This window comes from Burkholderia torrens (assembly GCF_984668525.1).
In genome coordinates, this window is sequence record NZ_OZ480211.1 from 3053470 (window position 1) to 3110025 (window position 56556).

The window sequence follows — 56556 nt, forward strand, 5'->3', positions numbered from 1 at the left end:
GGCCTTCGCGAAGCGCGTGACCGTCGCGACGCTGACCTCCGCGTCGCGCGCCAGCGCGCCGATGCTCGCATGCGCGGCGCGCGCGAGATCGGCCAGGATGAACGCGGCGACCTTGCGCTCGGCTTCGCGCAGCTCGGGCGCGCATTCTGCGATCCGCGCGACGATGTCGAGGACCGGCGGGGCGGCCTGGGCCGGATGAGGCTCGGCCGCGAGCGGAGCGGACGGGGAGGCGGGCGTATTCATCTGCGGATAAGGGTGGGGAGGTTGATGTTACTAAATAACATCACCGCGCAGATGCTACTTTCTGTACCATCTGCGTGTCAACTTCAGTGCAATGCATAGTGATGATGGAGCGGGATGACATGAAAGTTACAAACTATCAGGAAGCGACGATCGACCCGTTCGGCAAGGGTCTGGGCAATCTGCCGAGCGCGAGCGTGCCGCTCGGCGACGCAGGCCGGCTCGAATGGAACCTGCTCGCGGAAGACGTCAGCCTGCCGGCCGCCGTGCTTTACGAAGACCGCGTCGAGCACAACCTGAACTGGATGCAGGCATTCGTGCAGAAATACGGCGTCAAGTTCGCGCCGCACGGCAAGACGACGATGGCGCCGCAATTGTTCCGCCGCCAGCTCGACGCCGGCGCGTGGGGCATCACGCTCGCGACCGCGCACCAGACGCAGGCCGCGTATCACGGCGGCGTGCGGCGCGTGTTGCTCGCGAACCAGCTGGTCGGCCGCCAGAACATGACGATCATCGCCGGGCTGCTGTCGGATCCCGATTTCGAATTCTTCTGTCTGGTCGATTCGGCGGAAACCGTCGACCAGCTCGGCCGCTTCTTCGGCGCCGCGAAGAAATCGCTGAACGTGCTGATCGAACTCGGCGTGCCGGGCGGCCGCGCGGGCGTACGCGACGCCGCGCAGCGCGAGGCCGTACTGGCCGCGCTCGCGCGCTACCCGGACACGCTGAAGCTGGCCGGCATTGAACTCTATGAAGGCGTGCTGAAAGAGGAAGGCGAGATCCGCACGTTCCTGCAGGAAGCCGTCGCGCTCACGCGCGAACTCGCGGAAGCGGGCCGCTTCGCGCGCACGCCGGCGATCCTGTCCGGCGCCGGTTCGGCGTGGTACGACGTGGTCGCGGAAGAATTCAGGAAGGCATCCGACGCCGGCTTCGCGGAAGTCGTGCTGCGGCCGGGCTGCTACCTGACGCACGACGTCGGCATCTACAAGAAGGCGCAGACCGACGTGTTCGCGCGCAACCCGATCGCGCGTTCGATGGGCGAAGGGCTGCTGCCGGCGCTGCAGCTGTGGGCGTACGTGCAGTCGGTGCCGGAAGCCGATCGTGCGATCGTCGCGCTCGGCAAGCGCGACGCGGCATTCGACGCGGGCTTGCCCGAGCCGGCGCGCCACTTCCGCCCGGGCCGCGACACCGCGCCGCGCGACGTCGCCGCGACCGAAGGCTGGGCCGTGACCGGGATGATGGACCAGCACGCGTACCTGCAGATCCCGCCGGGCGCGGACGTGAAGGTCGGCGACATGGTCGCGTTCGACATCTCGCACCCGTGCCTGACGTTCGACAAGTGGCGCCAGGTGCTCGTGCTCGATCCGCAGTTCCGCGTGACGGAAGTCGTCGAAACGTTCTTCTGACGCCCCGCGCGCGCCGCCCCGCCGCTCGCGCGGGGCGGCCGTCACGCGCGCTTCAATCTGCCGGAGTACACTGCGCTTTCGTCCTCGGGGCCCCTCGCGGCCGTTGCGTACGGCGCGAGCGGGCCTTCAACGCTGCTTCACTGGAGAAAGCCATGGCCGCGAAGAAGATCCTGTTCCTGACCGGCGATTTCGCCGAAGACTACGAAACGATGGTGCCGTTCCAGGCGCTGCAGGCCGTCGGCCACCACGTCGATGCAGTCTGCCCGGGCAAGCGCGCGGGCGACAAGATCAAGACCGCCATCCACGATTTCGAAGGCGACCAGACCTACACCGAGAAGCCCGGCCACCAGTTCACGCTGAATGCCGCGTTCGACGACGTCGACGCCGCGCGCTACGACGCGCTCGCGATCGCGGGCGGCCGTGCCCCCGAATACCTGCGACTCGATCCGAAGGTGATCTCGCTCGTGCGCGAGTTCGCCGAAGCCGGCAAGCCGATCGCCGCGATCTGCCATGCGGCGCAGTTGCTCGCGGCCGCCGATGTGATCCGCGGCAAGCGCATTTCGGCCTACCCGGCCTGCGCACCCGAAGTGAAGCTCGCGGGCGGCGAATATGCAGATATCCCGGTCGACGCAGCCGTGACCGACGCGCCGTTCGTCACCGCGCCCGCGTGGCCCGCGCATCCAGCCTGGCTCGCGCAGTTCCTCGCGCTGCTGGGCACGCGCATCGAGCTGTAAGTCTGAATCGAATCGTGACGGGGTGAGACAAGGCGGCCGGCGGCACACACGTGCCGCCCCGCTCCCCGCTTCAGCGCGCGACCGGCGCCGAACCGACGTCCGCGATCCGCGTTTCCAGCATCGCGAGCGCACCCGACAGCGCATTCAGCACGTCGTCCGGCAACTGCGCCATCGTCTGTTCGATGAACGCCTTGCGGCGCGGCAGGCACGCGTCGAAGGCCGCACGGCCTTCGTCCGTCAGCGTCACGTTGGTCACGCGATTGTCGCGTGCATCGGATTCGCGCTGGATCCAGCCGAGCGCATCGAGCGACTTCAACTGGCGCGTGAGCGCGCCCGGATCGATGCGCAGCACTTCGACGAGCTTCTTCTGCGACGAATGCCCGCCCATCGTGTGCAGCGCGACCATGATGCGCCAGCGCGGCATCGGCTGCCCGACGTGCGCTTCGAACGCGGTCATGAACGCGCGATACGTGCGTCCGAATTGCTGCAAGATCGCGACGCGGTCCTGTTCTTCCATGCGCTGAGTTCGTTTCCGGTAAATCGTTGAATCGTTGAATCGCCCGATCGGTCAGTCGGCCGCGACGTGCGGCTCGATCTTGCGCCGCAGCGCGATCGGCGGCACGCGACGACACTGCCACACCGACACCACGGCGACGACGGCCGCCATCGCGACGCCCAGGTGAATCGCGCCGACGAGCGATTCGCGGGCCGCTTCCAGCAGCAGCGCGCCATTATGCCCGGCACGCGTCAGCTCCGCGACGAGACCGCCCTGCGCCGCGCGATCGATCAGGATCTGCGGATCGGCGAGCTGCGCATGCCACTGCATCGCATGATCGGCCGCCAGCGCGTTGCGCACGCCGCCCGAGTACATCTGGTTGACGAGCGTGCCCGTCAGCGCGGTACCGAGCATCCCGCCGACCATCCGCAGCGACTGCAGCAGCGCCGTCGCGATGCCGAGATGCTCGCGGCCGGCGGCCTGCTGCGCGAACACGGTGAGGTTCGGCAGCACGAAGCCGAGCCCGATGCCGCCCGCGACCATCAGCGCCATCAGCATCCAGGCCGGCGTCGTATGGGTCGACACGACGATGCCCGCGCACGCGATCGCGAACAGCACGAAGCCGACGTGCAGCATCGCGTTCGGGTTGCGGATGCGCGTGACGACGCGGCCGTTCATGATGCTGCCGATCGTGATGAACACGACGAGCGGCGTGATCACGAGCCCGGCTTCCTTCGGCGACATCCCGAAGCCGCCCTGGAACAGCAGCGGCGCGTAGAACAGCAGCGAGAACATCGAGAAACCGGCGAGGATCGCGAGCACGAACAGCGCCGACAGCGCGCGGTTGCCGAACATGTCGAACGGCAGAATCGGCTGCGCGCAACGCTTCTCCCAGTGCCACAGGCCGACGCCGGCCGCGACCGCGACCACGAGCAGCAGCGACGCCCAGCTCGCGACGCCGTACTTCGGCAGCCATTCGACGAACAGCTGCAGCGCGCCGAGCGACAGCGCGATCAGCAGCGCGCCCGGCCAGTCGAGCCGCATCTTGCGGTCGTGCGCGACGTGGCGCAGGTGCGGCAGGTAGCGCCACACGAAGAACAGCGACAGCAGGCCGACCGGCAAATTCACGTAGAACACCGAGCGCCAGCCGAACGACTGGGTCAGCACGCCGCCGAGCGACGGGCCCACCGCGTTCGCGATGCCGAACGCGGAGCTCATCAGCACCTGCCAGCGCAGACGCACGACGGAATCGGGGAACAGGTCGGGAATGCACGCGAATGCGGTGCCGACCAGCATCCCGCCGCCGATCCCCTGCAGCCCTCGCGCGAGCACGAGGGTCAGCATGTCGTTGGCCATCCCGCACAGCACGGATGCGGCGGTGAACACGACGATCGACGCGATGACGAACGGCTTGCGGCCGTAATAGTCGCCGAGGCGGCCGAAGATCGGCACCGTGATCACGGAACTGAGCAAGTACGAGGTCGCGACCCACGCGTACAGGTCGAAACCGCGAAGCTCGGCGACGATGGTCGGCAACGCCGTGCCGACGACGGTCTGGTCGAGCGCGACGAGCATGGTAACGAACGAGATCCCGATCATCGCCAGCAGCGATTCACGGAACGGCAGGACTTGCCCGCTCGAATGGTGGGCGGCAGTGTGAACGGCCATTTTTTGTTGATGCAACTTTTGACGAGTCAAACAATCTCAAAATTCTAGCATGCCGGAGTAATCTAGGCTGGCGACGGTTGAGGGCCTGTTCAGGCCAAGGAGAAAGATGGAACCGATTTCAATCACCCCCGCGACGACGCTTTCGCAGGAGGATCGGGACGCGCTGTGGCGCGCGAAGCAGGTGCTGGAAAGCCCGTCGCTGACGATGAAGCTGACCGGCATGCTCGGCGCGCCGGTCGAGAAAATGATCGCGCGGCTGCCGGATTTCGCGACCGGCAAGATCAACGACGCGACGCAGCTCGCGCTGCGCAAGTGCCTGAACATCGCGCTGCGCACGCTCGGCAAGCCGCCGGCGCCCGACGCCGAGCCCGACAAGCCGAGCAACCTGCTGCACAAGCTCGCGGTCGCGACGACCGGCGCGGCCGGCGGCGCGTTCGGCTTTCTCGCGCTGCCGGTCGAGCTGCCGGTGACGACCACGCTGATCTTTCGCTCGGTGTGCGACATCGCGCGCAGCGAGGGCGAGGACCTGACGTCGGTCGATACGCAGTTGCAATGCCTGGCCGTGCTCGGCATGGGTGGCCACCCGGACAAGCAGGAAGAGGACGCCGATCTCGGCTATTTCGTGCTGCGCGGCGCGCTTGCGCAGGCGATCTCGAAGGCGTCGTCGGACATCACGACGAAGGGCATCGCCGCGCACAGCTCGGCGGCCGTGTTCAAGCTCGTGCAGACCGTAGCGTCGCGCTTCTCGGTGCAGGTGACCGAGCAGATGGCCGCGAAGTCGATCCCGGCGATCGGCGCCGTGCTCGGCGCGACCGTCAACACGCTGTTCATCGACCACTTCCAGCAGATGGCGCACGGCCACTTCACCGTGCGCCGGCTCGAGCGCAAGTACGGTTCGGCTGCGGTCAAGGCCGCCTATCAGGCGATCGACGCCTCGCCGACGCGCTGAACCGCGCGTTCGACCGCGACGCGGCGCAGAAACGCGGCCGCACGGTCGAGCGCGTCGCGCGCTTCCGGCACCATCGGCGCGTACAGCTGCCACACGTGCGGCATGTCCGGCCACACCTCGATCTCCACCGCCACGCCGACCGCCTTCGCCTTCTCAGCGACGCGGCGCGAATCGTCGAGCAGCACTTCGGTGCTGCCGACCTGGATATACAGCGGCGGCAGGCCCGTGAAATCCGCATAGAGCGGCGACGCGTACGGATGCGTCGCCGGCGTGTCGCCGAGGTACAGTTTCGCGGCCTTCGGCAGCGCCGCACCGGCGAACATGGGATCGGCGCCGTCGTTGGTGCGCAGCGTCTCGCCGGTGGCCGCGAGATCGGTCCACGGCGAGAACAGGATCGCACCGGCCGGCAACGGCTCGCCGCGGTCGCGCAGTGCGACGAGCGTCGCGAGTGCAAGGCCGCCGCCCGCCGAATCGCCGCCGAGCACGATCGACTCGGGCGGCGTGCCCAGTGCCAGCAGTTGCCGGTAGGCGGCGAGCGCATCGTCGAGCGCGGCCGGGAAGCGGTTTTCGGGCGCGAGCCGGTAGTCGAGCGAGAACGAGCGCACACCTGCGCGCTTCGTCAGGCCGAACACGAGCGGCCGGTGGGTCCTCGTCGAACAGAAGTAGTAACCGCCGCCGTGGATGTACAGCAGCGTGCGGCCGGGCCCGCGACCCGCGCTCGAATCGGTGCGCTCGAGCCATTCGCCGCGCAGCGGCGCGTCGCCCGCGCCATGGCACTGGCGCAGCCGGTAACCCGACGGCGCACGGCGCGGCACAACCATCCGCAGGTCGGTAAAGCGCCGCGCACGCGCGGGGTCGAGCACCTCGCGCGTGGTCTCGGGACGAAACTGCCAGCGCAGCAGCCAGCAGGCGAACTTGCTTTGCCAACTCATCGGACGCACTCCGTATTCGCAGTGTGACGATGGTACGTGCGAACGTTCCCGCACCGCTCGACAGGTGCCTCTATATCAAACGCCGGCGCTCAGTTCGCCGGCATCACCTGGCCGCGGATCTCGCCGGCCGGGTGCTCCTTCGTGTGGATGTTGAAGTACCACTTGCCGCCCATCAGGTCGGTGACCTGCGCATCGGTGAGTTCCTTCGACCCCTTGATCGGGCTCGCCAGCTCGTCCTTCGGAATCGGCACCTGCACGCCCGCGTTCTGGCCGACCGGCGCGGGCCCGTGAAAGTGCGCGGCGGTGGCCGGCCCCGTGAGGTGCTCGTAAGTTGCCGTCCACTGCAGCGTATGGGTGGCCGTGTCGTACGTGGCGCTGACGGTACCCGAACCCTTGGTCGCCGTCGGCGGCACTTCGCTCGACGGCTGGAGATTGGCGGACAGGCGCACCGATTCGGCGGCAGCGCTGCCGGCGGCCAGCACGCCCGCGAGTAACGCGACCTGGAGCAAACGCAGCTTGAGCATGGACTCTCCTTGTACGACGTTGTACGCCGCCCGAACGGGGGCGCCAGACAGGATGGTAGTCGATCGCCGCCGTTGCGGGAGTCCGCCGAACGGCCATGCAGCGAATCGTCGCAGCGTCGCGTCAGTCTGCGTCAACCTGGAACGGACTATTGCAACCCGACGGCTGAATCCGCGCGCGGCCTTTCGCTACACTTCGTTTCACAGTTGCTTGTTTCCTTCGTCCGAAGGAGTCTGCGAGTATTCACGCGGCCACCCGGCCGCGTTTTTTTTGCGTGCGCCGCCGGCACGCGCCGCACGTCAGGTCATGCGCGATAGCCGGGATCGATGCGATCGACGATACGCTGCAGCGCGTCGAACGCGTCCTGCCCCGCGCCATGCTTCGGATCGAAATTCAGCGAATCGCGCACGCATCCTTCGAGCACCGGCGGCGCGATCGGCAGCGGTCCGCCGATCGCATGCGTCGCGACCTGCACCTCGCATGCACGGTTGAGCAGCCACATCAGCGAGAACGTCTGCGCGAGCGTCGCGCCGATCGTCACCGGGCCGTGGTTGCGCAGCAGCAGCACGGGCCGCCCGCCCGCGCTCTCGACGATGCGCCTGCCCTCCTCGCGATGCACGGTGATGCCCTCGAAGTCGTGATACGCGATCTTCCCGTACAGCTGCGCCGAATAGAAGTTGGAAAACGACAGCCCGTCACGCGAACAGCACACGGCCATCGTGGGCGTCGTGTGCACGTGCATCACGCAATGCGCGTCGGGCAGCGCCGCATGGATCGCGCTGTGAAACGTGAAGCCGGCCGGATTGATCGGCCAGTCGGAATGCCCGATCACGTTGCCGTCGATGTCGATCTTCACGAGGTTCGACGCGCACACCTCGCGGTAATGGAGCCCGAACGGGTTGATCAGGAAATGCCCGTCCTCGCCCGGCACGCGCAGCGAAATGTGGTTGTAGATCAGCTCGGTCCAGCCGAGGGTGTCGAAGATGCGGTAGGCGGCCGCGAGCTGCACGCGCGCCTGCCATTCGGCTTCGGAGAAGCGGGTGGGGCTCGCGAACGGCTGGTTCGGTACACGTTGCATGGGGAACTCCGGTTGCGGGTGGGCGCGATACGCGTGGCGCGGGCCGCCGGACCGTATCGACACGCCGCCATGATGGTTGCGGATACAACCATATCAGCTTCCCCGACCCGCGTTAACGCGGGTTTAGCCGGAGCGCTTCCGTCCCCTTAGGGCCTGTTCACGCTAATAACGGGCTTGCGCTGGCCCCCAGAAGGGCCGAGCGCAAGGAATGCGACGCAGCGAATACTCGACGTATTCGCAAGGAGCATGACGCGGCGATCGGCCCTTCTGGGGGCCAGCCCCACGAATGAATTTTCCAAAAAACAGGGGAACGTGCCTTGCCGGCCGCACTGCGGCGTCGATCGTCGCTTGTTTGGCGCGGCCAAACGGCGCTCCTCCCTCCTTGCATTGCGCCCGGCAAGGCACGTTCGCAAGCCCGTTATTAGCGTGAACAGGCCCTAAAGCTGGTCGTCGACCGGCAGCAGCATGAAGATCCCCGTCATCAGGTTACGCAGCAGCCCTGCGTGCGGATCGACGTGATAGGTCGTCGGCTTGCCGTCGTCGATGCCCGTCCACTCGAGTCCGGGCGATCCGCCGCCCGTCGGCGTCACGAGGCTCACGCGATAGCTTTCGTCCGGCTGCGTCGCGCGCGCGAAGATCTTCGCGGCCTGCTCCGCGAGCGCCGGGCTGTGGATCACCAGTGCCAGTTCGGTATTCAGGTGCACGGAACGCGGGTCGAGGTTCATCGATCCGATCACGAGGATCTTCCGGTCGATCACGTACGCCTTCGCGTGCAGGCTCGCACGCGAGCGCGACCCGAACAGGCGCGGGCGCGGGCTGCCCGGCTGCGCCTTGAACTCGTACAGCTCGACGCCGCGCTGCAGCAGCGGCACGCGGTACGGCCCGTAGCCGGCCTGCACGGCGACCGCGTCGGTCGCGGCAAGCGAATTCGTCAGGATCGCGACGCGCACGCCGCGCGCGGTCGTGTCGCCGAGAATCTTCACGCCCGCGTCGTGCGGCACGAAGTACGGCGAGAACGCGAGGAATTCCTGCTGCGCGCCGCGCGTCAGCTCGGCGAGCCGCTGCATCGGCGGGCTCACGTATGCGTCGGTCGGCTGCGCGACCTTGTCGGGCGCGTCGACCTTGAACTCGGCCGGCGCCCACACGAGCTCGAGCGCGTCGCGCGCGATCTGCTGCGCGAGCGGCGTCGCATTCAGCGGCTTCGCGTTGTACGGTTCGGCGTTCTGGCGCCAATGAGTGCGCAGCTCGTCGCGCATCGCGTCGAGATCCTTCGGATCGAACGTCTGATGATTCAGCACACGCAACGGATAGCTGCTCGCGCTCGACCAGTACGTGTCGAAGCTCGCCGAGACGTCGTTCGTCACGGGGCCGGCGGCGAGCACGTCGAGATCGCGGAACTGCAGCGTCGGGCTCGCGCTGAAGTATTCGTCGCCGAGATTGCGGCCGCCGACGATCGCGATCTGGTTGTCCGCGATCATCGCCTTGTTGTGCATCCGGCGCGTGAAGCTGTCGATGCGCGTGAAGAAGTTGGTCGTGCGCTCGACCATGCCCTGCGACGCGCCGAACGGGTTGAACACGCGGATCTCGATGTTCGGGTGCGTGTTCAGCGCGGCCATCACGCGGTCGATGTCGCGGAAGTTCAGGTCGTCGACCAGCATCCGCACGCGCACGCCGCGATCGGCCGCGTAGAGCGCCGCGGCGAGCAGCAGCTTGCCCGTCGTGTCCTCGGTCGCGATGTAGTACTGCATGTCGAGCGTCTTCGTCGCGGCGCGGGCGAGCGCGATGCGCATCTGCAGCGCTTCAGTGCCTTCCGGCAGCAGCCGGAAGCCCGACTGGCCCGGATGCGCGGCCTCGGGTGCGGCCAGCGCGTCGCGCAGCGGCGTCGCGGTATCGGGCGGCAACGCGTGGGACACCGGGCGATCGAGCGTCGTGGCGGGCGGATGCGTCGCGCACGCGGCGACGAGCGACAGCAGTGCGCAGACGGCCAGCACGCGGACCGGGCGGCATGCGGCACGCCACGACGGCGCGGCCGGCGCGCGCCGGATGAAAGACGTGAGCACGGGAGCTTCCTCGACTGGCGGAACGACGGTCCGCATTCGCCGCGGCGCGCGGCTGGCGCGCGGTTCCGGCCGATTCTAGTGGGCGGCCGGCGAACCGGTCAATCGCGCAGGCGGCACCTGGCGCCCCGCGTGCGGCCCGCTTTCGGCGCGCGATGCCCCGGCACGCCCGATTCGCCCGCCGGACGGGCCTCGAATGGAAGTGGTCCAGCCAATCTCACGGCGTGTCGCCGCTGCGCTCGAAATGACTGCGCACGTAGTCGATATGCGTCTGCATCGCGGTGCGCGCCTCTTCGGGCCGCTGCGCGCAGATCGCGTCGCACACGACGCGATGCTGCAGCAACAGCAGCTCGGACGCCTGCTCGTCGACTGTCGTCATCCCGGCCACGTTGATCGAGATGTGCTCGCGCAGCATCCCGATCACGCTCGTATGCAGGTGCAGGAACATCGTGTTGTGGGACGCGAGCGCGATCGCCTCGTGCAGCTTCGCGTCGGTCGCGGCCTCGACGGCAGCGTCGTCGTTCGCGTGCGCGGTTTCGAGTTCGCGCAGCAGCGCGCGGATCCGGCGCCGGTCGTTCGCGTCGGCCCGCAGCGCGGCGAAATACGCGGTCGCGCCTTCGAGCACGCGGCGGAATTCGAGGATGTCGTCGCGCAGCGCCGGATGATCGGCGACCAGTTGCCCCCACGGCGACGCGATGCCCGCGCGCAGCTGGTCCGTCACGTAGACGCCCGCGCCACGCCGGCTCTGCAGCAGCCCGCGCGCGACGAGCCGCTGGGTCGCCTCGCGCACGGTATTGCGCGCGACGCCGTACTGCTGCGCGAGCACGCGCTCGGCCGGCAGCCGCGCGCCGGCCGGCCAGGTGCCGTCGAGCAGTGCCGTCTCGATCTTGCGCATCACCACTTCGGTCCGGCCCCGTGCCGTCATCGCTGCCATCGTCGCGTCTCCCTGCGCAATGCCTGTCGCGCCGATTGGCCCAACCAATTTGAGCTGCGGCGCCGTCGCGGGAATTATGCAGCGAAATCGTCGACCCGCATGCCGGGCCGTCGCCCCTGGAGCGAGCAATGAGCGAAAGACAGTACCCCGCCGCCGTCCCCGCGCACGTCTATCTGTTCGCGACCTGCCTGGTCGACCTGTTCGTCCCCGAAGCGGGGCTCGACGCGGTCCGCCTGCTGGAACGCGAAGGGTTGACCGTCCACTATCCGCGCGGCCAGAGCTGCTGCGGGCAGCCGGCCTACAGCAGCGGCAATCCCGACGAAGCGCGCCGCGTCGCGGCCGCGCAGCTCGACCTGTTCGCCGAGCCGTGGCCCGTGATCGTGCCGTCCGGCTCGTGCGCGGGCATGATCCGGCACCATTGGCCGGCGCTGTTCGCCGACGATCGCGTCAACGGCCCGAAGGCGCGCGCGATTGCCGACCGGACCTACGAACTCGCGGAATTCCTCGTTCATGTGCTCCACGTACGGCTCGACGCGGCCACGGCTGGCGCCGGCCCCGACGAGCGCGTCGTGCTGCACACGTCGTGCGCGGCACGCCGCGAGATGGGCACGCGCGTGCATGGTGTCGCGCTCGTCGACGCACTGCCGGGCGTCACGCGCATCGAACACGCACGCGAATCCGAATGCTGCGGCTTCGGCGGCACGTTCTCGCTGAAACATCCGGACATCTCCGGCGCGATGGTGCGCGACAAGGTCGCGTCGGCCTGCGCGACCGGCTGCGACCGGCTCGTGTCCGCGGACTGCGGCTGCCTGCTGAACATTGGCCACGCGGCGGCCAAGGCCGGCGCGCCGCTGCCGGTCGAGCATCTGGCGAGCTTCCTGTGGCGCCGCACGGCCGGCGCCGCATCGTTGCGCGGAGACAAGCAATGAGCGCGCGCGCCGCCATCCTCGCGCGTCTGCGCAGGGCCGCCCCGGGCGTCGCCGCGACGGCCGCCCCCGCGCTCGACGCGCGCATCGACACGCATTACGCCATGCGCCGCGCGTCGGACGAACGCGACCCGCAGGCGCTCGCGCAGGCCATGCAGGCCGCACTGACCGCGTCGCACGCGGACGTGTGGTGCGCAAGCGCCGACGCATGGCCCGCGCAGCTTGCCGCGCGCCTTGCCGACGCCGGCGTGCGCCGCCTGCTGCTCGACCCGGCCCGCGCCGAAGCCGCGGCGCTCGCCCGTGCACTGCCCGATACGGTCGCGCTCGTGCCGTTCGACCGGCCGATCGACGCATGGAAGGCCGAACTGTTCGACACGATCGACGCGGGCTTCACCGTCGCGCGCTCGGGCATCGCCGCGACCGGCACCGTCGTCCTCGCACCCGATGCCGGCACGCCGCGCACGGTGTCGCTGGTGCCGCCGCTGCACGTCGCGCTCGTCCACGCGAACACGCTGCATGCGGACCTGCACGCGGCCGTGCACGCGGAGCGCTGGCACGCCGGCATGCCGACCAACCTCGTGCTGGTGTCGGGGCCGTCGAAGACCTCCGACATCCAGCAGACGCTCGCCTATGGCGCACACGGCCCGCGCCGCCTGTGGGTCGTGATCGTCACCGATTCGGCCGCCCCGTCGGCCGCACCCGCCAGCGAGGAGCAGCCGCGATGAGCGAACAGACACTGCAATTCGTCGCCCCCGGCGACTTCAAGGCCCGCGCACGCGCCGCACTCGACGATCCCGCGTTGCGCCAGAGCTTTCGCGGCGCGATGGACTTCCTGCAGGGCAAGCGCGCGACGCAGTTTCCCGACGACACCGAACTGCAGCAGCTGCGCGATCTCGGCGAAGCCGTCCGCCAACATGCGCTCGCGCAACTGCCCGCGCTGCTCGAACGGCTGGAGACGAAGCTCGCCGAAGCCGGCGTGCACGTGCACTGGGCCGAGACGGCCGCCGACGCGAACGCGATCGTGCTCGGCATCGCGCGGGCGAAGAAGGCGCGCCGCGTGATCAAGGGCAAGTCGATGGCGAGCGAGGAAATCGAGCTGAACCATTACCTCGCGGAGCACGGCGTCGACTGCATCGAATCCGACATGGGCGAGTTCATCGTGCAGCTCGCGGGCGAGAAGCCGTCGCACATCGTGATGCCGGCGATCCACAAGACGCGCAGCGACATTGCCGAGTTGTTCGAGGCACACATCCCCGGCACGCGCTACACGGAAGATGTCGACGAACTGATCCAGACCGGCCGGCGCGCGCTGCGCCGCGCGTTCGCCGAAGCGGACATCGGCCTGTCCGGCGTCAATTTCGCGGCGGCCGACACGGGCACGCTGTGGCTCGTCGAGAACGAAGGCAACGGCCGTCTGTCGACGACGGTGCCCGATACGCACATCGCGATCATGGGGATCGAGAAGGTCGTCGAGAAGCTCGAGCACATCGTGCCGCTGTCGAGCCTGCTCACGCGCTCGGCCACCGGCCAGGCGATCACGACCTACTTAAACCTGATCTCGGGCCCGCGCCGCGCCGGCGAACGCGACGGCCCGCGCGAGCTGCATCTCGTGCTGCTCGACAACGGCCGCACGCAGGCCTATGCGGACGAACAGCTGCGCGCGACGCTGCAGTGCATCCGCTGCGGCGCGTGCATGAACCACTGCCCCGTCTACACGCGCATCGGCGGCCACGCGTACGGCACGACCTACCCGGGCCCGATCGGCAAGATCATCTCGCCGCACCTGCTCGGCCTCGACGCGACGGCCGACCTGCCGACCGCATCGACGCTGTGCGGCGCATGCGGCGAGGTCTGCCCGGTGCGGATCCCGATCCCGCAACTGCTCGTGCGGCTGCGCACCGAGGCGAACCGCAAGCCCGACGAACCCGTCGCGCACCCGCTGCGCGGCCAGGGCGCGAACTACAACCGCGCGGAAGACCTCGTGTGGCGCTTCTGGTCGGGCGCGTTCGCGCATCCGCGCGCGTACCGTGCGTTCCGCTGGACCGCGACGCGCCTGCATGCGCTGACGCCCGCGAAACAGATGGGCTGGACGCAGCACCGCACGCCGCTCGAGCCGGCACCGCGCAGCCTGTCCGACCTGCTGCGCGCACGCGGCCAGCCCGAATAGCGCATCCGCTTTCACAGCCGTACCCCTAACAATCCATGGAGGAGACACCCATGCAGGTTTGGCATCAGATCTACACACCGCTCGGCAGCCTCGGGCTGTCGACATTCGTCGCCGCGATTCCGATCATCTTCTTTTTCATCGCGCTCGCCGCGCTGCGGATGAAAGGCCATGTCGCGGCCGCGATCACGCTGCTGCTGTCGCTCGGCGTCGCGATCCTCGCGTACGGGATGCCCGTGCCGCAGGCACTTGCCGCGGCCGGCTTCGGCTTTGCCTACGGCCTGTGGCCGATCGCGTGGATCATCGTCGCGGCCGTGTTCCTGTACAAGATCGTCGTGAAGACCGGCCAGTTCGAGATCATCCGCGCGTCCGTGCTGTCGATCACCGACGACCAGCGCCTGCAGATGCTGCTGATCGGTTTCTCGTTCGGCGCGTTCCTCGAAGGCGCCGCCGGCTTCGGCGCGCCCGTCGCGATCACGGCCGCGCTGCTCGTCGGCCTCGGCTTCAAGCCGCTGCATGCGGCCGGACTGTGTCTGATTGCAAACACCGCGCCGGTCGCGTTCGGCGCAATGGGCATTCCGATCATCGTCGCCGGCCAGGTGACGGGCATCGACGCGTTCCACATCGGCGCGATGGCCGGCCGCCAGTTGCCGCTGCTGTCGCTCGCGGTGCCGTTCTGGCTCGTGTTCATGATGGACGGGCTGCGCGGCGTGCGGCAGACCTGGCCTGCCGCGCTCGTCGCGGGCGGCAGCTTCGCGGTCACGCAGTACTTCACGTCGAACCACATCGGGCCCGAGCTGCCGGACATCACGTCGTCGCTCGTCAGCCTCGTCGCGCTCGCGGCGTTCCTGAAGGTGTGGCAGCCGCGCACCGCGAAACAGCCGGCCGGCGGCCTCGTCGCGTCCGGCGGCGGTGCGGCGCTGGCCGGGTTCGGTACGGGCGGCAGCGGCTTCGGCGCGAGCCGGCAGGCATCGCCGTACACGCTCGCGCAGACGGTGCGCGCGTGGTCGCCGTTCCTGATCCTGACGGCCGTGGTCACCGTCTGGAGCATCGCGCCGTTCAAGGCGCTGTTCGCCTCGCACGGCGCGCTCGCGTCGACCGTGCTGAAGTTCCATGTGGCCGGGCTCGACCAGCTCGTCGTGAAGACCGCGCCGATCGCCGCGACGCCGAAGGCGCTCGAAGCGGTGCTGAAGATCGATCTGCTCTCGGCGGTCGGCAGCGCGATCCTCGTGACCGCGCTGATCTCTATGGCGCTGTTGCGGATGAAGCCGCGCGACGCGCTCGTCACGTTCGGCGAAACACTGAAGGAACTGACGCGCCCGATCCTGTCGATCGGCCTCGTGCTCGCGTTCGCGTTCGTCGCGAACTACTCGGGGATGTCGTCGACACTCGCGCTGATGCTGGCCGCGACGGGCGCCGCCTTCCCGTTCTTCTCGCCGTTCCTCGGCTGGCTCGGCGTGTTCCTGACGGGCTCGGATACGTCGTCGAACGCGCTGTTCTGCTCGCTGCAGCAGGCCACCGCGCATCAGCTCGGCCTGCCCGAAACGCTCGCGGTCGCCGCGAACACGACGGGCGGCGTGACCGCGAAGATGATCTCGCCGCAGTCGATCGCGGTCGCATGCGCGGCGACGGGCCTCGTCGGCAAGGAGTCCGAGCTGTTCCGCTTCACGGTGCGCCACAGCCTGCTGTTCGCGGTGATCGTCGGGTTGATCACGCTCGTGCAGGCGTATGTGCTGCCGGGAATGGTGCCGTAAGCGGCGCGCAGGCAGGCCTCAAAAACAAAACCCCACGCCCGGACGAGCGTGGGGTTTTTCCTGTCGCATAGCGATCGCCGGCGCGGGGCCGGCGATGCGTGATGCGCGTGGCGCGATCAGCTGCCCTTCGCGATGCGATCCTGGATATGCTGCGCACGGCTCGACGACGACGGGTGCGAGCTCATCATCGAGCTCTTGCCGCCGTCCAGCTGCGCGAGCTTCTGGAACGCGGTGACGAGGCCCTTCTGGTTCATGCTCTTCTGCTTCATCAGGTCGAACGAGTAGTCGTCCGCCGCGCTTTCCTGCGTCTGTGAGAACTGCGCGTTGATGAACTTCTCGGTGATGTCGCCGAGCTGCGAGCTCGACAGGGCCGCCACGCCCGGCGATGCCGCGCCGGCCGCGGTACGCGCCGCGCTCACCGCGTACGCCGTCTGCATCGCCTTCTTCGAGTGACCCAGTGCAACGTGGCCCATTTCATGACCGATCACGCCGCGCAGTTCGTCGTCGTTCATCATGTCCATCAGGCCGCTGTACACGCGCACGCAGCCGTTGCCCATCGCCCACGCGTTGACGTCCTTGGTCATGTAGACCTTGTAGTTGATCTTCTGGCCGTTCAGCGTCATGTCGCCGAAGCCCTTCATCACCTTCGTCAGGCGCTTCGCGTACGCGCTGTTCGCCGGCGCGATCTTCGACTCGGCGTCGCTGGACTTGCACGATTCGTTCGACAGTGCGGCGATGTCGCTGTCCGACAGCGTCGCCGCCTTGTACAGGTTGGTCCCCGCCGACGCCAGGCTGTTCGCGTCAAGGCTCTGTACCCCGCCGCATGCGCTCAACAGGAACGCCACGCCACACGCTGCCACCGCTTTCTTGAGTTGCATCCCGGAATCCCTCGATAGTTGTATTTGGGAGCGGCGATTTTGCATAATCCGGCAGAAAATTACCAGATGTTTACATCGGATGACACACTCATTACTCGATGAATCGAAACGAAGCGGTGTTTTTCTGCCAAATTGACGACGAAAAATGCAGCAATCGCCGCGCTCGGGCGGCGATCGGGCAGGAAAACGGGCGGGCTACCGCTCAGGCGGTCTGGTCGCGGCGCCGCGTCAGCCGCCGTGCGACCAGCATCGGCAACCGCACAGCGAAGCCGGTGAACAGGCGCAGGTGCATCCACGCGAGGAGCGCGTTGTCACGGCCATAGTGGAAGTGCGAGACGCCGCCCTCGTGCCGGCCGAAATAGCGTACCGGCGCGTCGATGCGGATCGGGCGCACGCCGGCCCAGCACAGCCGCACGGCCGCTTCGGGATCGAAGTCGAAACCGCGCATCCACGGCTGGCGCCGCATGATCGCCGCGAGCGGCGCGACCGGATACACGCGAAACCCGTAAAGTGAATCGCCGATACCGGCCCACAGCGTCTCGAGGTCGGCCCAGGCGTTCGACAGCCGGCGGCCCTGCACGCGCAGCTGCGGCGCGCTCGCGTCGAACTTCGGCACGCCGAGCACCATCGCGTCGGGCTCGGCCTGCGAGGCGGCCATGAAGGCGGGAATCAAGTCGGCCGGATGCTGGCCGTCGGAATCCATCGTCAGCACGTGCGTGAAGCCGCTCGCGGCCGCCGCGTCAAGACCCGCGAGCACCGCGGCGCCCTTGCCGCGATTCTCCGGCAGCACGATCACGCGCAAGCCGGGATCGCGCTCGGCCATCGCCTGCAGCCGTTCGGCGCTGCCGTCGGTGCTGCCGTCGACGACGACCCACACCGGGTTCCACTGCGCGCGCGCAGCGCGCACGGTCGTGTCGACCTTGACGCCCGGGTTGTAGCTCGGGATCAGCACGAGATGGGTGGACGAGGCGTGCAGCTTGGACATGGAAACAGCCGATTGCGAAGACTGGGATCGTGACAAAAGTTTATGACTTGCCGGCGAACGGCGGCAGGCTTCGTCGACCAGGACATCGTCGACGCCGTGTGCCGGTTGACGGATCGTGAGGTTCTCGCGTTTCATGACAGCCACTCCATTGCATGCCCGGCGCTGGCCTCGATCTCGACCAGCAGGTCGTCGCGGCACACGTCCGCGTGAACGAACAGCGGCCGCACGTGAGGGCCGGCCGCGTCGCGCAGCACCCGCCCGATCGCGGCCAGCGCCGCGGCATCGCCTGCGTCGCGCACATAGACGCGATAGCCCAGGTCGGCGAGCGAGAACGGGCCATGCCCTTGCCGCGCGGCCTGCTCGAGCACGGCAGCGAGGTTCGCGACCGTCTCGTGCGTCTGCGCGACGACGTCGTCGTGATGCACGGTGCGGTGCCCGACGATGCTCGCGGTACCCGATACGAACAGCACCGGCGCCGCGTCGCCATCGGCCCATGCGGCGGCGCGCGCGAACGTCGGCGCACGCGGGCCGTACTGCGCCGGGTAGTGGTACGCGCTGACCTGGCGCGGATTCTCGACCGGATCGGCCGGCGTGCGGCTCGCGAGGAAATGGATCGCGAGCGGCGCGGCCGGCGGCGCATCGCCGGCGACCGGCACGACCGAACCGAGCGCGCACGCGGCCGGCACGCCGCCCGTCAACGCGCGACGGCACGCGTCGAACGCATGCTGGCGGCCGATATTGAACTGACGATAGCGCTCGACGCCGAACTGAACCGCGTTGATCGCCGGCACCGTATTCCAGATACGCAGCGGATGCGGCATGCCGAGCGCATCGAGCAGGTCGAACAGCATGCGGTAGGCATCGAACGTCGCGCGCTCGAGCGGCGTACCGCCGTCGTGCGTGGCGTGCGTGGCGTGCGACTCGTTCAGGACGATGCTGCCGAACACGAGGCCCGCCGTTTCGCTGTAGCGGTAGTGCAGCGCGCCGTGCCGTTCGCTGCGCAGGTCGTGCGCATCGCATTGCCAGATCTCGCAGACGGCATCGTCCGGTGCGGCATCGGCGCCGAGCAGCGTCATCTGCACCGGTGCGACCGGCAGGTGGGGCACGCGATCGGCGAGCAACCGTTGCGCCGCATCGGCATGCGAGCCGGCCGCGCCGATGCACACCGCACCCAGCGCGCCCGGCACGACGTGCTCGAGGCGTGCATCCTCCAGCAACGCGACGAGCCGCGCATGGCTCATCTGGACGAGCCGCAGTGCGCGGTCGCCGCCGCGCGCGAACGGCGCGGTGGCGGACGGCAGCGAACACGGGCGCCGTTCGGCGTCGACTGGATGCACGGACACTTCGATTTCCTCACTATGCGGCGCAGGCCGCGCGGCAACGCGGCCCTGTGCCGCGTTGCGTTACTCGACGGACGCGGTGCGCGTCGTCACGCGAGCCCGCCGTTGACGGACAGCACCTGCCCCGTCACATAGGCCGCGGCGTCGGACACGAGATACGCGACCATCGCCGCGACTTCGTCGGGCCGGCCCGCGCGTTGCGCGGGCACGAGCTGCTTGATGCGTTCGGCGGGGAACGCCTGTTCGGCCATCGGCGATTCGATGATGCCGGGCGCCACCGCGTTCACGGTAATGCCGCGCGACGCGAGCTCCAGCGACAGCGACTTCGTCGCGCCGATCAGCCCCGCCTTCGCGGCCGCGTAGTTGACCTGCCCGCGGTTGCCGGTCACGCCGGCCACCGACGCGATGTTGACGATCCGACCGCGCCGCGTGCGGATCATCGGCAACAGCAGCGGCTGCGTGACGTTGAAAAAGCCGTTGAGCGTCACGTCGATCACGCTGTGCCACTGCCCGCGCGACATGCCGGCCATCGGCGCGTCGTCGTGAATGCCCGCGTTGTTGACGAGGATCTGCACCGGCGACTCGTCGATGAACGGCTGCAGCGCGGCGAGCGTCGCATCGGCGTCGGTCACGTCGAACGCGATCGCGTGCGCGGTGCCGCCGGCCGCCACGATCTGCTGCGCGACCGCATCCGCCTGCGCGAGATGGCGGTTCGCATGCACCCACACTTCATGGCCGGCCTGCGCGAGCGCCGCGCAGATCGCCTGCCCGAGTGCGCCGCTGCCGCCCGTCACGAGCGCCCGCATCGAATTGCTCCGTTCATCGCGTTTCACCTCGATCGACGCGGCGTCGATTTGTCCTTCGATCGCCGCCGCGTGCCGTCATTCACTGCGCGCCGCCGTCACTTCGTGCGATGCGCGGCGACGTACGCGGCCAGCGCGCCGAGCGTCGCAAAGATCTTCTGGTTGTCAGGATTGTCCGAGCGCAGTTCGAAGCCGTATTTCTTCGAGATCAGCAGCGCGATTTCCAGGATGTCGATGGAGTCGAGCCCGAAACCTTCGCCATACAGCGGGGTGTCGGCCGTCACTGTATCGAGCGGGACGTCTTCGAGATTCAGTTCGCCGATGATCAGCGTGGCGAGCTCTTGTTCCAGTGCGTTCATCATGCGTGCGGGCAGGCGGCCCATGGCAGCGGGAGGCGCCCGGAAACGGCAACCGTCGTGCACGCCCGGCGCGTGCAAATCTCCGTCCCTCCGGCGTCTGCCGGCTTCCCCGCCTGCGTTATCTGGGGATTGTTTGTAAAAGTTACGCGGATTCTAGACGAAGGGTATCGGGCCGTATACCGCGAATGGTTACAGACTGGCGAGCCGGCGCCGCGGCCCGTTTCGGCACACGAATGCACGAGACGCTTGAGCCGCTTTGGATGGAAATGGACCGACCCCGCGAAACCGTTCGCCCGGTGCCATACAATCGGTTACAAAACCCGGTCGCACCGGCTCCGAACACGCCGTGCCGCGGCCCTAAAATGAGCGTGCCCGACCACCGGCCCGGACCCGCGTCCCGGCCGCCATTCATATGATGTTTGACGGCCCGACACGACGTGTCCGGCCACGATCCGCCCGATGTCTCCAGTCATGCCGCGTCCTCCGTTCCGCTCCGTTCCGGTTCGCCCGCCCGTCCGCCGCCGTGCCGCGGCCGCCGGCCCGTGCCCGCGCCGTGCGCATGGGGGCCGCCGATGAGCAGGCTGCGGTCCGTCCTGCGCGGCACCGCGGCAGTCGGCGCCGTGGCGGCCTACCAGGTGGGCGCGCACTACGCGACCGCGACGCCGGGCGCGCACGGCTTCGGCCTCGCGATGGCGCTCGTGCCACCGCTGCTGCTCGCGCTCGGCGCGGCGCTGCGTTCGCCGCGGCGCGCATGGCTCGCGCCGGCTTGGCTGCTGGCGGCCGCCGCGCTGTGGGCTGCGCGCGCGCCGCTCGCGCAGCACTTCGAATGGGGCCTGTATCTGGAACACGCGAGCTTCAACCTCGCGATGGCGCTCCTGTTCGGCCGCACGCTCGCCGCCGGCCAGGTGCCGCTGTGCACGCGCTTCGCGGCAATGATCCACGGCACAGTCACGCCGGCCGTCGCACGTTATACGCGGCAGATCACGCTCGCGTGGACGCTGTTCTTCGTCGCGACCGCCGCCGTGTCGACGCTGCTGTTCGCGACCGCGCCGATCGTCACGTGGTCGACGTTCGCGAACTACCTGTCGCTGCCGCTCGTCGCCGTGATGTTCGCCGCCGAGCATGCGTGCCGGCGTTTCGCACTGCCGCACGAACCGCGGCCGCGGATGGCCGACGCGGTGCGCGCCTATCGCGCGACGACACACGCGTCGCAGGCGTCACGATGAATTCATGACCGGTGTGCCGCCGCGCACGCGGCCGCACCGGCCTTCGCTCCCGTTTTGACCGATTTATGCCGACTCACCCGCTGGTATTTCATTCCTCGCCGGACCAGACGATCGCCTGGCGCGACGGCACGCCCGTCACCGTACGCGCGTTCGTCGCCGACGTCGCGCGCGTGGCCGCCGCGCTGCCCGCCGGCGGCCACGTGTTCAACGTGTGCCGCGACCGCTACCGTTTCGCGGTCAGCCTGTGCGCGGCGCTCGTCGCCGGCAAGATCAGCCTGCTGCCGTCGACGCACACGCCGGAAATGGTCCGCCAGCTCGCCTCGTTCGCGCCCGACGCGTTCTGCCTGCACGACGCATCCGACTGCGCGATCGACCTGCCGCGCTTCGCGTATCCCGACGCCGCGCCCGGCGAGCTGGAAAGCGATGCGCCGTTCGCCATCCCGCAGATCGATGCGGCGCGGATCATGGCGTACGTGTTCACGTCCGGCTCGACCGGCGCGCCGGTGCCGCACCGCAAGACCTGGGGTTTCCTGGTCGGCTGCGTGCGCGCGGCGGCCGACCGCCTCGGGCTGCTCGACGGCAGCGCGGCCGCGCTGATCGGCACGGTGCCCGCGCAGCACATGTACGGCTTCGAATCGACGGTGCTGCTCGCGCTGATCGGCGGGCTCGCGTTCAGCAACCGCCAGCCGTTCTACCCGGTCGACATCCGCGACGAACTCGACGCGATCCCGCAACCGCGCGTGCTCGTCACGTCGCCGATCCACCTGCGCGCGCTGCTGTCCGCCGGCCACGCGCTGCCGCCGGCGGCGCTCGTGCTGTCGGCCACCGCGCCGCTGTCGGAAAAGCTCGCATGCGAAGCCGAGGCCGCGCTCGACGCGCCGCTCGTCGAGATCTACGGCAGCACCGAGACCGGCCAGATCGCGACCCGCCGCACGTCGCGGGGCGCGGCATGGGAGCTGTTCCCGGACATCCGCCTCGACGCGCGCGACGAACCGGACGGCGACGACGGCGGACCGACCGTCTGGGTGTCGGGCGGACATGTGGAAGCGCCCGTGCCGATGGGCGATGCGCTCGAACTGCTCGGCGACGGCCGGTTCCTGCTGCACGGCCGCAAGGCCGACCTCGTCAACATCGCCGGCAAACGCACGTCGCTCGCGTACCTGAACCATCAGCTCAACGCGATTGCCCAGGTGGTCGACGGCGTGTTCTTCATGCCCGACGAAGCCGCACCGGCGCACGGCGACACGCACCTCGAGCCGGTCACGCGCCTCGTCGCGCTCGTCGTCGCGCCGACGCTCACGGCCGCCGATCTGCAGCGTGCGCTGCGCGAGCGGATCGATCCCGCGTTCATGCCGCGCCCGCTCGTGTTCGTCGACGCGCTGCCGCGCAACGAAACGGGCAAGCTGCCGCGCGACGTGCTGGCCGCGCTCGTCGCGCAGCATGCGCGCGCCACGGCCGCGCCGGTGCCCGAACGCGACACGGCCGCCGCGCCCGCACTCGCGTTCACGGTTCCCGCCGACCATCCGGCGCTGCCCGGCCACTTCCCCGGCCATCCGGTCGTGCCGGGCGTCGTGCTGCTCGATCACGCGATCCACGCGATCGGCACGGCGCTGAACCGCCCGCTGCACGCGTGGCGGCTCGGTTCCGCGAAATTCCTGAGCCCGGTCGCTCCAGGCGAACCGCTCGATCTCGCGTACGACACCGCGGCCAGCGGCGCGATCCGCTTCACGCTGCGCGCCGGGTCGCGCGAGGTCGCGACCGGCGTGCTGTCCGCGCCGCCGGCCGCGCAGGATGGCACGCAGCCATGAAGCGCACCGCGTGGGCCGAACGCCAGGAGCGCAGCAACGCCGGTTTGCTGCGCACGATGACGTGGATCTCGCTGCGCTTCGGCCGGTCGCGCGCGCGCATCGTGCTGCACCTGATCGCGACGTACTTCGTGCTGTTCTCGCCGGTCGCGTGCGCCGCATCGCGCGACTACCTGCGCCGCGTGCTCGGCCGCCCCGCGCGCTGGCGCGACGTGTACCGGCACGTGTTCACGTTCGCGGCGACCATTCACGACCGCGTCTACCTGATGAACGGGCGCTTCGACCTGTTCGACATCCGGCTGCACGGCGAGACGCTCGTCGACGATGCGCTCGCGGGCGGCCGAGGCGCGTTCCTGATGGGCGCGCACCTCGGCAGCTTCGAGGTCGTGCGCGCGATCGGCCGCACGCGTCCGGACCTGCGCGTCGTCGTCACGATGTACGAGAAGAACGCGCGCAAGATCAACGCGACGCTCGCCGCGGTGAACCCGGCCGCCAAGCCGGAAGTGATTCCGCTCGGGCAGGTCGACTCGATGCTGAAGGTGCGCGAACGCCTCGACGCGAACTGCATGGTCGGCATGCTCGCCGACCGCACGCTGCTCGACGACGCGGCCGCGTCGCTACGGCGGCTGCCGCTGCTCGGCGCGCCGGCCGCGTTCCCGCTCGGGCCGCTGTACATGGCCGCGATGCTGAAGCGCCCGGTGATCTTCATGACGGGCCTCTATCGCGACGGCAACCGCTACGACGTGCACTTCGAGACACTCGCCGACTTCTCCGACGTACGGCGCGACACGCGCACGGCGGCCGTCGACGCGGCACTCGCGCGCTACGTCGCGCTGCTCGACAAGTACTGCCGCGCGGCGCCGTACAACTGGTTCAACTATTTCGATTTCTGGCAAGGCGGCGATGCCGCGGCCGCGCGCCGCGACACGGCGCACGCCGGTGCCGACCTGGCCGCCACGAGGGATTCCGACGCATGACCGCCGCTCGCCGCCTTCCGCTTCCATTCGCGTTGCACCGCGCCGCCCGCCTGCTCGCCGCCACCGCCGCCGCGATCGCGCTGGCCGTGCCCGCGCACGCGGCCGACACGGCACCGGCGTGGAACCTCGACCGGCTGATGTCGACGCTCGCGCAGCACAAGTCCGGACGCGCGACGTTCACCGAGACGAAATACCTGTCGATCGCCACGCAGCCGGTCGAATCGTCCGGCGAGCTCGTGTTCGTCGCGCCCGATCATCTCGAAAAGCACACGCTGAGCCCGAAGCCCGAACACCTCGTCGTCGACGGCGACATGCTCACGGTCGAGCGCAACAGCCGCAAGTTCACGCTCGCGCTCGCGCGCTATCCGGAACTCGGCGCGTTCATCGACAGCATCCGCGCGACGCTCGCCGGCAACCGCTTCGCGCTCGAACAGGTGTACAAGGTCGCGCTGTCCGGGCGCGGCGACGACTGGACGCTGACGCTCACGCCGCTCGACTCGCGGATGCTGAAGGTCGTCAGCACGATCACGCTCGACGGCACGCGCGACCTATTGCGCAGCGTCGCGATCCGGCAGGCCGACGGCGATCATTCGGTGATGCGCCTGCAACCCGTCGCGGCGAGCCCGAACTGATGGACGAACGCACGCGCCCCTCCCCCGTCGCCCGCCGCCTGCACGCATGGCGGGAGCGCGCGGTGCTCGTGTGGCTGCTCGCGCTCGTCGCGTGCGGCATCGCGATCGGGCGCGCGCACTTCACGGCCGACCTGTCCGCGTTCCTGCCGGGTTCGCCGAGCGCCGGGCAGCGCGTGCTCGTCGACCAGTTGCGCGACGGCATCGTGTCGCGGCTGATCCTCGTCGCGATCGACGGCGGCGATGCAGCCACGCGCGCAGCACTGTCGCAGCGCGTCGCCGGCGCACTTCGCACCGATCCGCAATTCGCGGCCGTGCACAACGGCGAAGCCGCGAACGACGCGCGCGACCGGCAGTTCGTGTTCGATCACCGCTACCTGCTGAGCCCGGCCGTCACGCCGCAGCGCTTCAGCGCTGACGGCCTGCACCAGGCGCTCGGCGACAGCCTCGACCTGCTGAGTTCGTCGGCCGGCCTCGTCGCCAAGGCGATGCTGCCGCACGACCCGACCGGCGAAGTCACCGCGCTCGTCGACCAGCTCGACAGTGCGGCCCAGCCGGCAAGCCGCGACGGCGTATGGGCATCGCGCGACGGCACGCGCGCGGTACTCGTCGTGCAGACGGCCGCCGCCGGCTCCGATACCGACGCCCAGGCACGCGCGATCGACACGGTGCGGCGCGCGTTCGCCGCCGCGAGGCAGGCCACGCCGAATGCAGCCGCGACGACGCTCGCGATGACGGGCCCCGGCGTGTTCTCGGTCGACACACGCGACACGATCCGGCACGACGTCGAGCGCCTGTCGACGGCGAGCGTCGTGCTGATCGTCGCGCTGCTGCTCACGCTGTACCGTTCGCCGCGCACGCTCGCGCTCGGGCTGCTGCCGGTGCTGACGGGCGTCGCGGCCGGGATCGCGGCGGTCAGCATCGCGTTCGGCACGGTCCACGGGCTCACGCTCGGCTTCGGCACGACGCTGATCGGCGAAGCCGTCGACTATTCGATCTACCTGTTCGTGCAATCGGCGCAGGCCGGCACGCGCGGCACCACGCGCCCGGGCGATGCGACGCGCGCCTGGGTCGCCGCGTACTGGCCGACGATCCGGCTCGGCGTGCTGACGTCCGTGTGCGGTTTCGCGTCGATGCTGTTCTCCGGATTCCCGGGCCTCGTGCAGCTCGGGCTGTATTCGATCGTCGGGCTGACGGCCGCCGCGCTCGTCACGCGCTTCGTGCTGCCGCACCTGCGCGGCGAGCATGTCGCGATCCGCGACGTGTCGCGCATCGGCGCGGTGCTTGCACGCGCGGCCGATGCCGCGCCGCGGCTGCGCTGGCCGCTTGCCGTGCTCGTGGTCGCCGCGATCGTGACGCTCGTCTTGCATCGCGACGGGCTGTGGAGCCGCGAGCTCGCCGCGCTCAGCCCCGTGCCGGCACAGGCGCAGGCACTCGACGCGCGGCTGCGCGCCGACGTCGGCGCGCCCGACGTGCGCTACCTCGTCGTGATCGCCGCGCCGACCGAACAAGCCGCGCTCGAAGGCGCGGAGAAAGTGGCCGCGCAGTTGCAGCCGCTCGTCGACCAGGGTGCGCTCGCCGGTTTCGAAAGCCCCGCGCGCTACCTGCCGAGCGACGCCGCGCAGCGCGCGCGCATCGCGAGCCTGCCGGATGCGAACGTGCTCGCCGCCCGGATGCGCGACGCCGTCGCGAATCAGCCGATCGCGGTGAAGCCCGACCTGTTCGCGCCGTTCGTCGCCGACGTCGACGCCGCGCGCCACGCCCCGCTGCTGACGCGCGCGGACCTGCGCGGCACGTCGATGGCGCTCGCCGTCGATGCGCTGCTGACCGAACGCGACGGCCGCTGGAGCGCGATGCTGTCGCTGCGCGCGCCGGATGCCGCTCGCACCGCACCGCTGGCGCCCGGCCTCGATGCCGCGCCGATTCGCGCGGCCGTCGAGCGCGCAGGCGTGCCCGATGCGCTGTTCGTCGACATGAAAACCGAAGCCGATCGCCTGTACGTGAGCTACGTGCACGAGGACATCCGGCTGTCGCTCGCGGGTTTTGCCGCGATCGCCGTGCTGATGCTGGTCGCGCTGCGTTCGCCGCGCCTGGCCGTGCGCGCGCTCGCGCCGCTCGTCGCGGCCGCGCTGGTCGTGACGGCCGGTTTCGCGCTGGCCGGCGTCCAGCTGACGATCCTGCACCTCGTCGGGATGCTGCTGATCGTCGCGGTCGGCTCGAACTACGCGCTGTTCTTCTGCAAGCGCGACGACGCGCAACCCGTGACGCCCTACACGCTCGTGTCGCTGCTGATCGCGAACCTCGCGACCGTCGCCGGCTTCGGGCTGCTCGCGCTATCGCGCGTGCCGCTGCTCGAAACCTTCGGGCTGACCGTCGGCCCCGGCGCGATGCTCGCGCTCGCATTCGCGGCGATTCTCGCGCCGCGTGCGGCGGCGCCCGGCGAGCGTCGTCGACGGAGTCCGGCATGAACACGCCGTCGTCCGTTCCATCGCATCCGGCCGGCGAGACGCGCCGCTGGAAACCGACGCCGCTGATCGCGGGAACGGCCGTGCTGCATGCGGGTGCGGCGGCCGCCGTCGTCGCGCAACCGGCCACGTGGCCGTGGGCCGTCGGCGGCGTGGTCGCGTCGCATCTCGCGCTGACGGCCGCCGGGCTGTGGCCGCGCAGCGTGCTGCTCGGCCCGAACTGGACGCGCCTGCCGGTCGGCGCCGGCCGCAAGCTCGCACTGACGATCGACGACGGCCCCGACCCGGACGTCACGCCGCGCGTGCTCGACCTGCTCGACCGTCACGACGCGCGTGCGACGTTCTTCTGCATCGGCGATCTCGCGCGCCGTCATCCGCAGTGGATCGAGGCGATCGTCGCGCGCGGCCACGCGGTCGAGAATCACAGCCAGCGACACCGGCATACGTTCTCGCTGTCGGGACCCGCCGCGCTGCGGCGCGAGATCGCGGCCGCGCAGCAGACGCTGACCGAGATCGCCGGCACGCGCCCGCTGTTCTTCCGTGCGCCGGCCGGACTGCGCAATCCGTTTCTCGAACCGGTGCTGTGCGAACTCGGCCTGCAGCTCGCCAGCTGGACGCGGCGCGGCTTCGACACGCGCGCGCACGATGCCGCGACCGTCACGCGCCGCCTGCTGCACGGACTCGACGCGCGCGACATCCTGCTGGTGCACGACGGTCACGCGGCACGCGATGCGCGCGGCGAACCGGTGGTGCTCGACGTGCTGCAGGCGGTGTTGCGTGCAGCCGCCGATGCGCAGCTGCACTGGACCACGCTGCGCGCGGCGCTCACGCCCGAGCCGCCCGGCCAGCCGGGCCAGTCGGGCGGTTCGGCACCCCCGTTTGATAAAATCTGACCTCGAACGGCGCGCTCGCCAGCCCTGCTGCGGCGCCCGTTCCGGCCACCGGATGCGACCCTCGTGAAACCTCTCCTGCTCTCGCACTTCACCGCCACCAGCTGCATCGGCCGCGGCCTCGACGCGACCCGCGACGCGCTCCGCCACGCTCGCGGCGGGCTGACGCCGTGCAACTTCGAGCGCGCGGACCTCGACACGTGGATCGGCGCGGTGGACGGCGTCGACGCGCAACCCGTGCGCAACGATCTCGCCGACTTCGAATGCCGCAACAACCGCCTCGCGCAGCTCGGCCTGACGCAGGACGGCTTCGACACCGCCGTCGCCGCGGCCGTCGCGCGCTACGGCGCGGCACGCGTCGGCGTGTTCATCGGCACGAGCACGGCCGGCATCCTCGAAACCGAGCACGCGTACCAGCAGCGCGATCCCGCGAGCGGCGCGCTGCCGGCCGGCTTCCGCTATGCGCAGACGCACAACCCGTATTCGCCGGCTGCGTTCGTGCGCGCGTATTTCGCGCTGCGCGGGCCGGCGATGGCGATCTCGTCCGCGTGCTCGTCCGGCGCAAAGGTGTTCGGCTCCGCACGGCGCATGATCGAGGCCGGGCTGATCGATGCGGCCGTCGTCGGCGGCGTCGACTCGCTGTGCCTGACGACGCTGTACGGCTTCAATTCGCTCGAACTGCTGTCGCGCCGGCCGTGCCGGCCGTTCGACGTCGCACGCGACGGCATCTCGATCGGCGAGGCCGCCGCGTTCGCGCTCGTCGAGCGCCTGCCCGAGCCGCCCGACGCGCTCGACGACGACGCGATCCTGCTGCTCGGCATCGGCGAATCGAGCGACGCGCATCACATGTCGTCGCCGCATCCGGAAGGGCTCGGCGCGCGCACGGCGATCGAGCAGGCGCTCGCGTCCGCCGGCCTCGACGCGCACGACATCGACTACGTGAACCTGCACGGCACCGCGACGCCGAGCAACGACGCAGCCGAAAGCCGCGCGGTCGGCGCGCTGTTCGCCAGCACGCCGTGCAGCTCGACGAAGGGCGCGACCGGCCATACGCTCGGTGCGGCCGGCGCGCTCGAAGCCGTCGTCGCCGCGCTCGCGCTGCGCGACCAGTTCGTGCCGGCCGGCGTCAACACGACGCAACCCGACCCGGCACTCGTCGCCGACTACGTGCTCGCGAGCCGCGACACGCGCGTGCGCGCCGTCCTGTCCAATTCGTTCGGCTTCGGCGGCACGAATTGCAGCCTGATCCTCGGCCGCGCCGATCACGCCAGCCGCTGAGGCCCGTCATGACACTTACCGCCTTCATCGAAAGCATCGGCCTCGTCGGGCCCGGATTGAACGACTGGCCGCATGCGGCCGACGTGCTCGCGGGCCGTGTGCCCTATGCCCCTGCCCGCACCGAACTGCCGCCGCCGGCCGGGCTGCCGTCGGCCGAGCGGCGCCGCACGGGGCCCGTCGTGCGCACGGCGCTCGCGGTTGGCCACCAGGCGGTGGCCGCGAGCGGTCGCGATGCCGCGACGCTCGCGACCGTGTTCAGCGCGTCCGGCGGCGACGGCCAGAATTGCCACGCGATCTGCGAAACGCTGGCCGGCGACGATCGCCAGCTGTCGCCGACACGCTTCCACAACTCCGTGCACAACGCGCCGGCCGGCTACTGGAGCATCGCGACCCGCGCGATGGCGACGTCGAACGTGCTGTGCGCGCACGACGGCAGCTTCGCCGCGGGCCTGCTCGAGAGCCTGTGCCAGGTCGCCGTCGATCGTGTGCCGACGCTGCTGGTCGCGTACGACACCGACTATCCGGAACCGCTGCGCGCGGTGCGGCCGATCGATGATGCATTCGGCGTCGCACTCGTGCTCGCGCCCGACGCGAGCGAACGCACGCTCGCCCGCATCGACGTACAGCTCACCGACGCCCCCGCGACGACACTCGCGAATGCCGAACTCGACGCGCTGCGCGCCGGCAATCCGGCCGCGCGCGTGCTGCCGCTGCTCGACGCCCTCGCGACGCGGCGTTCGACGCGCGTCGTGCTCGATTACCTGGACGATACGCGCGTGCAGGTCGATGTCGCGATGCCCGCACCCGTCGCGGAGCCCGCATGACGACCACCACGCGCCCGCTCGCGCCGCCGCTCGACCGCGCATGGATCGCCGCGCACATTCCGCACGGCGGTGCGATGTGCTTGCTCGATACGGTCGATGCATGGGATACCGAACGGATCCGCTGCACGACGACGAGCCATCGCGATCCGCACAACCCGCTGCGCGCGCACGGCCGGCTCGCGTCGGTCTGCGGCATCGAATATGCGGCGCAGGCGATGGCCGTACACGGTGCGCTGCTCGGTGCGCACGAAGAGCGCCCGCGCGCCGGTTATCTCGCGAGCGTGCGCAACGTCGACGCGTTCGTCGAGCGGCTCGACACGTTCGAGCCGCCGCTCGTCGTCGACGCGGAACGCATGAGCGGCGACGGCCGCTCCGTGCTGTACGGCTTCACGCTGCGCTGCGGCGATCGTCTGTTGCTGTCCGGCCGCGCCGCGGTGATGCTCGACGCATCGACCGCCGGCGCGTTTCAACCGGCGCCTGCCGGCACCACGAATCCTCGCTGAAGAGGCCAACCCCAAGGAAACCAGGTCGTGAAAGTTCGTCAGTTCATTGGCACCGCGCTCGTTCTGGCGCTGATCAGCCCGATCGCGCACGCGGACATGTCGGAAGTGAAGCAGGACATCAAGCGCGATTCGAAGGAAGCCGCGCACAAGACGGGTGAAGCGGCACGCAGCTTCGGCCACGCGACCGCGAGCGCCGCGAAGGCGGTCGGGCACGGCGTCGCGCATGCGTCGCGCGAAGGGTGGGATGCCACCAAGCGCACGACGAAGCGGATCTTCCACAAGAACGACTCGGGCGAGTCGGCCGGCAAGAGCGACAAGAGCGACTGATCCCGCGTCCCGCGCACATCGCCAAGGGCATGCGCGCGGGGCGTGATCGATCATCGATCGCGTCGCTTCGGGTCCGCAGTCAACGCGCCCCGCGCATGCGGCGTGGCTGCCGTGCCGGCCTGCGCGCGAAGCACCGGCCGTACGCGACGAGCCAGCAATCGCGGTGATCGAAGTTCCGCAGCAGCCGCGCGCGGCGCCGCTCGAGCCAGTAGAGCGAGACCGCCATCGTCAGCGCGACGGCCAGTGCCGTGCCGCCGATCGCGAGTCCCATCCAGGTGTCGCCCATGCGTTCTCCGGAATGCGAGGCCGAAGCGGCGCGCCTGCCGCCGCCCCGGCACGGGATAGTGGGGAACGCGGCCCGGCACGTGCGCGAACGCAGTGCGAGCCGCCGCGGGTCAGTGCATGTGCTGGCCGCCGTTGATCGCGATGTTGGAGCCCGTCACGAAGCCGGCCTCCTCCGAGCACAGGTACGCGACCAGCGCCGCGACTTCCTCGGGCTTGCCGAGCCGGCCCGCCGGAATCTGCGGGAGGATCTTCGAGTCGAGGATGTCCTGCGGGATCGCCGTCACCATCTTCGTCGCGAGGTAGCCCGGCGATACCGTGTTCACCGTCACGCCCTTGCGCGCGACCTCGAGCGCGAGCGATTTCGTGAAACCGTGCATGCCGGCCTTCGCGGCCGCATAGTTGGTCTGGCCGACCGAACCCTTCGAGCCGTTCACCGACGAGATGTTGACGATACGGCCCCAGCCGCGCTCGACCATGCTTTCGCAGACGGGCTTCGTCATGTTGAAGACCGAGTCGAGGTTCGTGCGGATCACCGCATCCCAGTTGACCTTGTCGAGCTTGCGCAGCGTCATGTCGCGCGTGATGCCGGCGTTGTTCACGAGAATGTCGACCGGGCCGATGTCCCGCACGATCTTCTCGATGCATTGCTGGCACGAATCGTGATCGGCCACGTCCACCGGGTACGCATGGAACTCGCGGCCGGCCGCATGCATCTCGGTCAGCCAGCGGTCCGCGCCGGCGTTGTTCGGCGAATACGTGACGACTACCCGGTGGCCCGCGTCGTTCAACCTGATGCTGACCGCTTCGCCAAGACCGCCCATTCCACCTGTCACAACTGCAATTCGCTTAGTCATCCTATAAATTACCGACAAAAAAGTAATCGATGAATGCGGGGCGGCGGCATCGTACCGGCTGCCGCCCCACCGCTTCGATGCGCAGCTGCCCGCGTCGCGGGCGCGGCACGCACCGGAACCTCGCGCTTGTTATTGACTGCCTGTCATGCGCGAAACCTGCCTGGTTCGCCCGCGACGCCGGCCGGCGTCGCGGCGAACCGTGCCGTCAGATCCTGCTCAGGCGCGCTCGACCGCGAGCGCGACGCCCATCCCGCCGCCGATGCACAGCGACGCCAGCCCGCGCTTCGCATCGCGCTTGACCATCTCGTGCAGCAGCGTCACCAGGATCCGGCAGCCCGACGCGCCGATCGGGTGACCGATCGCGATCGCCCCGCCGTTCACGTTCACCTTCGACGTGTCCCAGCCCATCTGCTTGTGCACCGCCAGCGCCTGCGCCGCGAACGCCTCGTTGATTTCCATCAGGTCCAGGTCGCCCGGCGTCCAGCCCGCGCGCTCCAGGCACCGGCGCGATGCCGGCACCGGGCCCATGCCCATCACGCTCGGATCGACGCCCGCGTTCGCATATGCCTTGATCCGCGCGAGCGGCGTCAGGCCGAGCGCCGCCGCCTTCTGCGCCGACATCACCAGCACCGCCGCCGCGCCGTCGTTCAGCCCCGACGCGTTCGCCGCCGTCACCGAGCCGTCCTTCGAGAACGCCGGCTTCAGCCCCGACAGCGATTCCGCCGTCACACCATGACGCACGAACTCGTCGGTCGCGAATTGCAGCGGCTCGCCCTTGCGTTGCGGAATCGACACCGGCACGATTTCATCGTTGAAGCGGCCGGCCTTCTGCGCGGCTTCCGCCTTGTTCTGCGACAACGCCGCGAACGCGTCCTGCTCTTCGCGCGTGATCCCGTATTCCTTCGCGACGTTCTCCGCCGTGATGCCCATGTGGTACTGGTTGTACACGTCCCACAGGCCGTCGACGATCATCGTGTCGACCAGCTTCGCGTCGCCCATTCGGAACCCGTCGCGCGAGCCCGGCAGCACGTGCGGCGACGCGCTCATGTTCTCCTGGCCGCCCGCGATCACGATGTCCGCGTCGCCCGCGACGATCGCGTTCGCCGCCAGCATTACGGCCTTCAGGCCCGAGCCGCACACCTTGTTGATCGTCATCCCCGGCACTGCCGTCGGCAGGCCGGCCTTGATCAGCGACTGGCGCGCCGGGTTCTGCCCCGAACCGGCCGTCAGCACCTGGCCCATGATCACTTCGCTCACCTGATCGGGCTTCACGCCCGCACGCTCCAGCACCGCGCGGATCACCGTCGCGCCCAGTTCCGGCGCCGCAACCTTCGCAAGCGAGCCACCGAATTTGCCGACCGCGGTTCGCGCGGCCGATACGATCACTACGTCCGTCATGTTCAATTCCTGCATCGAAATCAGTTCGTCGTTCTGACGCCGGCATGCGCCGGCTGCAACGGGCGATGGCGCACGTCGCGCCATCCGGCGCGATCGCGGTCGCACGCCGCCAAAGGGCGGACGCGGCGCCCGCGCACACCGGCGGCACGCCGGCACAGGCGCCTTGCGGCGAACCGGACGGCTGCCGGACACCGCGTGGCACACGCGGAGCCCGACGCCATCCGGCGCCGATCAAGCGTGTCGCGCTCGCACGCGGCACGCCGTCATGCAGTTACGCAGCCGATTCGCGTGCGGCTGCGTCCTTGCGGGCGGCGGCAGCCGTCTGCTTGGCGCCGCGCGTGGCCGTTTCGCTGACCGCATCGAAACCGCTCTGCGCGGCTTCGATCGCCTGACCCGTCGCTGCACGCACCGAATCAGCCGCTGCCGTCGCCGCGGACAGCGCCGAATTCAGCACGGCCACCACCGGTGCCGAGCCGGCCGGCGCATGCTTCGACAGCTCGCCGAGCGCGTCCTTCAGGCGCTTGTCGTTCTGTTCGTACTGCGCCTGCGCGACCTTCGCCCATTCGGATTGCGTCGACACCGCGATGTCGAACAGATGGCGGCCGTACGACACGACCTTGCCGGCCGCTTCCTGCGGTGCGGCGATCTGCTGCGCGAAGCCGGCGGCCGGGTTGTTGCTGTTGAACGCGTTCTTCAGCTTGTCCTCGTACTCTTCGAGCGCCGTCCGGGCCGCCTGCAGGTTGAGTTCGACGACAGCCTCGAAACCGTGGATCGCCGGACGGGCAATCGCGAACCACGCTGCGATACCGGACTGATAATCGGCGGTGAGTTTTTCGGGGGCAAATACGGACATCGGGCACGCTCCTGTTAGCAATGCGAGAGACGACGTAACGAAAAATGGAAGCTCGATCGACAACGGCTTCCTTATTGGCAACCCGTCACTTATTCGAGTGCGGGAAGTTGAAGGAGGCCCATTCTAGATCGATTAATTGTCAATTAAATGGCATTAATACTAGGTGTAAACCCTTATTATCATTTCAAGCAGCCGCTGGAACCCGCGACTCGCCGACATCGCGGAGAGGATCCCTCAGACGTCCGATCCCGCAATGCCTTTTTACCTTTTTACAGGATAGCGCACAGTGACGTCGCGCAACATTTACCAATTCATTATTCCGTTTATTAGAAAACCGACACGCATTGAAAATTGAGCAGTCACTTATGTAATCGTTTTTTCTGGATTTATTATGAAATCGTTTTCGGGATTATTAATGACAAAATCAATGATCGGACGAATTGCGGGTCGCGATGAAAATACGGCCGCATGATGCGGCCGCGGTCGATGCGGGGAAAGCGTGGAATCAGCCGGCCAGTTCGCGGTGCAATGCGCGGAACTCCTGCGCGAGCTTGTGCCCCGGCTCGAGATGGATCACCGGCGTCGACTGCTGATGCGACTCGCGGATCTTCACCGACGCCGACAGCCGCGACGCAAGCACCGGCAGCCCTTCGTCGACGAGTTCGTCGACCAGCCGTTGCGGCAGGCTCGCGCGCGGCTGGAACTGGTTGATGACGATCCCTTCCACCTCGAGCGCCGCGTTGTGGTCCTGCTGGATTTCCTTCACGTTCTCGAGCAGCGTGTACAGCGCACGGCGCGAGAAATCGTCGCAGTCGAACGGGATCAGGCAGCGCTCGACCGCGATCAGCGCCGAGCGCGTGTAGAAATTCAGCGCGGGCGGCGTGTCGATGTACACGGCGTCGTAGGTGTCGAGCTCGTTCAGCGCGTCGCGCAGCTTGTAGATCTTGTAGCGCGACTCGAGCTTGCCGTGCAGCGTGTCGAGATCCGGATGCGCAGGCATCACGTCCAGCCCTTCGAACGGGGTCGGATGGATGAACGACGCGACGTCGACCGGACGAAAGTTGAACGTCAGCGCGGTTTCGAAGAAACCGGCCACGCCCGGTTGCGCGTCGGCCGCCGCGTCGCCGAGCAGGTAGCGCGTGGAGTTCGCCTGCGCATCGAGGTCGATGACGAGCGTGCGCAACCCTTCGCTCGCACTGATCGCCGCCAGGTTGCAGACGATCGTCGACTTGCCCACGCCGCCCTTCTGGTTGAATACGACCCGCCGCATGGTGTCCCCTCGATCGAACGTCGAAAGGATCAGCTTAGCCGGTCAATAATGGCGGCTGCGTGACGCAGGTCGAATTGTGTGCGACTTGCGTACGACCTGTGTGCCGCACGCATCAGGTGCGCGGCAGCGCCCCCGACACGTACCGGTTGCCGGGCACGCACCACCGCCACGGGAAATCCTGGCCGACGCGGATGCCGATGCGCGGCCCGGCCTCCGGATTGGCGGGCGGCGCCATGCCGTCGTCGACGATCGCGAACCCTTCGCGCGCATCAACCAGGTCGGCGCCGTCCTGCGCGCCGCCGATCCCCATCGCCTGGGTCAGCCGCGCCGGCCCGCGGCACAGGTCGCGATCGCGCGTCTGCGGCGGCCGGGCCGCGCGCATCCGGTCGAGGCCGTGCAGCGGCTCCAGCGCGCGGATCAGCACACCGGTGCCCGTGCCGTCCGGGCCGCACACGCAGTTGCAGCACCAGTGCATGCCGTACGTGAAATAGACGTACAGATGCCCCGGCGGCCCGAACATCGTCGCGTTGCGCGGCGTCCTGCCGCGATAGGTATGCGCCGCCGGATCGATCGCGCCGGCATAGGCTTCCACTTCGACGATGCGGCCGGCGCGGCCGTCCGCTGCCGCGAGGATCTTGTTGAGCAGTTGCGGCGCGACGTCGGTGGCCGTGCGGTCGAAGAACGCACGCGGCAGCACGGTGCCCGGCCAACGGGAAGCCGTCTCATTGCGCCGCATGCTGCCCCGCCGTCGTCGCGGCCAGGCAAAGCTGGCGGTACGCGTCGACCAGCTCGCCGAGGCTGAACGCGAGATTTCTCCCGCTCGGATTGGGGAGCACCCAGACACTCGCGCCCTGCATGCGGGCCGGTTGCAGCCCCCACGCGACTTCGCGCTGCCCCGACAGCGCCGAATACGCGGCCTTGCCGAGAAAGGCAACGAAGCGCGGCTGGTAACGCGCGATCTTCTGCTCGAACGCCGCGGCCGCGGCGACGAATTCCGCGCGCGAAAGCTGGTCGGCACTTGCCGTCGGCCGCTTCACGACCGCCGTCAGGCCGCAGCCGTAACCGAGGATTGAGCTATCGTCCTGCGGCGAGATTTCCGCCGGCGTGAAGCCAGCGAGATGGAGCACGCGCCAGAAGCGGTTGTTTCGCCCCGCAAAGTGATGCCCGGTCGCTGCCGCGGTCAGGCCGGGATTGATCCCGCAGAACAGCACGTCGAGTTGTTCTGCGATGAGGTCGGGAAGTTCATCAGCCACGTTTTACCCGGAGTGCGACGTACAGGAAGAGGGACAGGAACGACGTAAACGAAGCAAGGCCCGAAGACCCGGGCCAAGCAAGCGGCTTGACTCGGGCATTCGGGCCCATCGTGATGCGGGATGCCGACTTGGCGATCAGAACGGGATATCGTCGTCCATCTCGTCGAAGCCGCCGCCGGCCGGTGCGCTCGGACGGCTTTGCGCGCCGCCGCCTGCACCGCCACGCGCCGCGCCGCCGGCACGACCGCCGCCGCCGCGTTCCATCTGCTCGCCGCGACCGCCGCCGCCGCCACCACCGTAGCCGCCGCCGTAACCGCCTTCGTCACCGCCACCACCGCCGCCGCCGCCCGCACCGCGGCCGCCGAGCATCTGCATCTGTTCTGCCACGATTTCGGTCGAGTAACGATCCTGGCCGTCCTGGCCCTGCCACTTGCGCGTGCGGATGCGGCCTTCGATATAGACCGACGAACCCTTCTTCAGGTATTCGCTGACGATTTCCGCCAGACGGCCGAAGAACGCGACGCGATGCCACTCGGTCATTTCCTTGAAATCGCCGCTCGTCTTGTCCTTGTAGCGATCGGTCGTCGCGAGACGGATGTTCGCAACCGCGTCGCCGCTCGGCAGGTAACGGACTTCAGGATCGGCGCCGAGATTGCCGACGAGGATGACCTTGTTGACGGATGCCATGTGTTTCTCCAGTAAATTCGATGCCGGGCCGCCCGCGCCTATCGCCGGGACGGCCCGCCGGACGAGCCGGCACGCGACCGGGCCTGCCCGAAATGAGGTTCTTCAGGCCTTGCGCGGCGGCGCCTTCATATTGGCCGCGATTATAAGCCACGCGGCCACGAGCCCCGAACACGTGTAGAAGACCGTGTTCGCGCCGCCGTGCTTCAGCAGCCAGCCGCCCACGATGCCGCCGAGCGCGAGCCCGATCGACTGCGTGGTGTTGTAGACGCCCGTGGCCGCGCCCTTGCGCGAACCCGGCGCCAGCTTCGACACGAGCGACGGCTGCGACGCTTCCAGGATGTTGAACCCGAGGAAGTAGACGAACAGAATCGCCGCCACAATCAGGATGGTATGCGGTGCGCTGCCGAGCAACAATTGACCAATCAGGATAGCCAGAATGCCGCCGAGCAGCACCGGCTTCATCTTGCCCCGTTTTTCCGCGACGATGATCGCCGGGACCATCATCACGAACGCGAGCCCCATCACCGGCAGGTAAACCTTCCAGTGCGCGGCGACCGGCAGCCCGCCGTCGACCAGCAGGCGCGGCACGACGAGGAACAGCGCCGTCTGCGTCGCATGCAGCACCAGCACGCCGAAGTTCAGGCGCAGCAGCTCGACGTTGTGCAGCACCTCGGCGAACGGCGCCGGCACGTGCACGGGCTTCGCCACGTCGGGCACGATCCACAGCACGACGCCGATCGCGAGGATCGACAGCACGCCGACGATCGCGAACAGCCCGCTCATCCCGACCCAGTGGAACACGATCGGCGCACCGACGATCGCGACCGCGAACGACACGCCGATCGACCCGCCGACCATCGCCATCGCCTTCGTGCGGTTCTGCTCGGAGGTCAGGTCGGCGATGAACGCGAGCACCGCGGACGACACCGCGCCCATCCCCTGGATCACACGGCCGACGATGATCCACGTGATGTCGTGCGCGGACGCGGCGACGAAGCTGCCGATCGCGAAGATCACGAGGCCCGTGGCGATCACCGGCTTGCGGCCGAACTTGTCGGATGCCCAGCCGTAGAAGATGTAGAACAGCGACTGCGTGACGCCGTAGGCCCCGAGCGCGATGCCGACGAGCAGCACGTTGTCGCCGCCCGGGATGGTTTTCGCGTAGACCGAGAACACCGGCATGATCATGAACAGGCCGAGCATGCGCAGCGCGAAGATCGCCGCGAGCGACGTGGTCGCGCGCAGTTCGGGCGCGGTCATGCGGGAAGACGTGGCGGACGGATTGGACATCGGGAATGAATTTCGAATGATCGGAATGTCCGCCCGGCGGCGGGCGGCGGAAGATCAGGACCGGCGGCCCGGAAGGCCTGGCGGGCGACACGTCGGGGCACGATGCAGACAGCCTGCGGGCCGCCCGGAACCGTGCGGCGCGAGCGCTTTCCCCGGTGCGGGTGTCGCCTTGCTGCCACCTGCTGTAAAGGCGGGGGGCCGTAAACGACGGTCTCGAAAAGCCGTTATAGTAGCAGGTTTGGTTCCCTCCATTTTCGCCAGGTTCATGGAACAGATCCGTATCCGTGGGGCACGCACCCACAACCTGAAAAACGTCAATCTCGACCTGCCGCGCCACAAGCTGATCGTGATTACCGGGTTGTCCGGGTCGGGCAAGTCGTCGCTCGCGTTCGACACCCTTTATGCCGAGGGCCAGCGCCGCTACGTCGAAAGCCTGTCCGCGTATGCCCGCCAGTTCCTGCAGCTGATGGAGAAACCCGACGTCGACCTGATCGAGGGCCTGTCGCCCGCGATCTCGATCGAGCAGAAGGCGACGTCCCACAACCCGCGTTCGACCGTCGGTACGGTCACCGAGATCCACGACTACCTGCGACTTTTGTACGCACGTGTCGGCACGCCCTACTGCCCCGACCACGAGATCCCGCTCGAGGCGCAGAGCGTGTCGCAGATGGTCGACGCGGCGCTCGCGCTGCCCGAGGAAACCAAGCTGATGATCCTCGCGCCCGTCGTCGCCGACCGCAAGGGCGAGCACGCCGAGTTGTTCGAGGACATGCAGGCGCAGGGCTTCGTGCGCTTTCGCGTGCGCTCGGGCGGCGGCGCCGCGAACGAAGGCGTCGCGAAGATCTACGAGGTCGAATCGCTGCCGAAGCTGAAGAAGAACGACAAGCACACGATCGACGTCGTCGTCGACCGCCTGAAGGTGCGCCCGGACATGAAGCAGCGGCTCGCCGAATCGTTCGAGACGGCGCTGCGCCTCGCCGACGGCCGCGCGATCGCGCTCGAGATGGATACCGACAAGGAATACCTGTTCAGCTCGAAGTTCGCGTGCCCGATCTGCTCGTACTCGCTGCAGGAGCTCGAGCCGCGGCTGTTCTCGTTCAACAACCCGATGGGCGCGTGCCCGGAATGCGACGGCCTCGGCCAGATCACGTTCTTCGACCCGAAGCGGGTCGTCGCGCACCCGTCGCTGTCGCTCGCCGCCGGCGCCGTGAAGGGCTGGGACCGCCGCAACCAGTTCTACTTCCAGATGCTGCAGAGTCTCGCGGCGTTCTACGAATTCGACATCGACGCCGCGTTCGAGGACCTGCCGGAAAAGATCCGGAAGGTGCTGCTGTTCGGCTCGGGCAAGCAGACGATCCCGTTCTCGTACATCAACGAGCGCGGCCGCACGACAATCCGCGAGCACGTGTTCGAAGGGATCATCCCGAACCTCGAGCGCCGCTACCGCGAGACCGATTCGGTCGCGGTGCGTGAAGAGCTGTCGAAGTACCAGAACAACCAGCCGTGCCCGTCGTGCGACGGCACGCGCCTGCGCCGCGAGGCGCGCCACGTGCGGATCGGCACCGGCGACTACGCGCGCGGCATCTATGAAATCAGCGGCTGGCCGCTGCGCGACGCGCTCGGCTATTTCGACGGCCTGACGCTCGAAGGCGCGAAGCGCGAGATCGCCGACAAGGTGATCAAGGAAATCGTCGCGCGCCTCACGTTCCTGAACAACGTCGGTCTCGACTACCTGTCGCTCGAGCGCAGTGCCGAGACGCTGTCGGGCGGCGAGGCGCAGCGCATCCGGCTCGCGTCGCAGATCGGCTCGGGCCTCACGGGCGTGATGTACGTGCTCGACGAGCCGTCGATCGGCCTGCACCAGCGCGACAACGACCGCCTGATCGCGACGCTCAAGCACCTGCGCGACCTCGGCAACTCGGTGATCGTCGTCGAGCACGACGAGGACATGATCCGCACGGCCGACTACGTCGTCGACATGGGCCCCGGCGCGGGCGAGCACGGCGGCGTGATCGTGGCCGAAGGCACGCCGAAGCAGGTGCAGTCGAACCCGCAGTCGCTGACGGGCCAGTACCTGGTCGGCAAGCGCGTCATCGAATATCCGGACGAGCGGCTCGCACCCGATCCCGAGCGGATGCTGCGCATCGTCGACGCGCACGGCAACAACCTGAAGCACGTCGATCTCGAACTGCCGGTCGGCCTGCTGACCTGCATCACCGGCGTGTCGGGCTCCGGCAAGTCGACGCTGATCAACGACACGCTGTATCACGCGGTCGCGCGCCACCTGTACGGTTCGTCGGCCGAGCCGGCGCCGCACGAGGCGATCGAGGGCCTCGAGCACTTCGACAAGGTGATCAACGTCGACCAGTCGCCGATCGGCCGCACGCCGCGCTCGAACCCGGCCACGTACACGGGCCTGTTCACGCCGATCCGCGAGCTGTTCTCGGGCGTGCCGACCTCGAAGGAGCGCGGCTACGATCCGGGCCGCTTCTCGTTCAACGTGAAGGGCGGCCGCTGCGAATCGTGCCAGGGCGACGGCGTGCTGAAGGTCGAGATGCACTTCCTGCCGGACGTCTACGTGCCGTGCGACGTGTGCCACGGCAAGCGCTACAACCGCGAAACGCTCGAAGTGCAGTACAAGGGCAAGAACATCAGCGAAGTGCTCGACATGACGGTCGAGCACGCGTACGAGTTCTTCAGCGCGGTGCCGGTCATCGCGCGCAAGCTGAAGACGCTGCTCGACGTCGGCCTCGGCTACATCCGCCTCGGCCAGTCGGCCACGACGCTGTCGGGCGGCGAGGCGCAGCGCGTGAAGCTGTCGCTGGAGCTGTCGAAGCGCGACACCGGCCGCACGCTGTACATCCTCGACGAGCCGACCACCGGCCTGCACTTCCACGACATCGCGCTGCTTCTCGAAGTGATCCACCGGTTGCGCGACCAGGGCAACACGGTCGTGATCATCGAGCACAACCTCGACGTGATCAAGACGGCCGACTGGGTGATCGACCTCGGCCCCGAAGGCGGCGCCGGCGGCGGCCAGATCATCGCGCAGGGCACGCCCGAGCAGGTCGCGAAGACGAAGGCGAGCTTCACCGGCAAGTACCTCGCGCCGCTGCTCAAGCGCCCGACCCGCAAGGTCGCGGCCGGCTGACGCGCCCGCCCTTCCCGCGCGCGGCCGCCCGGCCGCGCGCGCGTCCCTCCGCGCCGCGCAACCGGCCTCCCCTCGTTTTCCCTTCTGCGTTTACACCACGCGCCAAACGGCCCCGTTGCGGACCATAATGGCAGCTATACTTTACGGTCGTAAGGTTCGCCGTACGCACCAATCCGGTGCAGCGCCGGGCGAACGCGGCTCTGCCGCGCATTCCGCGGCATGACACACGAACGACAGGAATCCACGATGGAGAAGCAACCAGACTCGTCGCGCGATGCGCAGAATCGCGAACCGCACCTGCGCAGCGTGCGGCTGACGAGCGACTTCAGCCTGCCGAAGCTGTCGGCGCTCGAGATCGGCAGCTACGTATTCGCGCTCCTCGCCATGTGGCTCGTGATCGAGCTCAAGCTGCTCGGCGGAATGCTGGCCGGCCTGCTCGTCTACCAGCTGATCCACACGATCGCGCCCGTGATCGAACGCCATACCACGAGCATGCGCGCGCGCTGGGTCGCCGTCGTGCTGCTGTCGATCGCGATCGTCGGCGCGCTCACCGGCCTGACGCTCGCCATCATCGAGCATTTCGAGCACACGGTGCCGAACCTGCAGAGCCTGCTCGGCCAGCTGATGCAGATCGTCGAGCAAACGCGTGCGCGCACGCCGGCCTGGATCGCGAACCTGCTGCCCGTCGACGTCGAGCAGATGAAGACGAGGGCGGCCGTGCTGATGCACTCGCACATGGACCAGCTCCAGCAGAGCGGCAAGAGCGTCGCGCGCGGCTTCGGCCACGTGCTGTTCGGGATGATCATCGGCGCGATGATCGCGATCGGCGTCGAGCACGGCAAGGTGCGCCGGCCGCTGTCGACCGCGCTCGTCACGCGCGTGTCGCGCTTCGCCGACGCCTTCCGCCGGATCGTGTTCGCGCAGATCAAGATCTCGGCGATCAACGCGGTGTTCACGGGCATCTACCTGCTCGTCGCGCTGCCGATCTTCCACCAGCGGCTGCCGCTGTCGAAAACGCTCGTGCTCGTCACGTTCATCGTCGGCTTGCTGCCGGTGATCGGCAACCTGATCTCGAACACGCTGATCGTCGCCGTGTCGCTGTCGGTCAGCATGGGCACGGCGATCGCGTCGCTCGCGTTCCTCGTCGTCATCCACAAGCTCGAGTATTTCCTGAACGCGAAGATCATCGGCGGCCAGATCGAGTCGCGTGCGTGGGAGCTGCTGCTCGCGATGCTGATCATGGAAGCCGCGTTCGGGCTGCCCGGCGTGATCGCCGCGCCGATCTTCTATGCGTACCTGAAGCGCGAGCTGTACCTGCTGCGGCTGATCTGAAGCAGACTGCCGCGCTCACGCAATAAAAAACGCCGCACTCCGTAGGAGGCGGCGTTTTTGTTTGCCGGGGCCGACGGGGCCGACTATCCGGCCGCCATCGCATCAGCGGAACACGACCGTCTTCGTCCCGTTCAGCACGATCCGGTGCTCGACGTGCCACTTCACCGCCCGCGCGAGCGTCACGCACTCGACGTCGCGGCCGATCGCGGTCAGCTGGTCGGGTGTCATGCTGTGGTCGACGCGCTCCACTTCCTGTTCGATGATCGGGCCTTCGTCGAGATCGGTCGTCACGTAGTGCGCGGTCGCGCCGATCAGCTTCACGCCGCGGTCGAACGCCTGGTAGTACGGCTTCGCGCCCTTGAAACTCGGCAGGAACGAATGGTGGATGTTGATCGCGCGCCCGGCGAGCTGCTCGCACATGTTCGGCGACAGGATCTGCATGTAGCGCGCGAGCACGACGAGATCGGCCTGGTGCTCGTCGATCACTTCCAGCACGCGCGCTTCCTGCGCGGCCTTCGCGGCATCGGACGAGCCGCCGATCAGCGGAAAGTGATGGAACGGAATGTTGTAGCTCGCGGCGAGCTGGTAGAACTCCTTGTGGTTCGACACGATCGCCGGGATCTCGATCGGCAGCTGGCCGGTGCGATAGCGGAACAGCAGGTCGTTCAGGCAGTGGCCGATCTTCGACACCATGATCACGACGCGCGGCTTCACGGCCGCGTCGTGCAGCTCCCAGCGCATCGAGAACTGCTCGGCGAGCGGCGCAAACTCCTTGCGCAGCGTGTCGAGCGCCGATGCGGCATCCACGCCGCCACCGTCCTGTTCGAAGTGCACGCGCATGAAGAACTCGCTGGTCCGGCTGTCGCCGAACTGCGCCGAATCGAGGATGTTGTTGCTGCGCTCGAACAGGAAGCCCGAGACCGCATGGACGATGCCGTGCCGATCGGGGCACGACAGTTTCAAGATAAAGCTGTGATCGGTCGGCATGACCGCTACTCCCTTTGTTTCCGTATTCGTCAAATGGTCCGTTCGCCGCGGCTGCGTCACGCGGCCGGTGCGAACAGCGCGTCGATCCCGGCCGCATCGGCCGCCGGAATCCAGCGGTGGCGCAGCAGCGTGTCGAGCGTCGCGAGGCTCGCATCCATCGTCGCGCGGCCGTCGCGCAGCCAGCCGATCACCTCGGGCACGCCGGCCAGCAGGTGCTCGGCCACTTCGCCGTCCTGGTTGCGCGGCGCGAAATCGTGCGGCAGCGGCAGGTCGTACACGAAGATCAGTTCGGACTGCGTGCCTTCCGGCAGCGAGTTCAGCACCTGCACCGCGCGGCCCGCGATCGCGCGCGCGGCCAGTTCGGGCGGAATGCCGGCTTCTTCCCAGCATTCCTTCGCGAGCGTCTCGTGAACGCCCAGCCCCCAGCCGATGCCGCCGGCGACGACGTTGTCGAGCATGCCGGGGTCGGTGGCCTTGGTCTCGCTGCGACGGCCGAGCCACATCCGCGGCACGGCAGCGGCGGGCGGCTCGCCCGGCGCAACCGCATATTCTACGATGCCGTTCACGTGCACCGCATAGGTCTGCGTGCCGAAGAAGCGCGACGCGGCGCGCTCGATGTAGGCGAGCGGCGGATCGTCGAAGCGGTTGCGGATCGCGTAGATCTCGTCGCGCCAGCCTGGAATCGCGCCCTCGGCCGCCAGTGCGCCGATCGCGCTCGCGAGCGCCATGCTGCGCGCGTCGACCGAGTCGTAGCGCGCCGACAGCACGACGCGCTCGCCGGTCAGCTCGAACACGTCGGGCCAGCGCGCGAGCTTCGCGACGTCCTGGCGGCGCACCCAGCCGACCGCCTGGCCGGCGATCTCGAAACGCAGGTGCGCGGCCGGATCGAAGCGGCGCGCGGCCGCGATGCACGGAAACGTCATCGCGCTCAGTCCTTCAGCGCGACACGGATGCCGATCGCGATGAACGTCGCGCCGGCAATGCGGTCGAGCCACACGCCGGCCTTCGGGCGGCGCTTCAGCCACGCGCCGATCATGCCCGCACCCACGCCGAACAGCGAGAAGACCACGGCCGTCTGCAGCATGAACAGCGCGCCGAGCTCGAACATCTGCAGCGTCACGCCCTGCGCGCCGTGCGGATCGACGAACTGCGGCAGGAACACGACGAAGAACAGCGTGACCTTCGGGTTCATCAGGTTGCCGATCACGCTCTGCCGGAAGATCGTGCCGAGCGGCTGCGGCGGGCGCGCATGCGCATTCGCAAGGCCCTGGCTGCGCAGCGCCTTGATGCCGATCCACACGAGGTACGCGGCGCCCGCGAGCTTCAGGATCTCGAACGCGACGGGCGACGAACGCAGCACGGCCGCCACGCCGAGTGCCGCGAGCGTCGTGTGGAACAGGATCCCGGCGGTGAAGCCGAGCGCGGCGACGAAGCCGGCCGCGCGACCCTGCGAGATGCCGCGGGCGAGCACCTGCAGGTTGTCGGGACCGGGCGCGAACGTGATCGCGACCGACGTGGCAAGAAACAGCATGAAGTTGGGCATCGTGACCTCGCTGCGAAACGTGAACCAATGCGGTGAACCAACGCGTTGAACCAATGCGACGAACCCGGGCGATGTGCCCGGGCGGACCGTCGCTCAGTGGCCGGCGAATTCGGTAACGGTATAGACGGGCAGTCCGGCGTTGCGCAGCAGCGTCGAGCCGCCGAGATCGGGCAGGTCGATGATCGCCGCGCCTTCGACGACCACCGCGCCGAGCCGCTGCAGCAGGTTGCGCCCCGCCATCATCGTGCCGCCGGTCGCGATCAGGTCGTCCATGATGATCACGCGGTCGCCGGGGCGGCACGCGTCTTCGTGGATCTCGACCGTCGCGCTGCCGTATTCGAGGTCGTACGATTCCGAGCGCGTCTTGTACGGCAGCTTGCCGACCTTGCGGATCGGCACGAAACCGACGCTCAACTCGTACGCGACGATCGGCGCGATGATGAAGCCGCGCGCGTCGAGGCCCGCGACGTAGTCGAGCTTTGCATCGACATAGCGTTCGACGAACAGGTCGACGAGGATGCGCAGCGCCTTCGGGCTCTGCAGCAGCGTCGTAATGTCGCGGAACTGCACGCCCGGCTGCGGCCAGTCGGGCACCGTGCGGATCTGGCTGTGGATGAAGGCGACCGGATCGAGCGGTGCGCCCGGCGACGAATGCGGCATGAAACTCTCCGAAAAAAACGGTGCGCGAAGATCGGGCACCGTTTCGAATCAATACGGGTCGGGTCGTAAATCGCGACTCAGGCGGCCGCGGCCGGCGGATCGCGCCGATGGCGCGACAACCGCTCCTCCGCGAGCGCGAGCGCCTCGGGCAGCCCGCGCAGCACCACGATGTCGCTCGCGCGCAGCTTGGTCTGCGGATCGGGTTCGACGCCGCGGATGCCGTGCCGGCGGATCGCCGTGACTTCCAGCCCGAGCGCATACAGCCCGAGTTCTTCCAGCGAACGCCCGACCGCGTCCGCGCGCGCATCGACCGGCACCGATTGTAGCCGCACCTGCTCGTGGTCGTCGTCGTCCGCGTCATCCGCGCCGCGGAAATAGCCGCGCAGCAGGCTGTAGCGCTCGTCGCGCATTTCCTCGACGCGCCGCACCACCTTGCGCATCGGCACGCCGACCAGCACCAGCGTGTGCGACGCGAGCATCAGGCTGCCCTCGACGATCTCCGGAATCACCTCGGTCGCGCCGGCCGCGAGCAGCTTTTCGAGATCGGCATCGTCGACGGTACGCACGATCGCGGGCAGCGTCGGCTCGAGTTCGTGCACGTGATGCAGCACGCGCAGCGCCGACGGCGTGTTCGCATAGGTGATCGCGACGGCCGCCGCGCGGTGGATACCGGCCGCGAGCAGTGACTCGCGGCGCGCCGCGTCGCCGAACACGACCGATTCGCCGGCCGCCGCGGCCGCACTCACGCGATCGGGGTCGAGGTCGAGCGCGACGTACGAAATGCCTTCCTGTTCGAGCATCCGTGCCAGGTTCTGCCCGGCCCGGCCGTAGCCGCATATGATCACGTGGCCGCGCTGCTTCAGGCTTTGCGTCGCGATCCGCGTCATCTGCAGCGACTGCTGCATCCATTCGGTCGACGACAGCCGCATCACGATCCGGTCGGCGTTCTGGATCAGGAACGGCGCGGCGAGCATCGACAGCAGCATCGACGCGAGGATCGCCTGCAGCAGCGTCGAATCGACGAGATGCCGGTCGAGGATCAGGTTCAGCAGCACGAAGCCGAATTCGCCGGCCTGCGCGAGGCCGATGCCGGTGCGCATCGCGACGCCCGGCGTCGCGCCGAACAGCCGCGCGAGCCCGGTGATCGTCGTCGCCTTGAACAGGATCTGCCCGACGAAGAAGCCGAGCACGAGGAGCGGGTGCTCCCAGATCACGCGCGGATCGAGCAGCATGCCCGTCGTCACGAAGAACAGGCCGAGCAGCACGTCGCGGAACGGCTTGATGTCCTCTTCCACCTGATGGCGGAACGGCGTCTCGGAAATGAGCATCCCCGCGATGAACGCGCCGAGCGCGAGCGACAGGCCGAACTTGTCGGTGATGAACGCGGCGCCCAGCGTGACGAGCAGCAGGTTCAGCACGAACAGCTCCTGCGAGCGGCGCCGCGCGACGACGTTGAGCCAGCGCGTCATGAAGCGCTGCCCGATGACCAGCAGCAGCGTAAGCGCGATCACGATCTTGACCGCCGCGACGCCAAGCGTGAGCGCGAGGTCCTTCGACGATTCGGCGCCGAACGCGGCGATCACGATCAGCAGCGGCACGACCGCGAGATCCTGGAACAGCAGCACGCCGAAGATGTTGCGGCCGTGCTCGGTCTCGATCTCGAGCCGCTCGGCGAGCATCTTCGACACGATCGCCGTCGACGACATCGCGAGCGCGCCGCCGAGCGCGATGCTGCCCTGCCATGTGAGGTGCTCCCAGCGTTCGAACAGCGCGCCGAGCGCGAGCGCGAGCACCAGCGTCGCGACGACCTGCAGCAGCCCGAGCCCGAACACGAGCCGCTGCATCGACCTCAGCTTCGCCAGCGAGAATTCGAGGCCGATCGAGAACATCAGGAACACCACGCCGAATTCCGCGAGATGCTCGGCCCGTTCGAGATCCGCCGTGATGCCGAGCGCGTGCGGGCCGACCAGGATGCCGACGGTCAGGTAGCCGAGCATCGGCGGCAGGTTCAACGAACGGAATACGACGACGCCCACCACCGAAGCCAGCAGCAGCAGCAGAGTCATTTCGAGCGGGGAAATCACAGGCGAAGCGTCCTCGTTCGTCGGGGCCACGGCAATGCGGGCGCGGGTGGTGGCGGTGGACAGGCGGCATCGGACGAGTCCGAAGGCCCGGCGCGGCGAACAAACGCCTTTGCTATACTCCGCGCATGATAGCGAAAATCAATGATGATCGGGCGCTCGCGCTCGCCCGCGACGTGCTCGACATCGAGGCGGACGCCGTGCGCGCGCTGCGCGACCAGCTCGACGGCGGCTTCGTCCAGGCCGTCGCGCTGCTGCTCGGCTGCCGCGGCCGCGTGGTGGTGTCCGGTATCGGCAAATCGGGGCATATCGCCCGCAAGATCGCAGCCACGCTGGCCAGCACCGGTACGCCGGCCTTCTTCGTCCACCCCGCCGAGGCCAGCCACGGCGACCTCGGGATGGTCACCTCCGACGACGTCTTCATCGGCATCTCCTATTCAGGCGAATCGGAAGAGCTCGTCGCGATCCTGCCGCTCGTGAAGCGGATCGGCGCGAAGCTGATCGCGATCACGGGCCGCGCGGGGTCGAGCCTCGGCACGCTCGCCGACGTGAACCTGAACGCGGCAGTGTCGAAGGAAGCGTGCCCGCTGAACCTCGCGCCCACCGCGAGCACGACCGCCGCGCTCGCGCTCGGCGATGCGCTCGCCGTCGCCGTGCTCGACGCGCGCGGCTTCGGTTCGGAAGATTTCGCGCGCTCGCACCCGGGCGGCGCACTCGGCCGGCGCCTGCTCACGTATGTGCGCGACGTGATGCGCTCGGGCGACGACGTCCCGTCCATCGGGCTCGACGCGACGCTGTCGGACGCGCTGTTCCAGATCACCGCGAAGCGCCTCGGCATGACGGCCGTGGTCGACGCCGGCGGCAAGGTCGTCGGTATCTTCACGGACGGCGACCTGCGCCGCGTGCTCGCGCGCGACGGCGATTTCCGCACGCTGCCGATCACCGACGTGATGACGCGCGACCCGCGCACGATCGCACCGGATCACCTCGCGGTCGAAGCCGTGGAACTGATGGAGCGCCACCGGATCAACCAGATGCTGGTGGTCGATGCCGACGGCGTGCTGATCGGCGCGCTGAACATGCACGACCTGTTTTCGAAGAAGGTGATCTGATGAGCGCAGCGCTGACTGCGGCCGAACGCGCGAGCCGCGTGAAGCTGATGATTTTCGACGTCGACGGCGTGCTGACCGACGGCGGCCTGCTGTTTACCGCGACCGGCGACACGATGAAGTCGTTCAATTCGCTCGACGGCCACGGCGTGAAGCTGCTCGGCGAAGCCGGCATCGCGACCGCGATCATCACGGGCCGCCGCTCGGACATCGTCGCGGCGCGCGCGAAGGAAATGAAGATCGCGCACCTGTTCCAGGGCGTCGAGAACAAGCTCACCGTGTTCGCCGACCTGATCGCGTCGCTCGGCCTCACCGCCGACGCGTGCGGCTACATGGGCGACGACTGGCCCGACCTGCCCGTGATGCTGCGCTGCGGCTTCGCGACGGCCCCCGCGAACGCGCACCCCGAGGTGATCGCCCGCGCGCACTGGGTCGCCGAGGCCCGCGGCGGCCAGGGCGCCGTGCGCGAAGTCTGCGACGCGATCCTGCGCGCGCAGCGCCGCTACGACGCGCTGCTCGCAGCGGCCTGCGGAGCCTGACGGATGAGTACGCATTTCCGCTGGACCCAGCTGCTGCCGCTCGTCGCGGTCGCCGCGCTCGCAGGCATCACGTGGTGGCTGCTGCAGGCCACGCTGCCGCCGCCCGGCGAGGGCACCGTGCAGCCGAAGCGCCACACGCCCGACTATTTCGCGGACAACTTCTCGGTCACCGAGCTCGACCAGTCGGGCTCGACCCAGTACCGGCTGACGGCCGCGAAGCTGATCCACTACGAAGACACCGAAAACAGCGACCTGACCGATCCGGCCATGCGCGCGTTCCAGCCCGGCAAGCCGGTCGTCACGACCACCGCGAAGCGCGGCACCGTCAACGGCGACGTGTCGATCGTCGATTTGTACGACAATGCACGCATCCTGCGCGCGGCCGGCGGCGGCGATCCGCAGATGCAGGCCGATTCCCAGCATTTCCGGATCTTCGTCAATGACGATGTGATCCAGACCGAAAAGCCGGTTAAACTTCAGCGCGGCCTGTCGCTCGTCAACGCGACCGACGGCATGAAGTACAACAACGTCACCCGGGTCATCGAGCTTTACGGCAACGTGCGCGGCACGATCGCCGCGCAGGACACGTCCGGCGGCTCGAAAGGTCAACCCAAGTGACGCATCCCTCACGTGACTGCATGAACGAACCGTTCCCTCGACAGATTTCCGGCGGCGCTGCGCGCGCCGTCCGCGCCGCGCTCGCCGCGACGCTCGTGGCGCTCCCGCTCGTCGGGCTGGCGCCGCTCGCCCATGCCGAGAAGGCCGACCAGAGCAAGCCGATCAACGTCGAGGCCGACAACCTGACCTATGACGACCTGAAGCAGGTCACGGTCGCGACCGGCAACGTCGTGATCACGAAGGGCACGATCATCATCAAGGGCGATCGCGTCGAAGTGCGCCAGGACCCGGAAGGCTATCAGTACGCCACCTCGTACGGCAGCGGCAAGAAGCACGCGACGTTCCGCCAAAAGCGCGAAGGCCTCGACGAATACATCGACGGCGACGCCGAGCGCATCGACTACGACGGCAAGCAGGACCTGACCACGCTGACGACCGCCGCGACCGTACGCCGCCTGCAGGGCACGTCGACGATCGCCGACACCGTGCACGGCAGCGTGATCACGTACGACGGCCAGCGCGACTTCTACACCGCAAAGGGCGGCAAGGACGTCGCCGCGCCGGGCAACCCGAACGGCCGCGTGCGCGCGATGCTGTCGCCGAAGAACGGCGGCCCCGCGCCGCTGAACGGTGCGCCGGCGAAGCTGTCGCCGTCGACCACGATCCAGGGAGCGCCGGGCCAATGAACGCGCTACCGAACCGCCAACCTGCCGGCACCACGAGCTCGCTCGTCGTCCGCAACCTGAAGAAGCGCTACGGCTCGCGCACGGTCGTCAAGGACGTGTCGCTCGACGTGAAGAGCGGCGAAGTCGTCGGCCTGCTCGGCCCGAACGGCGCCGGCAAGACCACGTCGTTCTACATGATCGTCGGCCTCGTGCCGCTCGACGCGGGCGAGATCTCGCTGAACGGCAGCTCGATCAGCCTGCTGCCGATCCACAAGCGCGCATCGCTCGGCCTGTCGTACCTGCCGCAGGAAGCGTCCGTGTTCCGCAAGCTGACCGTCGAGGAGAACATCCGCGCGGTGCTCGAGCTGCAGCACGGCGAAGACGGCAAGCGGCTGTCGAAGGACGCGATCTCGTCGCGCACCGAAGCGCTGCTCGACGAACTGCAGATCGGCCACCTGCGCGAGAACCCCGCGCTGTCGCTGTCGGGCGGTGAACGGCGCCGCGTCGAAATCGCACGCGCGCTCGCGACCAACCCGAACTTCATCCTGCTCGACGAACCGTTCGCCGGCGTCGACCCGATCGCGGTGCTCGAGATCCAGAAGATCGTCAAGTTCCTCAAGCAGCGCAACATCGGCGTGCTGATCACCGATCACAACGTCCGCGAAACGCTCGGCATCTGCGATCACGCGTACATCATCAGCGACGGCTCGGTGCTCGCCTCCGGCGCACCGAGCGAAATCATCGAAAACGAAAGCGTGCGCCGCGTATACCTCGGCGAACACTTCCGCATGTAACTCCCCCTCGTGGCTGGCTGCACCCCGCCCGGCATCGCCGTGCGGGGCCGCGCCCGGCTTTGCATCCACGCCCGCGGCCCTGCCCGCGGCCGGGCGGCGCGCCGCGCGTAATCGCGGATGGCTCAATGCGCCTGGGTCGTGGCAAACTGCCGGTATGACTCCCTCCTTGCCATGAAAGCCAGCCTTCAACTCCGCCTGTCGCAACATCTGGCGCTGACGCCGCAGCTGCAGCAGTCGATCCGGCTCCTGCAGTTGTCGACGCTCGAACTGCAACAGGAAGTCGCGATGGCCGTCGCGCAGAACCCGCTGCTCGAGAACGACGACGAATGGATCGCGAGCCCGCTGCGTGTCGCGGCGGACGGATCGCTGATCGCGCAGACGCCCCCCGCGCAGAACACCGAGCCGGCCTCGACCAACGGCAGCAGCACGTCCAGCGATCGCGCGGAGCGCGACGAGCCGGCCGCCGCCGACGAATACGACGGCTACGGGTCCGGCGACGGCAACGACGGCCCGCAATGGAATCTCGACGAATTCGGCCGCTCGAGCGGCGCGTCCGACGACGACGACCTCCCGCCGCTTCAGGTGCAGGAAGCCGCCACGTCGCTGCGCGACCACCTGTCCGCGCAGTTGCGCGTCACGCAGGCCGGCCCGCGCGATCGCGCGCTCGTGATGTTCCTGATCGAGTCGCTCGACGACGACGGCTACCTGACCGCGACGCTCGACGAAGTGCTCGCCGACCTGCCGCCCGAACTGGAGATCGACTGCGACGAACTGAACGCGGCGCTCGCGCTGCTGCACAGCTTCGACCCGCCCGGCGTCGGCGCGCGCTCGGCGTCCGAATGCCTGAAGCTGCAGCTGCTGCGCCTCGATCCGTCCCCGACGCGCACGCTCGCGCTCGAGATCGTGTCGCAGCATCTCGAACTGCTCGCCGCGCGCGACTTCACCCGGTTGCGCAAGCACCTGAAGGCGAGCGACGACGCGCTGCGCGACGCGCATGCGCTGATCCGCTCGCTGGAGCCGTTCCCCGGCGCCGCGTACGGCAAGGCCGAAGCCGACTACGTCGTGCCCGACATCATCGTGAAGAAGGCCGGCCAGGGATGGCTCGCGGAGCTCAATCCGGAGGTCGTGCCGCGCCTGCGGATCAACAACCTGTACGCGAACATCCTGCGCAACAGCCGCGGCGATCCGTCGGCCGGTTCGCTGAAGCAGCAGCTCCAGGAAGCACGCTGGCTGATCAAGAATATCCAGCAGCGTTTCGACACGATCCTGCGTGTCGCGCAGGCTATTGTCGAGCGTCAGAAGAATTTCTTTGCGCACGGTGAAATTGCCATGCGCCCCTTGGTTTTGCGGGAAATAGCTGATACGCTGGGCCTACACGAGTCGACTGTCAGCCGTGTGACAACCGGGAAGTACATGCTGACCCCGTTCGGGACGCTTGAATTTAAGTACTTCTTCGGATCTCACGTCTCGACCGACACCGGTGGCGCCGCCTCGTCGACCGCCATCCGAGCCCTGATCAAGCAACTGATAGGAGCTGAAGACCCAAAATCGCCACTTTCGGACAGCCGCATTGCCGAGCTGCTGGCAGAACAGGGTTTCGTGGTCGCGCGCCGCACGGTTGCGAAATATCGCGAAGCCCTCAAGATCCCGGCAGTGAATCTGCGCAAGTCTCTTTAAGCCTGCTGCCTGCCCGGCGGCAGGCGTGTCCCGGCCACCGCGCACACGGGGAACAGGCCGGACGATCTGTCCGCGATATACGCCGCTTCGTGCGGCACGGGCAAGTCGACCGGAGCGCCGCCTCGATGCGGCCGGGTGGCCACTCGCTTGGAGAAGCACTATGAACCTGAAGATCAGTGGACATCATCTCGAAGTCACGCCTGCAATTCGCGAATACGTGATCACCAAGCTGGACAGGGTGCTACGGCATAGCGATCAGGTGATCGATGGCACTGTGATCCTCTCGGTCGACAACCACAAGGAAAAGGACAAGCAGCAGCGCGCGGAAATCAACCTGCACCTGAAGGGCAAGGACATCTTCGTCGAAAGCGCGAACGGCAACCTGTACGCTGCGATCGATTTGCTGATCGACAAGCTGGATCGCCAGGTCGTCAAGCACATGGAGCGCCTGCAAACGCACGCGCACGACCCGATCAAGCTTCAACCGTCGATCGACCAGATCGAACTGCCGCCGCAATAACCTTTACCGCAACACGTACGCCGCCCGGTTCGCCGGGCGTTTTTTTTGCGACTCCGCGCAGAGGTGCAACCGGTCAGTCCGGGCTGCGCCACGCACGCGGCTGTGCTCTATAATGTTTCGGTTATCGCCGGGGGGCGCTGGGTGCGGTAGCTGCGTAGCAGGTTGCCGATGCCACATGCCTTGATATCGCCGAACATGGAAAATCAGTCTGCCGCAGCAAGGAGACCCCAGGCCGCCCAATCGCCTGCCAACATGAATCGCCTAGCCAAAATCCTGCCCATAGAGAACGTCGTCATCGACCTCTCAGTCACCAGCAAGAAACGCGTCTTCGAACAAGCCGGGCTGATGTTCGAGAATCAGAACGGCATCGCCCGCAGCACCGTCACGGACAACCTGTTCGCGCGCGAGCGCCTCGGTTCGACCGGGCTCGGCGAAGGGGTCGCGATTCCGCACGGCCGCATCAAGGGTCTCAAGCACCCGCTCGCCGCGTTCGTCCGCCTCGCCGATGCGATTCCGTTCGAAGCGCCCGACGGCCAGCCGGTCGGTCTCCTGATCTTCCTGCTCGTCCCCGAGCAAGCCACCCAGCAGCACCTCGAAATCCTGTCGGAAATCGCGCAACTGCTATCCGATCGCGACGCGCGCGAGCGTCTGCACAACGAAACGGATATCGCCGAGTTGCATCGCCTGCTCACTCAGTGGCAACCTTGAGTTGATCCGGGCGGAATTCTTTCCGGTACGAGGCGGCACATGCCGCCGTCCAGGGCCGCCCGGCGCCGGCCAAGCATGGCGACGCCCGTCGCCGCGCGCATGCACCGGCTCATTGGAGTGACGAGAGTCATGGATACGTCCAGCATCAACGCCCAGAGCATCTTCGACGACAACGCGGCCACGCTGAAACTGAGCTGGCTGACGGGGCATGAAGGCTGGGAGCGCGGCTTTTCCGCCGACACGGTCGGCAATGCGACGTCGAGCGCCGACCTCGTCGGCCACCTGAACCTGATCCACCCGAACCGGATCCAGGTGCTCGGCGAAGCCGAAATCGACTACTACCAGCGACAGACCGACGAAGACCGCTCGCGCCACATGGCCGAGCTGATCGCCCTCGAACCGCCGTTCCTCGTCGTCGCCGGCGGCGCCGCGGCCCCGCCCGAGCTCGTCCTGCGCTGCACGCGCTCGTCCACCCCGCTGTTCACGACGCCGATGTCGGCGGCCGCGGTGATCGACAGCCTGCGGCTCTACATGTCGCGCATCCTCGCGCCGCGCGCGACGCTGCACGGCGTGTTCATCGACATCCTCGGGATGGGCGTGCTGCTCACCGGCGATTCGGGCCTCGGCAAGAGCGAACTCGGCCTCGAGCTGATCAGCCGCGGCCACGGCCTCGTCGCCGACGACGCAGTCGATTTCGTCCGACTTGGCCCCGATTTCGTCGAAGGGCGCTGCCCGCCGCTGCTGCAGAACCTGCTCGAAGTGCGCGGCCTCGGCCTGCTCGACATCAAGACGATCTTCGGCGAAACCGCCGTCCGGCGGAAAATGAAGCTGAAGCTGATCGTCCAGCTCGTGCGGCGCCCCGACGGCGAATTCCAGCGCCTGCCGCTCGAAAGCCAGACCGTCGACGTGCTCGGCTTGCCGATCAGCAAGGTCACGATCCAGGTCGCGGCCGGCCGCAACCTCGCGGTGCTGGTCGAGGCGGCCGTCCGGAACACGATCCTGCAGTTGCGCGGAATCGACACGTTGCGCGATTTCATGGATCGGCAACGACTCGCGATGCAAGATCCCGACAGTCAGTTCCCCGGCAAACTGGTGTAACCCGCACGCGCCGGCCACGCAACGCCGACGCGTCGAGC

General features: G+C 68.3%; 55 protein-coding genes (1 of these 55 only partly in view). 28 read left to right on the forward strand and 27 right to left on the reverse strand.

Translation table 11 applies throughout. From position 1 onward, the window contains the following. Positions 1–243 carry the 5' end (the start) of a MurR/RpiR family transcriptional regulator gene (locus tag AC5LXX_RS14135; protein ID WP_493409838.1) on the reverse strand. Its footprint begins 696 nt before the window's first position, so 243 of the gene's 939 nt are visible here — the first part of the coding sequence; it begins with the start codon at positions 241–243; the stop codon falls past the left edge of the window. Between the two features lie 119 nt (positions 244–362). On the opposite strand from AC5LXX_RS14135, the gene AC5LXX_RS14140 reads away from it, so the two are divergent. Continuing rightward, entirely contained in the window at positions 363–1643 is a 1281-nt protein-coding gene (locus tag AC5LXX_RS14140; RefSeq protein WP_493409839.1) for an amino acid deaminase, read from the forward strand. A 152-nt stretch (positions 1644–1795) separates the two neighbouring features. Then, on the forward strand, positions 1796–2377 hold the full coding sequence (locus AC5LXX_RS14145; protein WP_006487930.1) for a DJ-1/PfpI family protein: 582 nt from the start codon (positions 1796–1798) through the stop codon (positions 2375–2377). 70 nt (positions 2378–2447) lie between these two features. On the opposite strand, the gene AC5LXX_RS14150 is transcribed toward AC5LXX_RS14145, so the two are convergent. Together AC5LXX_RS14150 and AC5LXX_RS14155 are read right to left on the reverse strand one after the other, a co-directional pair. Further along, complete coding sequence (locus AC5LXX_RS14150; protein ID WP_124453553.1) at positions 2448–2894, reverse strand: MarR family winged helix-turn-helix transcriptional regulator; 447 nt, start codon at positions 2892–2894, stop codon at positions 2448–2450. Between the two features lie 51 nt (positions 2895–2945). Next, positions 2946–4541: an MDR family MFS transporter gene (locus AC5LXX_RS14155; RefSeq protein ID WP_493409840.1), complete on the reverse strand. Its 1596-nt coding sequence runs from the start codon at positions 4539–4541 to the stop codon at positions 2946–2948. Between the two features lie 106 nt (positions 4542–4647). Here AC5LXX_RS14155 and AC5LXX_RS14160 point away from each other — a divergent pair, with 106 nt between their 5' ends. Continuing rightward, on the forward strand, positions 4648–5490 hold the full coding sequence (locus AC5LXX_RS14160) for an EcsC family protein (RefSeq protein WP_124453549.1): 843 nt from the start codon (positions 4648–4650) through the stop codon (positions 5488–5490). Here AC5LXX_RS14160 and AC5LXX_RS14165 read toward each other — a convergent pair. The 5 genes from AC5LXX_RS14165 to AC5LXX_RS14185 all read right to left on the reverse strand — a co-directional run bounded on the left by AC5LXX_RS14165 (position 5460) and on the right by AC5LXX_RS14185 (position 11013). Then, the gene (locus AC5LXX_RS14165; RefSeq protein ID WP_493409841.1) at positions 5460–6422 is read right to left on the reverse strand and encodes an alpha/beta hydrolase; all 963 of its coding nucleotides are present in this window, start codon (positions 6420–6422) and stop codon (positions 5460–5462) included. The two genes, AC5LXX_RS14160 and AC5LXX_RS14165, sit on opposite strands and share 31 nt — an antisense overlap. An 89-nt stretch (positions 6423–6511) precedes the next feature. Continuing rightward, a complete protein-coding gene (locus AC5LXX_RS14170) occupies positions 6512–6946 on the reverse strand; it encodes a CHRD domain-containing protein (protein WP_493409842.1) in 435 nt (144 codons plus the stop codon). Positions 6947–7248: 302 nt separating this feature from the next. Next, the gene (locus AC5LXX_RS14175) at positions 7249–8022 is read right to left on the reverse strand and encodes a class II aldolase/adducin family protein (protein ID WP_493409843.1); all 774 of its coding nucleotides are present in this window, start codon (positions 8020–8022) and stop codon (positions 7249–7251) included. A 437-nt stretch (positions 8023–8459) separates the two neighbouring features. Further along, the gene (locus AC5LXX_RS14180; RefSeq protein ID WP_493409844.1) at positions 8460–10082 is read right to left on the reverse strand and encodes a phospholipase D family protein; all 1623 of its coding nucleotides are present in this window, start codon (positions 10080–10082) and stop codon (positions 8460–8462) included. 214 nt (positions 10083–10296) lie between these two features. Continuing rightward, positions 10297–11013 (reverse strand): FadR/GntR family transcriptional regulator, encoded by a 717-nt coding sequence (locus tag AC5LXX_RS14185; RefSeq protein ID WP_493409845.1) that lies wholly within the window; start codon positions 11011–11013, stop codon positions 10297–10299. Between the two features lie 128 nt (positions 11014–11141). Here AC5LXX_RS14185 and AC5LXX_RS14190 point away from each other — a divergent pair, with 128 nt between their 5' ends. From AC5LXX_RS14190 to AC5LXX_RS14205, 4 genes are read left to right on the forward strand one after another with little or no spacing between them, the layout of a single operon-like run. Next, a complete protein-coding gene (locus tag AC5LXX_RS14190) occupies positions 11142–11942 on the forward strand; it encodes a (Fe-S)-binding protein (RefSeq protein ID WP_493409846.1) in 801 nt (266 codons plus the stop codon). Beyond that, a complete protein-coding gene (locus AC5LXX_RS14195; RefSeq protein WP_493409847.1) occupies positions 11939–12664 on the forward strand; it encodes a LutC/YkgG family protein in 726 nt (241 codons plus the stop codon). Before AC5LXX_RS14190 ends, AC5LXX_RS14195 begins: the two co-directional genes overlap by 4 nt. Then, complete coding sequence (locus tag AC5LXX_RS14200; RefSeq protein ID WP_493409848.1) at positions 12661–14106, forward strand: LutB/LldF family L-lactate oxidation iron-sulfur protein; 1446 nt, start codon at positions 12661–12663, stop codon at positions 14104–14106. Before AC5LXX_RS14195 ends, AC5LXX_RS14200 begins: the two co-directional genes overlap by 4 nt. 50 nt (positions 14107–14156) lie before the next feature. Beyond that, complete coding sequence (locus tag AC5LXX_RS14205) at positions 14157–15857, forward strand: lactate permease LctP family transporter (protein ID WP_493409849.1); 1701 nt, start codon at positions 14157–14159, stop codon at positions 15855–15857. A gap of 116 nt (positions 15858–15973) precedes the next feature. Here the strand turns inward: AC5LXX_RS14205 and loiP are convergent, their stop codons facing one another. The 5 genes from loiP to AC5LXX_RS14230 all read right to left on the reverse strand — a co-directional run bounded on the left by loiP (position 15974) and on the right by AC5LXX_RS14230 (position 20246). Then, positions 15974–16735 (reverse strand): metalloprotease LoiP, encoded by a 762-nt coding sequence (gene loiP / locus AC5LXX_RS14210; RefSeq protein WP_124453529.1) that lies wholly within the window; start codon positions 16733–16735, stop codon positions 15974–15976. Between the two features lie 202 nt (positions 16736–16937). Beyond that, positions 16938–17720 carry a glycosyltransferase family 2 protein gene (locus AC5LXX_RS14215; RefSeq protein ID WP_493409850.1) on the reverse strand — a complete coding sequence of 261 codons (783 nt, stop codon included), beginning with the start codon at positions 17718–17720 and terminating at the stop codon, positions 16938–16940. 131 nt (positions 17721–17851) lie between these two features. Continuing rightward, the gene (locus AC5LXX_RS14220; RefSeq protein ID WP_493409851.1) at positions 17852–19063 is read right to left on the reverse strand and encodes a chorismate transformation FkbO/Hyg5 family protein; all 1212 of its coding nucleotides are present in this window, start codon (positions 19061–19063) and stop codon (positions 17852–17854) included. 86 nt (positions 19064–19149) lie between these two features. Beyond that, positions 19150–19866: a 3-oxoacyl-ACP reductase FabG gene (gene fabG / locus AC5LXX_RS14225; protein WP_493409852.1), complete on the reverse strand. Its 717-nt coding sequence runs from the start codon at positions 19864–19866 to the stop codon at positions 19150–19152. A gap of 95 nt (positions 19867–19961) precedes the next feature. Continuing rightward, positions 19962–20246: a phosphopantetheine-binding protein gene (locus AC5LXX_RS14230; protein ID WP_124453521.1), complete on the reverse strand. Its 285-nt coding sequence runs from the start codon at positions 20244–20246 to the stop codon at positions 19962–19964. A gap of 548 nt (positions 20247–20794) precedes the next feature. On the opposite strand from AC5LXX_RS14230, the gene AC5LXX_RS14235 reads away from it, so the two are divergent. The 10 genes from AC5LXX_RS14235 (at position 20795) to AC5LXX_RS14280 (ending at position 31146) form a co-directional block, all read left to right on the forward strand. Next, entirely contained in the window at positions 20795–21448 is a 654-nt protein-coding gene (locus tag AC5LXX_RS14235; protein WP_493409853.1) for a COG4648 family protein, read from the forward strand. Positions 21449–21513: 65 nt separating this feature from the next. Then, on the forward strand, positions 21514–23256 hold the full coding sequence (locus tag AC5LXX_RS14240) for an ApeI family dehydratase (protein ID WP_493409854.1): 1743 nt from the start codon (positions 21514–21516) through the stop codon (positions 23254–23256). Further along, positions 23253–24230, forward strand: a complete 978-nt coding sequence (locus tag AC5LXX_RS14245) for a lysophospholipid acyltransferase family protein (RefSeq protein WP_493409855.1) — start codon at positions 23253–23255, stop codon at positions 24228–24230. Before AC5LXX_RS14240 ends, AC5LXX_RS14245 begins: the two co-directional genes overlap by 4 nt. Further along, positions 24227–24862, forward strand: coding sequence for an outer membrane lipoprotein carrier protein LolA (locus AC5LXX_RS14250; RefSeq protein ID WP_493409856.1), 636 nt, complete (start codon positions 24227–24229; stop codon positions 24860–24862). The genes AC5LXX_RS14245 and AC5LXX_RS14250 overlap by 4 nt, the downstream gene beginning before the upstream one ends. Next, positions 24862–27327 carry an MMPL family transporter gene (locus AC5LXX_RS14255; RefSeq protein WP_493409857.1) on the forward strand — a complete coding sequence of 822 codons (2466 nt, stop codon included), beginning with the start codon at positions 24862–24864 and terminating at the stop codon, positions 27325–27327. Before AC5LXX_RS14250 ends, AC5LXX_RS14255 begins: the two co-directional genes overlap by 1 nt. Then, positions 27324–28217 (forward strand): polysaccharide deacetylase family protein, encoded by an 894-nt coding sequence (locus tag AC5LXX_RS14260; protein WP_493409858.1) that lies wholly within the window; start codon positions 27324–27326, stop codon positions 28215–28217. Before AC5LXX_RS14255 ends, AC5LXX_RS14260 begins: the two co-directional genes overlap by 4 nt. A 63-nt stretch (positions 28218–28280) precedes the next feature. Next, entirely contained in the window at positions 28281–29492 is a 1212-nt protein-coding gene (locus tag AC5LXX_RS14265; RefSeq protein WP_493409859.1) for a beta-ketoacyl-[acyl-carrier-protein] synthase family protein, read from the forward strand. A gap of 8 nt (positions 29493–29500) precedes the next feature. Continuing rightward, positions 29501–30316, forward strand: a complete 816-nt coding sequence (locus tag AC5LXX_RS14270; protein WP_493409860.1) for a beta-ketoacyl synthase chain length factor — start codon at positions 29501–29503, stop codon at positions 30314–30316. Beyond that, on the forward strand, positions 30313–30819 hold the full coding sequence (locus AC5LXX_RS14275) for a hotdog family protein (RefSeq protein ID WP_493409861.1): 507 nt from the start codon (positions 30313–30315) through the stop codon (positions 30817–30819). The genes AC5LXX_RS14270 and AC5LXX_RS14275 overlap by 4 nt, the downstream gene beginning before the upstream one ends. A gap of 27 nt (positions 30820–30846) precedes the next feature. Beyond that, entirely contained in the window at positions 30847–31146 is a 300-nt protein-coding gene (locus tag AC5LXX_RS14280) for a hypothetical protein (protein ID WP_059233191.1), read from the forward strand. A 79-nt stretch (positions 31147–31225) separates the two neighbouring features. On the opposite strand, the gene AC5LXX_RS14285 is transcribed toward AC5LXX_RS14280, so the two are convergent. The 9 genes from AC5LXX_RS14285 to AC5LXX_RS14325 form a co-directional block, all read right to left on the reverse strand. Then, positions 31226–31432, reverse strand: a complete 207-nt coding sequence (locus tag AC5LXX_RS14285) for a hypothetical protein (protein ID WP_322083265.1) — start codon at positions 31430–31432, stop codon at positions 31226–31228. Positions 31433–31541: 109 nt separating this feature from the next. Then, entirely contained in the window at positions 31542–32285 is a 744-nt protein-coding gene (gene phbB, locus AC5LXX_RS14290; RefSeq protein WP_124453496.1) for an acetoacetyl-CoA reductase, read from the reverse strand. A 216-nt stretch (positions 32286–32501) separates the two neighbouring features. Further along, the gene (locus AC5LXX_RS14295) at positions 32502–33683 is read right to left on the reverse strand and encodes an acetyl-CoA C-acetyltransferase (protein ID WP_493406554.1); all 1182 of its coding nucleotides are present in this window, start codon (positions 33681–33683) and stop codon (positions 32502–32504) included. A gap of 271 nt (positions 33684–33954) precedes the next feature. Further along, positions 33955–34536, reverse strand: a complete 582-nt coding sequence (phaP, locus tag AC5LXX_RS14300) for a TIGR01841 family phasin (RefSeq protein ID WP_493409862.1) — start codon at positions 34534–34536, stop codon at positions 33955–33957. A gap of 505 nt (positions 34537–35041) precedes the next feature. After that, complete coding sequence (locus tag AC5LXX_RS14305; RefSeq protein WP_122168431.1) at positions 35042–35806, reverse strand: ParA family protein; 765 nt, start codon at positions 35804–35806, stop codon at positions 35042–35044. A 112-nt stretch (positions 35807–35918) separates the two neighbouring features. Then, positions 35919–36542: a DNA-3-methyladenine glycosylase gene (locus AC5LXX_RS14310; protein ID WP_493409863.1), complete on the reverse strand. Its 624-nt coding sequence runs from the start codon at positions 36540–36542 to the stop codon at positions 35919–35921. Then, a complete protein-coding gene (mug, locus tag AC5LXX_RS14315; protein ID WP_493409864.1) occupies positions 36529–37059 on the reverse strand; it encodes a G/U mismatch-specific DNA glycosylase in 531 nt (176 codons plus the stop codon). Before mug ends, AC5LXX_RS14310 begins: the two co-directional genes overlap by 14 nt. Before the next feature lie 135 nt (positions 37060–37194). Then, on the reverse strand, positions 37195–37746 hold the full coding sequence (locus AC5LXX_RS14320) for a single-stranded DNA-binding protein (RefSeq protein WP_493409865.1): 552 nt from the start codon (positions 37744–37746) through the stop codon (positions 37195–37197). Positions 37747–37848: 102 nt separating this feature from the next. After that, positions 37849–39036, reverse strand: a complete 1188-nt coding sequence (locus tag AC5LXX_RS14325; protein ID WP_493409866.1) for an MFS transporter — start codon at positions 39034–39036, stop codon at positions 37849–37851. A 265-nt stretch (positions 39037–39301) separates the two neighbouring features. Here AC5LXX_RS14325 and uvrA point away from each other — a divergent pair, with 265 nt between their 5' ends. Both uvrA and AC5LXX_RS14335 read left to right on the forward strand, forming a co-directional pair. Further along, complete coding sequence (gene uvrA, locus AC5LXX_RS14330) at positions 39302–42187, forward strand: excinuclease ABC subunit UvrA (protein WP_124452036.1); 2886 nt, start codon at positions 39302–39304, stop codon at positions 42185–42187. 246 nt (positions 42188–42433) lie between these two features. Then, complete coding sequence (locus AC5LXX_RS14335; protein ID WP_493409867.1) at positions 42434–43519, forward strand: AI-2E family transporter; 1086 nt, start codon at positions 42434–42436, stop codon at positions 43517–43519. Between the two features lie 102 nt (positions 43520–43621). On the opposite strand, the gene purU is transcribed toward AC5LXX_RS14335, so the two are convergent. From purU to AC5LXX_RS14360, 5 genes are all read right to left on the reverse strand, one after another. Next, on the reverse strand, positions 43622–44506 hold the full coding sequence (gene purU, locus AC5LXX_RS14340; protein ID WP_006483149.1) for a formyltetrahydrofolate deformylase: 885 nt from the start codon (positions 44504–44506) through the stop codon (positions 43622–43624). A 56-nt stretch (positions 44507–44562) separates the two neighbouring features. Continuing rightward, entirely contained in the window at positions 44563–45429 is an 867-nt protein-coding gene (locus AC5LXX_RS14345; RefSeq protein WP_493409868.1) for an NUDIX hydrolase, read from the reverse strand. Positions 45430–45434: 5 nt separating this feature from the next. After that, positions 45435–46049, reverse strand: a complete 615-nt coding sequence (locus AC5LXX_RS14350; protein WP_124452042.1) for a LysE family translocator — start codon at positions 46047–46049, stop codon at positions 45435–45437. A 93-nt stretch (positions 46050–46142) separates the two neighbouring features. After that, positions 46143–46709: an adenine phosphoribosyltransferase gene (locus AC5LXX_RS14355; protein WP_011657958.1), complete on the reverse strand. Its 567-nt coding sequence runs from the start codon at positions 46707–46709 to the stop codon at positions 46143–46145. 77 nt (positions 46710–46786) lie between these two features. Next, positions 46787–48793 (reverse strand): monovalent cation:proton antiporter family protein, encoded by a 2007-nt coding sequence (locus AC5LXX_RS14360; RefSeq protein ID WP_493409869.1) that lies wholly within the window; start codon positions 48791–48793, stop codon positions 46787–46789. A gap of 125 nt (positions 48794–48918) precedes the next feature. Between AC5LXX_RS14360 and kdsD the strand changes: the two genes are divergently transcribed. The 9 genes from kdsD to hprK all read left to right on the forward strand — a co-directional run bounded on the left by kdsD (position 48919) and on the right by hprK (position 56518). Further along, positions 48919–49902 carry an arabinose 5-phosphate isomerase KdsD gene (gene kdsD / locus AC5LXX_RS14365; RefSeq protein ID WP_124452045.1) on the forward strand — a complete coding sequence of 328 codons (984 nt, stop codon included), beginning with the start codon at positions 48919–48921 and terminating at the stop codon, positions 49900–49902. Next, positions 49902–50438, forward strand: coding sequence for a KdsC family phosphatase (locus AC5LXX_RS14370; RefSeq protein WP_322088941.1), 537 nt, complete (start codon positions 49902–49904; stop codon positions 50436–50438). The genes kdsD and AC5LXX_RS14370 overlap by 1 nt, the downstream gene beginning before the upstream one ends. Positions 50439–50441: 3 nt before the next feature. Next, the gene (lptC, locus tag AC5LXX_RS14375) at positions 50442–51056 is read left to right on the forward strand and encodes an LPS export ABC transporter periplasmic protein LptC (protein ID WP_493409870.1); all 615 of its coding nucleotides are present in this window, start codon (positions 50442–50444) and stop codon (positions 51054–51056) included. Between the two features lie 20 nt (positions 51057–51076). Beyond that, positions 51077–51742 (forward strand): lipopolysaccharide transport periplasmic protein LptA, encoded by a 666-nt coding sequence (gene lptA, locus AC5LXX_RS14380; RefSeq protein WP_493409871.1) that lies wholly within the window; start codon positions 51077–51079, stop codon positions 51740–51742. Then, positions 51739–52515, forward strand: a complete 777-nt coding sequence (gene lptB / locus AC5LXX_RS14385) for an LPS export ABC transporter ATP-binding protein (protein WP_493409872.1) — start codon at positions 51739–51741, stop codon at positions 52513–52515. The genes lptA and lptB overlap by 4 nt, the downstream gene beginning before the upstream one ends. A 171-nt stretch (positions 52516–52686) precedes the next feature. Further along, entirely contained in the window at positions 52687–54192 is a 1506-nt protein-coding gene (locus AC5LXX_RS14390; RefSeq protein WP_493409873.1) for an RNA polymerase factor sigma-54, read from the forward strand. A 160-nt stretch (positions 54193–54352) separates the two neighbouring features. Further along, entirely contained in the window at positions 54353–54712 is a 360-nt protein-coding gene (gene hpf, locus AC5LXX_RS14395; protein WP_006477786.1) for a ribosome hibernation-promoting factor, HPF/YfiA family, read from the forward strand. Between the two features lie 195 nt (positions 54713–54907). Continuing rightward, a complete protein-coding gene (locus AC5LXX_RS14400) occupies positions 54908–55420 on the forward strand; it encodes a PTS sugar transporter subunit IIA (RefSeq protein ID WP_034195643.1) in 513 nt (170 codons plus the stop codon). A gap of 129 nt (positions 55421–55549) precedes the next feature. Next, positions 55550–56518 carry an HPr(Ser) kinase/phosphatase gene (gene hprK / locus AC5LXX_RS14405; RefSeq protein ID WP_011353227.1) on the forward strand — a complete coding sequence of 323 codons (969 nt, stop codon included), beginning with the start codon at positions 55550–55552 and terminating at the stop codon, positions 56516–56518. Positions 56519–56556 lie beyond the last annotated feature (38 nt).

Coding starts and splice junctions, on each gene's coding strand:
- AC5LXX_RS14140 (WP_493409839.1), top strand. CDS start 363: ATGAAAGTTACAAACTATCAGGAAGCGACGATCGACCCGTTCGGCAAG.
- AC5LXX_RS14145 (WP_006487930.1), top strand. CDS start 1,796: ATGGCCGCGAAGAAGATCCTGTTCCTGACCGGCGATTTCGCCGAAGAC.
- AC5LXX_RS14150 (WP_124453553.1), bottom strand. CDS start 2,894: ATGGAAGAACAGGACCGCGTCGCGATCTTGCAGCAATTCGGACGCACG.
- AC5LXX_RS14155 (WP_493409840.1), bottom strand. CDS start 4,541: ATGGCCGTTCACACTGCCGCCCACCATTCGAGCGGGCAAGTCCTGCCG.
- AC5LXX_RS14160 (WP_124453549.1), top strand. CDS start 4,648: ATGGAACCGATTTCAATCACCCCCGCGACGACGCTTTCGCAGGAGGAT.
- AC5LXX_RS14165 (WP_493409841.1), bottom strand. CDS start 6,422: ATGAGTTGGCAAAGCAAGTTCGCCTGCTGGCTGCTGCGCTGGCAGTTT.
- AC5LXX_RS14170 (WP_493409842.1), bottom strand. CDS start 6,946: ATGCTCAAGCTGCGTTTGCTCCAGGTCGCGTTACTCGCGGGCGTGCTG.
- AC5LXX_RS14175 (WP_493409843.1), bottom strand. CDS start 8,022: ATGCAACGTGTACCGAACCAGCCGTTCGCGAGCCCCACCCGCTTCTCC.
- AC5LXX_RS14185 (WP_493409845.1), bottom strand. CDS start 11,013: ATGGCAGCGATGACGGCACGGGGCCGGACCGAAGTGGTGATGCGCAAG.
- AC5LXX_RS14190 (WP_493409846.1), top strand. CDS start 11,142: ATGAGCGAAAGACAGTACCCCGCCGCCGTCCCCGCGCACGTCTATCTG.
- AC5LXX_RS14195 (WP_493409847.1), top strand. CDS start 11,939: ATGAGCGCGCGCGCCGCCATCCTCGCGCGTCTGCGCAGGGCCGCCCCG.
- AC5LXX_RS14200 (WP_493409848.1), top strand. CDS start 12,661: ATGAGCGAACAGACACTGCAATTCGTCGCCCCCGGCGACTTCAAGGCC.
- AC5LXX_RS14205 (WP_493409849.1), top strand. CDS start 14,157: ATGCAGGTTTGGCATCAGATCTACACACCGCTCGGCAGCCTCGGGCTG.
- loiP (WP_124453529.1), bottom strand. CDS start 16,735: ATGCAACTCAAGAAAGCGGTGGCAGCGTGTGGCGTGGCGTTCCTGTTG.
- AC5LXX_RS14215 (WP_493409850.1), bottom strand. CDS start 17,720: ATGTCCAAGCTGCACGCCTCGTCCACCCATCTCGTGCTGATCCCGAGC.
- fabG (WP_493409852.1), bottom strand. CDS start 19,866: ATGCGGGCGCTCGTGACGGGCGGCAGCGGCGCACTCGGGCAGGCGATC.
- AC5LXX_RS14230 (WP_124453521.1), bottom strand. CDS start 20,246: ATGGGCCGCCTGCCCGCACGCATGATGAACGCACTGGAACAAGAGCTC.
- AC5LXX_RS14235 (WP_493409853.1), top strand. CDS start 20,795: ATGAGCAGGCTGCGGTCCGTCCTGCGCGGCACCGCGGCAGTCGGCGCC.
- AC5LXX_RS14240 (WP_493409854.1), top strand. CDS start 21,514: ATGCCGACTCACCCGCTGGTATTTCATTCCTCGCCGGACCAGACGATC.
- AC5LXX_RS14245 (WP_493409855.1), top strand. CDS start 23,253: ATGAAGCGCACCGCGTGGGCCGAACGCCAGGAGCGCAGCAACGCCGGT.
- AC5LXX_RS14250 (WP_493409856.1), top strand. CDS start 24,227: ATGACCGCCGCTCGCCGCCTTCCGCTTCCATTCGCGTTGCACCGCGCC.
- AC5LXX_RS14255 (WP_493409857.1), top strand. CDS start 24,862: ATGGACGAACGCACGCGCCCCTCCCCCGTCGCCCGCCGCCTGCACGCA.
- AC5LXX_RS14260 (WP_493409858.1), top strand. CDS start 27,324: ATGAACACGCCGTCGTCCGTTCCATCGCATCCGGCCGGCGAGACGCGC.
- AC5LXX_RS14270 (WP_493409860.1), top strand. CDS start 29,501: ATGACACTTACCGCCTTCATCGAAAGCATCGGCCTCGTCGGGCCCGGA.
- AC5LXX_RS14275 (WP_493409861.1), top strand. CDS start 30,313: ATGACGACCACCACGCGCCCGCTCGCGCCGCCGCTCGACCGCGCATGG.
- AC5LXX_RS14285 (WP_322083265.1), bottom strand. CDS start 31,432: ATGGGCGACACCTGGATGGGACTCGCGATCGGCGGCACGGCACTGGCC.
- phbB (WP_124453496.1), bottom strand. CDS start 32,285: ATGACTAAGCGAATTGCAGTTGTGACAGGTGGAATGGGCGGTCTTGGC.
- AC5LXX_RS14295 (WP_493406554.1), bottom strand. CDS start 33,683: ATGACGGACGTAGTGATCGTATCGGCCGCGCGAACCGCGGTCGGCAAA.
- phaP (WP_493409862.1), bottom strand. CDS start 34,536: ATGTCCGTATTTGCCCCCGAAAAACTCACCGCCGATTATCAGTCCGGT.
- AC5LXX_RS14305 (WP_122168431.1), bottom strand. CDS start 35,806: ATGCGGCGGGTCGTATTCAACCAGAAGGGCGGCGTGGGCAAGTCGACG.
- AC5LXX_RS14310 (WP_493409863.1), bottom strand. CDS start 36,542: ATGCGGCGCAATGAGACGGCTTCCCGTTGGCCGGGCACCGTGCTGCCG.
- AC5LXX_RS14320 (WP_493409865.1), bottom strand. CDS start 37,746: ATGGCATCCGTCAACAAGGTCATCCTCGTCGGCAATCTCGGCGCCGAT.
- AC5LXX_RS14325 (WP_493409866.1), bottom strand. CDS start 39,036: ATGTCCAATCCGTCCGCCACGTCTTCCCGCATGACCGCGCCCGAACTG.
- uvrA (WP_124452036.1), top strand. CDS start 39,302: ATGGAACAGATCCGTATCCGTGGGGCACGCACCCACAACCTGAAAAAC.
- AC5LXX_RS14335 (WP_493409867.1), top strand. CDS start 42,434: ATGGAGAAGCAACCAGACTCGTCGCGCGATGCGCAGAATCGCGAACCG.
- purU (WP_006483149.1), bottom strand. CDS start 44,506: ATGCCGACCGATCACAGCTTTATCTTGAAACTGTCGTGCCCCGATCGG.
- AC5LXX_RS14345 (WP_493409868.1), bottom strand. CDS start 45,429: ATGACGTTTCCGTGCATCGCGGCCGCGCGCCGCTTCGATCCGGCCGCG.
- AC5LXX_RS14350 (WP_124452042.1), bottom strand. CDS start 46,049: ATGCCCAACTTCATGCTGTTTCTTGCCACGTCGGTCGCGATCACGTTC.
- AC5LXX_RS14355 (WP_011657958.1), bottom strand. CDS start 46,709: ATGCCGCATTCGTCGCCGGGCGCACCGCTCGATCCGGTCGCCTTCATC.
- kdsD (WP_124452045.1), top strand. CDS start 48,919: ATGATAGCGAAAATCAATGATGATCGGGCGCTCGCGCTCGCCCGCGAC.
- AC5LXX_RS14370 (WP_322088941.1), top strand. CDS start 49,902: ATGAGCGCAGCGCTGACTGCGGCCGAACGCGCGAGCCGCGTGAAGCTG.
- lptC (WP_493409870.1), top strand. CDS start 50,442: ATGAGTACGCATTTCCGCTGGACCCAGCTGCTGCCGCTCGTCGCGGTC.
- lptA (WP_493409871.1), top strand. CDS start 51,077: ATGAACGAACCGTTCCCTCGACAGATTTCCGGCGGCGCTGCGCGCGCC.
- lptB (WP_493409872.1), top strand. CDS start 51,739: ATGAACGCGCTACCGAACCGCCAACCTGCCGGCACCACGAGCTCGCTC.
- AC5LXX_RS14390 (WP_493409873.1), top strand. CDS start 52,687: ATGAAAGCCAGCCTTCAACTCCGCCTGTCGCAACATCTGGCGCTGACG.
- hpf (WP_006477786.1), top strand. CDS start 54,353: ATGAACCTGAAGATCAGTGGACATCATCTCGAAGTCACGCCTGCAATT.
- AC5LXX_RS14400 (WP_034195643.1), top strand. CDS start 54,908: ATGGAAAATCAGTCTGCCGCAGCAAGGAGACCCCAGGCCGCCCAATCG.
- hprK (WP_011353227.1), top strand. CDS start 55,550: ATGGATACGTCCAGCATCAACGCCCAGAGCATCTTCGACGACAACGCG.